Genomic DNA, 56,790 nt, shown 5'->3' with positions numbered 1-56,790 from the left:
CCAATGCCGGCAAAGACATGACCTTCGACTTCGGCCAGCTGGTGGCGCATGCTGCCAAGACCAGGCCTCTGGTTGCGGGAACCATCATCGGTTCGGGCACCGTGTCAAACAAGCTCGACAGTGGACCGGGCAAGCCTGTCGCCGAAGGCGGCGCGGGTTATTCCTGCATCGCCGAGATCCGCACCATCGAAACCATCGACACGGGGGCGGCGAAGACGCCGTTCCTCAGGTTCGGCGACCAGGTCCGCATCGAGATGCACGACAAGACAGGTCACTCGATCTTTGGTGCCATCGAGCAGACCGTGACGAAATACGAAAAGGCCTGAGGTTGATGAGCGAGACAGTCCTGTTCGACTACTGGCGTTCGTCGGCGAGTTACCGGGTACGCATCGCACTCAACATACTGGGTCAGGCGTATCGGCCAGTATCTGTCGACCTGCTGGCCAAGGCGCAGAAGTCGCCCGAGCATCTGGCACGCAATCCGCAGGGGCTGGTGCCGGTGCTCGACATCGATGGCCACGCCTTCACCCAGTCGCTGGCGATCATCGAATATCTCGATGAGACCCGCCATGCCGGTTTCCTGCCCTCCGATCCGCTCGGCCGCCAGCGCGTGCGCCAGCTGTCCTTTGCCATCGCCATGGAAATCCACGCTGTCTGCAACACCGGTGTGATCGCCGAGCTGATGCGGTTGGTCCCGAATGGCGAGGCGGCGCGCGACGCCTGGATGCGGAAGTTCATCGGCGATGGTATGGCAGCCTTCGAAAAGCTACTCGACCACCCGGCTACTGGCGCCTTCTGCCATGGCGATAATCCAACCATGGCTGACATCTGCTTGGTGCCGCAGGTCTACAATGCCCGGCGCTGGAACGTCGACATTTCGGGCCTGAAGCGGCTGCTGGGGATTTCCGCCCGCTGCGAAGGCCTCGAGGCCTTCGCCAAAGCCCATCCGGATCGCGCCAAAGGCTGAGGCTCAGCGCATCCGCCACGCCTGCGTCCGCTTGATCAGAACCCGCGACAGGAACAGGTGGATCAGGCGTGCGGCGGCATTGGTGTAGAAGATCATCATCGCCATTGCGGCCGCCGGTGCCACATCGCCGGCGTCGTCCATGTTGAGCACCGCCACCGAAGCCAGCGTCGTGTCCTTGGAATAGAGGAACACCACCGCCGACACGGTCGTCATGGCGTTGACGAATATGTAGATCGAGATGTCGAGGATGGCCGGCAGGCAGACAGGCACGGTGACGCGCGCAAACAGCTTGTAGAAGGGCTGCTTGAGCGAAGCCGCCACCGGCTCGAACTCCTGGTCGATCTGCTTGAGCGCGGTCAGCGCGGTAAGGTGTCCCACCGTGTAGAAGTGGGTGATTGTACAGACCACCAGAATGGTCATGGTGCCGTAGATGGCATGCAGCGGGTTGGCCGGATCGTTGAAGAAGAAGATGTAGGCGAGGCCGAGCACCATGCCCGGCACTGCCATCGGCAGCATGGCGAGGAACTGGAACGCCGTGCGGCCGGCGCGGAAGCCGTCGGTCTTCTCGACCATATAGGCGCCGACGAAGATGATGACCGTTCCGATGACCGCCGTCAGCGCCGCCAGCCGGATCGAGTTGTAGTACGAACCCCAGCCGCCGCCATCCATGCGGTCGAAGGCGAAATGCTTGAGACCGAGGCTGAGGTCGTAGGGCCAGAGCTTGACCAGTGCCGCGAACTGGCTGGTCGCCATGATGCCGAGGATGAAGACGGCGATCAGCGAACACCAGGCGAGGCAAAGCGTGTCGAATCCGCGGTTCGGCTTGGGCTGGTAGGGCACCGAGCGCGCTGACAGCAGCGCCACCTGCTTCTTGGTCACCATGCGGTCGACGATAAAGGCGGCGATGGCAGGGACGAGCAGGATGACCGAGACGACCGCGCCCATCTCGAAGTTTTGCTGGCCGATGACCTGCTTGTAGATGTCGACGGCAAGCACATTGTACTGACCGCCAATGACCTTGGGCAGGCCGAAATCGGTGATGACAAGGGTGAAGACGACGAAGGCTGCCGAGATCAGGCCGTAGCGGGCGCCGGGAATGGTCACCGTCCAGAAGGTGCGCCAACGACTGGCGCGCAGCGAGGCGGCCGCTTCGTAGTGGCGCTGGTCGGAGATCGCCAGCGCCGTCGAGATGATGATCATCGCATGCGGGAAGGCGAAGAAGATCGAGCCGACGACGATGCCGAGCGGGCCGTAGATCGAGGCCCCCATCAGCAGATCCTTGAGCATGCCCTGGTTGCCGAACAGGTAGATCAGGGCAATGCCGGGAAGCAGCGACGGCACCAGGATCGGCACCATGGCAACAAGCTTGAAAACACCCTTGAAGCGCATGCAGCTGCGGTTCAGCGCATAAGCGAAACCGAAGGCTAGCCCGACGGTGATGATGGTGCTGACGAGTGCGATGAACACCGAGTTCTCGATCGAGCGGAACAGCGTCGGCGTCGAGAAGTAGGCGGCGTAGTTCTCAAGTCCGAGCGCCCGTGACGGCCTGAGCATCACGCGGCGGAAGTCGTTGGAGGTGAGTTCCTGCCATTCCGTTCCGGTCTGCGGCTTGAGGCCGACGAGATAGGTTGCGTCAGAAGTCGTGCCACGAATCTTGTACTTCACCGGGCTGCGGAAGCTGAAGTCGGGGAAGAAGCTCGTCGCCTGCAGCCGCCCGTCGGAGTTGGTGGCGAGCTTGGCCGGCGGTACCGCATCGAGTTTCTCGTTCAGCGCTGCCGCGGTGACAGGTTGGCCCCAGTTGCCGTCCTTGTCGCTGACCTGGAACTCGAAATTGGCGAGGTTGAAGCTGTAGGTCGAGAACGATTTGGACAGCATGATCGCCAGGGGGGCTGCCAGCCCCACCACCAGATAAAGCGCGATCACGACCATCAGGCCGCGCTTGATCAACTCGTCGCGGTCGAGCCTGAGGCGGAGGCTGCGGCCGACGGGAAGGGCAGAGTCGAGAGCCATCGCCATGTCAGGCACCCCTAGGGTAGATCAGCAGCCGTTCGGCCGGCAGTTCGACCGTCAGCGCCACGCCTTGCACCAGCGACAGGCGGCGCGCGGCATTGATCGAGAAATCTGCAATCAACGTTTCATTGCCGAGCGCGTGGCCGTGCAGCCGGGTGCGCCAGAACGACCCCAGGAATTCCATCTCGCTGATGGCGACGTCGATGGCGTTGGCGGTCGCACCGTTGGCGAGAGAGCCGCTGGCGTGGGGGATGACGTCTTCCGGCCGGATCGCGGCGATGACCGGCGTACCGTCGTCGAAATCATGGGCAGCGCAGCTGAAGCTCGCCGCGCCGATGCCGACGGCGTTGTTCGACGCCCTGGCCTCGAACTTGTTGGCCTCGCCGATGAAGTCGGCGACGAAGAGAGTCGCCGGGTGGCGGTAAATCTCGGTCGGCGTGCCGATCTGTTCGATGACGCCGTGGTTCATCACCACGATGCGGTCGGCCATCGACAGCGCCTCCTCCTGGTCATGGGTGACCATGATGGTGGTGACGCCGAGCTTGCGCTGCAATTCCTTGATCTCATGGCGCAGATGGGTGCGCACCTTGGCGTCGAGTGCCGACAGCGGTTCGTCGAGCAGCAGCAGGCCGGGCGAAATGGCAATGGCGCGGGCAAGAGCAATGCGTTGCTGCTGGCCGCCGGAAAGCTGGGCCGGGTACTTGTTGCCCTGGTCGGGCAGGCCGACAAGCTTGAGCAACTCGGTGACGCGAGCCTCGATCTCGGCACGCGGGCGCTTGGTGTTTTCGAGGCCGAAGGCGATATTCCTGGCGATCGTCAGGTTGGGGAACAGCGCGTAGGACTGGAAGACGATGCCGTAATCGCGCTGCGACGGCGGCAGGGTCGAGATGTCGCGCCCGCCCTGTTGGATCGAGCCGCGGGTCTGCAGGTCGAGGCCGGCGATGGCACGCAAAAGCGTGGTCTTGCCGCAACCCGACGGGCCGAGGAAGCAGACGAACTCTCCCTCGCTGATGTCGAGCGATATGTCCTTCAGCGCATGGAATTCGCCGAAGGCTTTCCAGACGTTTGCGATTCTGAGATAGGCAGGCTTCACGTTCGGGCTGGCGGCGGTCATGGCGCTCACTTCAGTCGGAATTCGCGGCTGCCCGGCGAGGGTTTCGTGTCTCATCGTAACCATCCGGCTTGGGGGCAAGGGGCGGGCGCAGCCCGAGGCGACGCCCGCTTGTCGAGGGTGGCTGATGGAGGTCAGCTCTTCGGCTCGGACTTCGAGTCGTAGCGCTTGGTCCATTCCTCGAGGATGGCGTTGCGGTTGTTGGCCGCCCACTCGAAGTCGTTCTTGATCATCCTGGCCTCGATGTCGGCCGGCAGGTGCTCAACCGGCTTGGCGACGCCGGGCATGGCGACGACCGCATAGCCGACATTGTACATCTCGTTTGCCTTCTTCGAGACCGACCAGTCGAGCAAGGTCTTGGCAGCCTCTTCCTTGGACGTGCCGGCCACGATTGCCGACGCTTCCATGTCCCAGCCGATGCCTTCTTCGGGGATGATGATGTCGATGGGCGCACCCTCTGCCTTCGACTTGGCGGCGCGGAACTCGAAGGAAATGCCGATTACCGTCTCGCCTGCGGCTGCCATCTTGCACGGCTTGGAGCCCGAATGCGTGTAGGCGGCAACGTTCTGGTGCAGGCCGTCCATATAGGTCCAGCCGTCCTTGTCGCCGAACAGCTGCAGCCAGCTCGATACGTCGAGGTAGCCGGAGCCTGATGACGCCGGGTTTGGCATCACCACATGGCCTTTGTATTCAGGCTTGGTGAGGTCCTTCCAGCTCTTCGGCGCGGTCAGGCCAAGCTTCTGGCCTTCGATGGTGTTGAAGCAGATCGAGGCTGCCCAGGCGTCCATGCCGACCCAGCTCGGCGGATTGTCGCTGTCGACGAAATTGGGCTTCAGCTGGTCGGCTCCCTTGGGCGCGTAGGCTTCCAGCATGCCCTCGGACTTGAGAACCAGAAGCGAGGTGGCGGCGAGGCCCCAGACCACGTCGGCCTGCGGATTGTCCTTCTCGGCGAGCAGCTTGGCGGTGATGACGCCGGTGGAGTCGCGGATGAAGTTCAGCTTGATGTCGGGATGGTCCTGGTTGAACGTCTCGGCATAACGCTTGAGGTCTTCGGCCTCGATGGCCGTGTAGACTGTGAGCTCCGTCTCCGCCCAGGCCGCCGATGACATCAGCATCGTCGCAAAGGCGGCAAGCGCGAAGGTTTTCTTCTGGTTCATTGAAGTGGCTCCCATTTGAATCGCTTAGGCACGTTCTGATTGGGAGAGGTTTGTCGGGCCGCGTTTTGGCTGTGCCCGTTTGCGCCTCGTCCATGGTCGATAGTGGGAACGGGCGGTCAATAAGTAAAATCTATTCTTTTTATGATCTGGTAGGCTGAGCTTATGTGATGCACAGGGTTGCGACAGGCATGTGACAAGGCTGCCGCATGCTTGTGCACGGGCGTTGGTTTTTGCACCGAAACGCAAAAGCTTGCCGGCCTGTCAGCCTGAGAAGGCGAGTGCGATCACCCCGCCGGCAACGATGACGGCTGAAAAGATGCGGGCCTGCCACGGTTGCTCGCCGAATATGAACAGGCCGATGAGGGCTGCGATGATGACGCTCGATTCACGCACGGCCGAAACAGCCCCCAAGGGCGCGATCGTCTTGGCGTAGATGACGAGGCCGTAGGCGGAGACGGCGCCCAGGCCGCCGACGAGGCCGAGCGTGACCGTCTTGCGATCGATCTTGTGGGTTGCGCCGCGGCGTCGGAACAGCACGAACAGCGTGACGGGAAATTCGAGCAGGAACAGCCAGCCCATATAGCCGAACGGGCTGTCGGACAGGCGCACGCCGATGCCGTCGATGACCGAATAGGAGGCGATCAGCACGCCGTTGATGGCGGCAGCGCCGACGGCGCGCGGATCGGCATGGGCTGCGCCGCGCTGGAAGGCGAGGAAGGCAATGCCGAAGGTAATCGCGCCAAGCCCGACCCAGCCTAAGGGCGGCAGAGTCTCGCCGATCATCACATAGGCACCGAAAGCGACAAGCGCCGGGGCCAGTCCGCGGGCGATGGGATAGACCTGGCTGAGATCACCCAGCCGGTACGACTGGAACAGGAAGACGTAGTAGCCGTAGTGGATGACCGTCGACAGGAAGATGTAGATCCAGCTCGCTTGCGACGGTGGCGTGGCGAAGAACACCAACACGAGCCCGAGCGTGGCATGGGTGGCGGACACTGCTGCCAGGACGACGGCACGGTCGGTTGCGGCCTTGACGACGGCGTTCCAGCTCGCATGCAGCAAGGCTGCCACCAGCACGATGGTAAGGGCAAAGCCGGACATGCGTTCAGGCTTTCAGGAAGGTCGCAGGCAAGGGTAGTGTCCCGGTCGAGTACGAGCCGGCGTTAGGCAACAGCATTTCCCCTCCAAGCACATGAGGGAGCACCAGGCTCCCTCATCGACACTCATCTGATTTGCCGGCTCAAGACAAGGCTCAGACCCAGGGCAAAGAGAAGGTCTTGACGTTGGTGAAGCTTTTCATCGCTTCGATGACGCCTTCCTTGTAGCCGTTGCCCGAGTCCTTAATCCCGCCAAATGGCGACATCTCGATGCGATATCCCGAGACTTCCCAGATATTCACCGTGCCAACCTGCAGGCCGGCGATGTATTTCTGCATGCGGCGGAAATCGTTGGTGCAGACGCCTGAGCAGAGGCCGAAGGTGGTGCAGCGATCGGCTCGTCGCCCGAGTTCTTGGTCGCGCCGGCGACAGCCGAATCGGCCGCCTTGGCGACATAGTTATCGGACAGTTCGTTGAGGCTGATCGGTGGTAGTTACCGCCGAGTTCCTGCACCTTGCACCTGTAGCCGGCAGTGCGGGTCGGCTGGCGGCATCGATCGGTTCATCAACACAGCCAGTCTCCGCAAAGCGGCGAGCCGACCGTGCTCTACCGCAGTTTGCGATCCTTGGCTTGCGCTGCCAGCAGCACGAACGACACCGCCAATATCGAAGCCAGGAAGATCGAGCCCGACAGGGCATAGATCGTCGGCGAGGCGCCTGAGTTCATCTTGCCGAACATCGCCAATGGCAGCGTGTTCTGCCGTCCGACCAGATAGAAGGCCCGGCCGAATTCGTTCAGCGACAGCAGGAACGAGAAGATGAAGGCAGCCACCAGGCCTGGCTTGATCAGTGGCAATGTCACGTCGACCAACTGCCGCCACCAGGAAGCGCCGAGATCGGACGCGGCAAGCAGGTAAGAACGCCTGACGGCTGCCATGCTGGTGAGGATGACGGTGAAGGCGAATGGCAGCGCCCATAACAGATGGCTCGCAGCCACCGTGCCCCAGAACGGCTTCAGTCCGATGCGCCCGAAGATCACCGAAAGCGACAGGCCCTGGATGATCCCTGGAACGAACATCGGCAACAGCACGAACATGAACCAGCGCGAGCGCCATTTGCCGAGATCCATATAGGCCAGAGCCGACAACAGCGCGAGACCGGTTGCCACCAGCGCGGTGATGGTCGCGACCAGAAGGGATTCCTGCAATGCGCTGATCAGGGTGCGTTCCTTGGCGAGCGCGAAATACCAGGTCAGGCTGATGTCGGACAGCGGCGGCAGAGCGGGCTGCAGCGCCGGATTGAACGACACCGCCACCAGGTAGAGCGGCGGCAGATAGATGATCGCCAGCCCTATGGCAGTCATCAGCCAGATGGCGGCCTTAAGCGGGCGGCTTTCGAAACCGGCTACCATGTGAATCCCTCGAACAGGCTGGTCAGCTTGAACAGTCGGTTGCCGATGAAAATCAGTCCGAACAGGATGATCAGCACCAGGGTCGAGATTGCGAAGGCCAGCGGGAAGTTCACAACCCGCATGACGTCGTTGATCATCACCGAGATCATCGATGCGGCCGCACCGCCGAGCATCTGCACTTCTGTGGCCGAGCCCGCCGCCATGACGAAGACGAAGAGGAACCCGGCAAATATGCCGGCTTGGGTCAGTGGCAGCAGGACGGAGCGGAAGGTCCGCCAGAAGCCGGCGCCGAGATCCTGGCTGGCGGCGAGCAGCGATGGCTCGACGCGTTGCATCGACAGGATCAGCGGAAAGATGACGAAGGGCAGATATGAGGCGACGAGGCCGACATTGACGGCAAAATTGGAGAACAGCAGCCAGTCCAGCGGCTGGTCGACGATCCCGAGATCCATCAGCCAGCCATTGATAAGGCCGTTGCGGCCGAGCACCAGCCGCCAGGAAAAGGCGCGGATCATGTATGAGGTGAAGAACGGAATGGTGAACAGCGCCATCAGCAGCAGTGCAGTCCGCCTGCTTGCCAGAAAATGCACTGCCATCGCGGCGGGATAGCCTATGACGACACATATCGCGGCGGTCAGAAACGCCTTGCCCAGCGATCCGACGATGACGCTCCAGCGCCCGGCCTCGAGGATCGCTGCATAGCCGGCCAGGCTGAACTCCGGCCTGATCCAGTAGGTCGCGGGATCCCAGGTCCAGAAACTCCAGACGAGGATGACGATCAGAGGCACGAAGCCCAGCAGCAGCACGATGAGTGCGGTGGGGAGTGCGAGTAGAAGGCCGGGCGATTTCATCTGGTTTCCAGAAAAAGGCGGGGGAGCGCGAACCGCTCCCGCCGCTGTTGGTCGCAATCAGGCGTTACGCAGCTTCTGCCACCATTCTTCGTAGAGCTGGAAATTGTCCGGGCGCGTGTTCTGCCAGGCTACCTTGCCGCTAAACTTGGCTTTGACGTGCTCGGCCAGTGCCTTGACCTTTGACGGGTCGAACTGGCTCGCATTTGCCTCGGCGTAGGCAACATTGCGATCGCTCGGCACGACGTAGCCGCGCTGTTCGCCAAGCGTGCAGCCATAGAAGCCGTCGAGCAGCCAATTGGCGAGCTTGTGGGCGTCGTCGCCAAGGCCGCGGTCGACCGCGCCTTTCAGCAGAACGAGGTTGTTGCCCCAGCCTTCGTAGCCTTCGACGGGTGCGGCGTACTCGACCTGCAGACCGCGCTTGCGACCTTCGTAGACGATGGGCTCCCACCCGGTCATGGCCAGCACCTCGCCATCGCCGACAAGCTGCACGCCTTGCTCCCAGCCGCTCCAGAAGGTGCGGAACTGGCCATCCTTCTTGTGCTTGATGAGGAACTCCATCACCAGGCCAAGCTCGTCCGCGGTCAGGTTGCCCGGATTGCCGATCTTCTGGTTTTCCGTCTCTTTCAGGTACATGGCTGCAAAGACGGCGCTGTTGATCCAGGCGTCTTCCATTGCCACTTGGCCCTTCAGCTTCGGATCGAAGATGACGCCGTAGCTGTCGACCTTACCCAGCTTGTCGGGGCGATAGATGATCGAGTCGGCGTTGATGACGGCAGGCAGGCCGTACTGCTTTCCGTCATGGTGCAGGTAGGGGATGTCTTTTGCCCACTGCCAGACGCTTTCGTAGTTGGGGATCTTCGACAGGTCCCAGGGAACGATTGCGCCCTGGACAGCGAGTTCCTTCTCGGCGCCGCCCTGCAGGCCACCCATATCGAAGAGGTCGTTTGCGTTGCCGGCGACAAGCCGCGCGACGGCAGGGCCGGGGTCGTTGCCATTGTCTGTGAAGGCAACGTTCAGGCCCGCATCGTCAGCTGCCCGCGACCAAGCGTCGCCGACATCAAGCGTGCCGGTCGCCCAGAATGCCAGATCGCCCGCGGCCAGTGCCGACATCGGCTGAAACATGGATCCGGCCGCCAATGCCGCACCTCCCGCCCCGAGCGTCTTGAGCAATTGACGTCGGCTGATGTTGCTCGCCATCGCGGCGTTCAAGGAATTCATGCTGTTTGTCATCGCGTTACCCCTTCTTTTTATGAAAATCTTCTCAGGATGATCAGGTGTCACGGTTCGCCGCAGTTCAGGATGCGGGCACGGGCACCAAGGCACCTCCGGCGAATTCGAGCCGCACCGGATTGCCCGGTTCGGGCCAGGCGTCGGCGAACTCGACCGGGATTTCGGCGTCGAGCTTCTGGCCATCGCCGAGCTCAAGATAGAAGTCGAAGAACCGGCCGCGGAACTGGCGTCCGGCCACGGTCGCTGCAAGTGAGCTTCCGGGCGCTGCATGCACGTTCGCGAGCGAAATGCGGTCGGGACGAACCGCCAGGAGTCCCATTTCCCCGACGTCGCGAGCGCCTGGCAGAACCAGTCGCTCACCGGCTATGACAGCGACTGTGTCGCCGCCGCTGCGTTCGAGCCTTTCAGGCTTGAGGACGCGTTCCATGCCGACGAAGCGTGCGACGAAATCATTAGCGGGAGCGGCAAAGAAGTCGGCCGGCCGTCCGACCTGCTCGAGCCTGCCCTTATGCATGATGGCCATACGGTCGCTGAGGCTCAGCGCTTCGTCCTGATTGTGGGTGACCAGCACGAAGGTCGAACCGGTCCGCTTGTGCAGCCTGCCGAATTCGTCGCGCATCTGCTGGCGCAGTCTTTCGTCGAGTCCGGTCAAGGGCTCGTCGAGAAGCAGGATGCCCGGCTCCATGACGAGCGCGCGTGCCAGAGCGACCCGCTGCCGTTGCCCGCCAGAGAGCAGGTTGACGTTGCGTTCGGCAAATCCTGCCAGATCGACCAGGGCAAGCGTGCCGTCCACGCGTTTCTTGCGTTCAGCGGCAGCCACACCCTTCACCTTCAGCCCGTAGGCGACGTTGTCGCCCACGGTCATGTGGGGAAACAAAGCGAGGTCTTGGAAGACGGTATTTGACGGGCGGCGGTTGGCCGGCAGGTCGGTAACGTCCTGCCCATCAAACAGGACACGGCCGGTGGTGGGGCGATCAAACCCCCCGATCAGTTTAAGCAGCGTGCTTTTTCCCGAACCCGACGAGCCGAGCAATGTGAAGAATTCGCCGGCCTCGATCTTGAGACCCACGCGCTCCAGGGCTTTGACCGTGCCAAAGGTCCTGGTTACGTCGTCAATTCCAATCGAGATGGCCATGGACTAGCGGACCTCTTCGGTGATTACCATGATGCCCCGGTCGGTGACCTCCAGGACTTGCCCTGCATGCACGAGCGTTGTCGTGGTGGGCTCCTCGACAAGCAGCGGGCCACTCAGACGCTCACCGCAGGGCAGGCCGTTACGATCATAGACAGCGCATGATTTCCAGCCGCCATCGTTGCCGAAATAGACTTTGCGTTCGCCCTTTCGTGCCTTGGCGACAGTGCGGCCGTCATTGTCGATCGGCGGGCAGTCGATGACGTTACCGGCGATCTCGGCCTGAAGATGCAGGTTCGTCACCTCGATGCGTGCATCGGGCAGGCGGAACGAATAGGCGGTCTCGTGAGCACTGTGGAAAGCCTCGGCGAAATCGACGAGTTGCATCGACGGTGTGAACCGGGTCGATACGCTGTGCTCCTGTCCGTGATAGCGCATTTCGACCGTGTAGCTGAAGGTGACGCCGTCCGTGTTGTCGCGGTCGAAATAGGAAAGCGCCTCGCCTTCCATGTCGGTGAAGAGCTTGGCCAGTTCGCCGAGCGACGAGGCGACGAGCGGCGAAAACCACGTCTTGCGAATGTCGGCGCGTGGATGCGCGGCCAGCATGCCCCAGGCCGAGAAGATGCCCGAATGCGGTGGGATGATGATCGACTTGGCGTTGAGTTCGCGACCAAGGCGAGCGCCCAACATCGGCCCGGCGCCGCCGCTGACGACCAGAGCAAGATCGCGTGGGTCGTGACCGCGCTGGACGGTAACCAGCTTCAGCGCATTGATCATGTTGGACTCGGCAACGTCGATGATGGCCTGGGCGACGTCGTCCACCGACAGGCCGAGCGGTCCGGCCAGCCCGGCGATTGCCTGCTGTGCGAGTTCGACGTCGAGGGTCATGGCGCCTTCGGCGAATGCGGCAGGGTCGAGCAGCCCGATGGCCACCTTGGCATCAGTGACAGTCGGCTCGGTTCCGCCTAGTCCGTAGCAGGCAGGTCCGGGCGCGGAGCCGGCACTTTTCGGGCCAACCCGCAGGCCGCCGGCAGCGTCGATCCAGGCGATCGAGCCTCCGCCCGAGCCTATCTCGACGATGTCGACCACCGGCACCTGGACCGGGTAGCCGGGGAAGGTACGGGCCCATTCGAGCTTGTATTCAGCATCGAGATTGGGCTTGCCGTCACGGATGAGCGTGCATTTTGCCGTGGTGCCGCCAACGTCGAGATAAAGCACATCCCTTTCGCCGAGGATCGCACCAATCCTTGCTGCGCCGGCCGCGCCGCCCGAAGGACCTGATTCGACGAGGGTCAGCGGACTGGCGACGGCTTGCGAGAACGTTGCGACCCCGCCATTCGACAGCATGGCATAATAGGCCGAATACACGCCCTTGGCGGCAAGCGCCTTTTCGAGGTTGGCGAAGTAGCGCTGGATGATCGGCTGCACATAAGCGTTGAGGGCAACCGTGTTGGTGCGCTCATACTCGCGCCATTGCCGCGAGATCTCGTAGCTGGCGCAGACGGTGACATCAGGCAGCAGGTCGCGCAACAGCTCGGCGCAGCGCTTCTCATGATCCGGATGGGCGTAGCTGTGCAGGAAGATGACCGCTACGGCCTCAACTCCCTCGTCAAGGAACAGGCGCGCAGCCTCGCGCACGTCGTCTTCATTGAGCGGTTCGATGACCCGTCCGTCCGCGCCAACCCGTTCGCGGACCTCGGTCCGCAGCTTCCTGGGGATGAACGGTTCGGGGCTGTGGAACTGCAGATTGTAGAGGTCCGGGCGGTTGCCTCGGCCGATCTCGAGCACGTCGCGGAACCCGGCTGTGGTGACGAGGGCGGTCCTGACGCCCTTGCGTTCGGTGATCGCGTTGATCACCGTCGTTCCGCCATGGGCGAAGAACCGGACCTTGTCTGTGTCCAGGCCGCTGGCACTCTCTGCGCGGTCGATCACGTCGAGCACGCCGATCGACTGGTCCTGCGGAGTGGTCAGGCTCTTTGAGGTGAAGACCTTGCCCGTCTTCTCGTCATATCCGACGAGATCGGTGAAGGTGCCGCCGACATCGGTTGCAAGTCTGATCATTTCGTCGCCGTGCCCCGGTGATTGTATTCCGATGCCGCTCGCTCTGCGCTGATGTAGCCCGAGCGGATGTCCTCGGCGATCGCGTCCCTGCTTCTCTTGGCTGGATCGCCCCAGCCGCCGCCACCGCCGGTAGCGATGCGCAACAGGTCGCCCTTGACGACGCGGCGGTGGGACAGGCGGCCATAGGTGACGGTGTTCGCTGTCTCCTGGTCGACAACATCGAGCCGGTTGAGACTGCCGGAACCGCCGCCGTCCATGCCCCAGGGCGGCGTCCGCGAGCGGCCGAAGCCGCTGTGGATATCGGCCTCTCCGGACAGAATCTCGTATTCACGCACGACCCCGAAGCCACCGCGCCACTGGCCTGCGCCGGCCCCGCCTTCGACATTGAGCGCGTAGCGGCGGACGTGGAGCGGAAACTTGGCTTCGATCAACTCCACCGAGTAGTTGTAGGTATCGCCGTCGGTCAGGGCGATGACCGCGCTGGCGCCGTCGCGACCGGGCGCGCCGCCCCAACCGCCATGCTGTGGCTCGATGTGGATGAATTCTTCGCCGTCGGCGGTCCGGCCATTGATGTAGGTGACGCAGAGGCTGGAGTAAGAGCCGGCCGAGAAACGTTCAGGCATCAGCGGTGCGAGCGCCTTCCACACGAGTTCGGAGGCATGGACCGAGCCTTCGTAGTACCAACCTGTCGGCGAGGGCTTCTGCGCCGTGAACACCGTTCCGTCGGGAGCGATCACCGAGAGTGGCCGGAACCATCCTTCGTTGGACGGCTCCTGCGGTGCCACCAGCGCCTTGAAGATGGTCTTCACGGCCGAACTGAGCGCTCCACGCGCGCAGTTGATCGGCCCTGCCGCGGCAGGCGGGCAGCCGGTGAAATCCACTTCCATGCGGCCACCCGCGATCCGGATGGCGACCTTCACCTCGATGGGATCGGTGGAAATACCATCGCCGTCGATGATGTCGGTCGCCTCGTAGGTGCCATCCGGCAGTGCCGCAATGACGTCTTGGCTGCGCCGCTCGCTGACGTCGAGGAGGTGATCAAATGCGTCCTGAACGGTAGCCGCACCGTATTTCTCGACCATCTCCAGGATGCGGCGCTCGGCGATGCGCACCGTGGCAAGCTGCGCATTGAGGTCCCCCAGCGCGACTTCCGGCAGACGGACATTCTCGCTGATGATGCGGACCATGTCGGGCAACAGCTTGTCGTCGCGCGCAATACGCACGCAAGGCAAGCGAAGGCCTTCCTGGAACACCGAACTGGCGTCCGGAGGCAGGCTGCCGGGCACCGCGCCGCCGACGTCCAGCCAGTGAGCGACATTGATGGCAAATGCGATGATGCGGCCTTCGGCAAAGATCGGGCGCATGATGGCCAGATCGCAGGAATGTGTGCCTCCGGCATAGGGATCGTTTGTGACCAGGACGTCGCCCGGCGCCATGTCGTCGGCGAACCTCTCGACCAGGCTGCGGACTTGGGTGGCGAATGTGCCCGTGAACAGTGTGATGCCGTTGGTCTGGGCAATCAGGTCGCAGTCGCGGGTGCAGATGCCGCAGGCGAAGTCCAGAACCTCATAGATGACGGGACTCATGCTGGTCCGCGCCATCACGATACCCATCTCGTCGACCATCGACAGTAGCTTGCCCTGGATGATCTCCTGGGTCACGGGATCGACGGCTCGCACTTGCTGCTCCATTCCGCACCTTTATGACTGCAGCGCCTATCTGCTGCCCATGCGGAAAGGTTGCATCGTGGAAGAAGCTTGCCTACCCGACCAATCGGGTGGGCTGCCTGGTAAAGGCCCCACCCAAAATGACGGTTAGGCTAATAGTCCTAGCTCGCGCGCGACAGAAATGGCTGAGGTGCGCGAATGGACATTGAGCTTGGAGAAGACATTTCGGACGTGAAACTTCACCGTGTTTTCGCTGACGTCCATGTGCCGGGCTATCTCCTTGTTGGAGAAGCCGCCGCATATCAATGACACGACCTTCAGTTCTTGCTGGGTCAGCGTATGCGGTGCGCTTGCGGAATCGGGCGCCGTTTCGGATGTGCCTTGTCCGGGAGCGGACGCATCTGCCGGTGCAAATATCTGGCCGACGCGCCGGGCGATCAGGCTGTCAGGGCCGGCCTCCTGCGCGCGGCGCCGCAGCAAGGCGAGCATTTCGGGACCCTCTTCGAAGAAGGCCGCGCGGTAGGTTGCGCTGGGCAGCGTCAGCAGGATTTCGTCAAGCACCGAAGCTGCTCGCTCTGCCTTGCCGGCCTTCATGCCGGCCAGCACCGCCAGCAGGCGCATCCGGAGCATTCGAGGCACGCTGAAGGGACGCTCCTGCGCCACCTCCAGGCGTTGCAGCATGTCGAGCGCGCGTTCTGTCTGTCCTTCCTGTATCCAGACGCGAACCCACAGCGTTGCCGGCACTTCGCCGCGCAGCCGGAATGAAAGCCGGTTGCGCTCGACGTCGAACGCCGATTCCGGGCCGAGATCGAAACGGTCGGCAAAACGCTTGGCGCCCTGAATGTCGCCGAAATGGATGATCGCACGCATTTGCTCGCGTGCGACCAGCCTTTGCAGGCGAGGAAAACCACGGCGCTGTGCGGTGCGCCTTGCCTGTTCCAGCACGGCGTCGACGCCGTCGAAATCGTTGCGGACCGTCCGTGCGCGAATGCGGGACAGATAGGCTGCTGCCAGGAGGTCGAACCAGCAGTCGTTCTTTTCCAGATGTGGCAACGACCATTCCAGGATGCGCTCGGCGCCATCATGCAGGCCACGCTCCGACAGGGTCTCGGCCAGCAGGACCTGGGCGATCGCGTCGAGGTCGCAACCCTTGCCGATGGCGTTTTGCGCGTCGCTGGCCAGGCGCTCGTAGGCCGCGCTCGCGCCTTCCATGTCGCCGCGAAAGAACTGTGCCTGCCCCACATGGGCGTAGAGGTGCATCGCTCCAAAATGCGCTCCCGCCTGGGTAAAGTACTGGATCGCCAGGTTGCCGTGGCGCTCGGCACGCTCGAATTCGCTGCGTTCCAGGTATTGGAAGCACAGCAGGTTATAGGTCAGCGCACGCTGTACCGGTTCCGTCAGCTCGAGCAGCGTCAGGTCGCGCTCGAGTAGTGACAGGTCGAGGGCTTCGATGCGGTCGTCCCGGTACAGCGCCATGAGTGCGCCGATCAGGCGAATTTCGTTGACAAGGACATTGTCGGTGCGGTCGATTTTCCGACTGACAAGCTCAAAATAATGAGTTGCCAGCGTCAGGTTGCCGCCTTTGGCGGCCGCGACGGCCAGCCCGAGAAAGCTGCGTGGGAACTTGGCGGCTTCCGGCTCCGGCAACACCGCTGCCAGTGCGTGAAACTGCTGCAGCAATCCGCGAGCACCGGCATAGACCTGCCGCCACCCCCCGGCATTTTCGGAAAGTTCCCCGGCAAGGCCGAAGTCTTCGGCATGCAAGGCGTGGCGAATGGCATTGGCCCAGTCACGGCGAGCCGCATACCAGTGTGCGGCAGTGCGCCTGATCTGGTTGATATCGAGCCCGCGCAAGAGGGCTTCATGCATCAGGTATTCCTGGAATACCTGATGCAGCTTGAACTGCTTGTGTCCATCGTCCAACGCCTCGATCGGCAGGCCGCCGACGGCGATGTCGGAGGTCAGTTCGGCGGCGGCCGATGGACTGACAACTGCGCTCGCCAACTCGGCACTGAAATAGGGCAGGGCAGCGACGCGGACTAGCGCCGATTGCATGGCGACCGAAAGCGAAGAAAAAACCTGTTCGGACAGATAGCGCGCCATGTCGAGCTGAGTGCCGCTGAATTCCAGCAGGTCGCTATCGGTCACGGCTCCGTCGCGCAAAAGCACGCGAGCCAGCTGCAGTGCCACGGCCCAGCCCTCTGTCTTGTGGACCAGTGCCTCGACCTGCGCTTTGTCGAGCTTGACCCCGGCCATGGCCAGCAGGTTTTGGGCCTCTCCGGCCGAGAAACGCAGGTCGGCTGCCTTCAGATAGGTGAGTTGACCATTCAGCTGCATGGCCGAAATCGCCAGTCTCGGCTCCGATCTCGAGATGATCAGCAGTCTGAGGTTTCGCGCCTGTGGCGAAAACAGCAGCCGCGCCAGCGTCGCATCGTTTTCCTCGCTCTGGGCGAAATGATAGTCGTCGAGGAACAGGTAGAGCGGACGGCGCAGTCGTTGCAGCTGGGTCAGGATGACCCCCAGAACATGCTGCTGCGACAGGCTGGAATAATCCTGAGCAGCCGCTGGGAAAATGTGGGCCGAAGTGAGAACTCCGAGCAGTCCGAGCAGGAAATGGGTGCCGTCGCGATCGTCGCCATCGAGCGCTGCCCAGGCCGCCTGATGGCCTCGTTTGCGTAGATCCTTGTAGCGCTGGTTCATCAGGGAGGACTTGCCGAAACCGGCCGGCGCAACGACCAGTGTAAGGCGCCGGTCACCGGCATCGTCTAGCAGCCGCAGCGCGCGAACGCGCCTGACCTGCGCCATGCGCGCATCGGCGCCGCCTTCAGAGAAGTGTTCGGGCGACAACGCCACCATTCCTGCCAGCATCCAGCATCAACCAACGTTGCCGTTATGATGCGTAGCGGCAAGAATGTACACCTTATGGCGTCAAAGCCGTGAGGTGCTGATTGGCGATGGCGGCGTTGACAAAGCCTCTAGGAGGGCAAAGCTCGTTGCGGCGCTGACAAGTCCGCAAGAAAGCTGCGTCAGCGCCAGTGTTCGCGACAGATGTCGGCGGCGGGGGCTGGCAATCAGTCCGGGCACCTGATCGGGCCTTCGTAGACCGGCAAAACGGCGAACACCCATCCTTGCATGCGGCCGCCGGTGGCTGCACCGGCGGCCGCATTTCAGGCTACCACGGCAAAGAGAAGGTCTTGACGTTGGTGAAGCTCTTCATCGCTTCGATGACGCCTTCCTTGTAGCCATTGCCCGAGTCCTTGATCCCGCCAAAGGGCGACATCTCGATGCGATATCCCGGGACCTCCCAGATATTCACCGTGCCGACCTGCAGGCCGGCGATGTATTTCTGCATGCGGCGGAAATCGTTGGTGCAGACGCCTGACGAAAGGCCAAAGGCGGTGGAGTTGGACAGTGCGATCAGCTCGTCGTCATTGTCAGGCGCGCGCACGATCGGGATGATCGGCCCGAAGGTCTCTTCCATGACCAGTTCCGACCTGTGCGGCACGCGGTCGACGACGATCGGCGGCAACAGCGCGCCCTTGCGGCCGGGGTCGTAGAGCACTTCAGCGCCCTGTTCGGCGGCCATGTAGACCCGGCTTTCGAAGAGTGCGGCGGCCTTCTCGTGCACAACTGTGCCGAGATCGGTCGAGCGGTCCATCGGATCGCCGAACCTGATCTTCTTCGCCCGCTCGAGCACCATCGGCACGAAGCGGTCGGCGACGCTTTCCTGGCACAGGATGCGCTTCACCGCCGTGCAGCGCTGGCCCGAGTTCTTGGTGGCACCTGCCACGGCGAGATCGGCTGCCTTGGCGAGATCGTCGTCCGACAGGTCGTTGAGGATGATCAGCGGGTCGTTGCCGCCGAGTTCCAGCACCTGGCGCTTGTAGCCGGCGGTGCGGGAGATCAGCTTGCCGACGGGCACGCCGCCGGTGAAGGTGATCAGCTCGATGTTGTCATTGGTGATCATCTCGGCGCCGATGTCGGCGGGCATGCCGGTCACGACAGACAGCATCTCAGGCGGCAGGCCGGCCTCGTAGAGGATGTCGGCGAGGATCAGCGCCGTCATCGGCGTGAGTTCCGTCGGCTTGACGACGACGCAGTTGTTGGTGGCAATAGCCGGTGCCACCTTGTGTGCCACCATGTTGAGCGGGTGGTTGAAGGGGGTGATCGCCGAGATCGCCCGCAGCGGCTCGCGGGTGGTGAAGATTTTCCGCGCTTTTCCATGGGGGGTGAGATCGCAGGAAAAGATCTGGCCGTCATCCTGGATGCACATCTGCGCCGACAGCGTGAACACGTCATAGGCGCGGCCGACCTCATAGAGGGAGTCGGCCTTGGAGATGCCGAGCTCCAGCGTGATGATGTCGGAGATCTCTTCCTTGCGTGTGGCAAGCGCTTCGGCCGTGCGGAACAGGATCTGCTGACGCTCGTAGCGCGTCAGCTTCGACTTGTAGTTGGCCGCGATTTCAAAGGCCTGGCGGGCGTGCTCGGCGCGGCCCGCGGGTACCGTGCCGATGACGGCATCGGTGTAGGGATAGTGGACGTTGACGACGCCGTCGGCATCGACCTTGCGTCCGGCGATGCGCATCGGCTCGTGGCGCACCTTGAACGTCGTTTCAGCCTTGACCATGGTTGGTCCTCCCTCAGGCCTGTGCTGCGGCAAGCGCGGCATAATAGAACGCATCGAAGTTGCGCAGAACCGGCTCGTTGGGCAGCGTCTCAAGCTTGCGGTTGACGATGAACGGCACTGCCTGCTCGGTCAGGCCGCCATGCGATCGCAGCGGCTCGTTGAGGGCTGCGAGGTCGTGGCGGTGTTCGCTGGTGCCGATGGTCTTGTTTTCGGTGGACACCAGAACGATGTCGCCGATGCGGTCGGATGGCAGTTCGAAGCGTTCGCAGGCGGCGGCGTTGTCGATGACCACGTCGATGCCTTCGATGGCGGCGAGGCGCTTCATGATGCCGGCCTGGTCAGCACCCTCGGGCAGGTAGGCGGTGGCAAACGAGCCGAGCGCGCCGTGATGGACGACATAAGGATCGGTGATCGGCAGGATGACGCGCGCTGCGTCCTTGCCGAGCCACTCGTCGAGCAGGTCCTGGACATAGACCACGTCAGGGGTGCCGTCGGTCTTGTGCTTGGGCTTCATGCCATGGTCGGCGGTGATGACGATGGCAGCACCAAGGGCGTCGAGTTCGCCGAGATACTTGTCGAACATCTCGTAGAAGGCGTTGGCCTGTGGCACGCCGGGTGCATATTTGTGCTGCACATAGTCGGTCGTTGTCAGGTACATCACGTCAGGCTTGAATTCCTTCAGCAGCTTGACGCCGGCGGCAAAGACGAACTCCGACAGTTCCGCCGAATAGACCTCAGGCACCGGCTTGCCGAGCCAGGCCGACGCATTGTCGATGCCGTGTTCGGCCTTTGTCGAGACATCGGACTTCTCAGACGAGAAGCAGATGGCGCGGCCGTCGTCGAACTTCAGGCCGCTGCCGAGAAGCGCCCGCAGCTTGTCCTTGGCGGTGACCACGGCGACGCGGGCGCCGGCATCGTAGAAGGCCTGGAAGACGGTCGGCGCGCGCAGGAAGCGCGGGTCGTTCATCATCACTTCCTTGCCGGTCTCGCGCTCGTAGAGGTAGTTGCCGCAGATGCCGTGGACTGCCGGCGGACGGCCGGTGGCGATCGACAGGTTGTTGGGGTTGGTAAAGCTCGGAATGACGCTGTGGGCGGTACGCTCGGTGCCGTTGGCGCGGATCTTCACCAGGTTCGGCATCAGGCCCGCCTTGATCGCTTCGTCGAGATAGGCCGGCTCGCAGCCGTCGAGGCAGATGGCAATCGCCGGCACGCGCGGCCACTCATAGGTGCGGCCGTTGGCGCTGACGTTGATCGTGGTCATCTTGTTCATAGGGAGGGGTCCTTTGTGATCTTCTTGTTATCAGGCGGCGAGCTTGGCGCGCTCGGCGATGGCGGCTGCGGGGGGAGCAGCGGTGTCGACGCCCATCTGACGCAGGGACTGGCCGGCGGCCTCGACGACCTTGCGCATGACATGCTCGTCCATCCGCCCGATGCAGCCGACGCGGAAGCTGTCCACCACGGTCAGCTTGCCCGGATAGATGATGAAGCCCTTTTCCTTCATCAGCTCGTAGAAGCGGTCGAAGGCAAAGTCCGGATGGGCGGGGCAGAAGAAGGTGACGATGATCGGCGAGAGCCAGCGGTCCTTGAGCAGCGTCTCGAAGCCGAGCTCGCGCATGCCAGCCACCATGACGTCGCGATTCCTGGTGTAGCGGGCGCCGCGGCCGGCGACACCGCCTTCGGCCTCGTGTTGGCGCAGCGCCTCGAGGAAGGCAGCAACCACATGCGTCGGCGGAGTGTAGCGCCACTGGCCGGTCTTGTTCATGTGCGCCCACTGGGCATGCACGTCGAGGCTGAGCGAGTGGCTGCGGCCCTTTGCGGCTTCGAGCTCACTCTTGCGTGCGATGATGAAGCCGAAGCCGGGTACGCCCTCGATGCATTTGTTGGCGGAAGACACCATGGCCTCGTAGCGCACGTCGCCGACTTCGAGCGGGATGGCACCAAAGGCGCTCATCGAGTCGACCAGGAACTTGCGGCCCTTGGCGTAGACGGTTTCGGAGATCTCGGCGACCGGGTTGAGGATGCCGGAGCTGGTCTCGCAGTGGACCAGGATGACGTGGGTGATGGCAGGGTCGGCGTCGAGGGCTGCAGCCACCTCATCACCGCGCGGCGGCATGTAGTCGCCCTTGTCGATGGCGACGTGGTCGCGGCCGAGATAGCCGAGGGTCTGGACGATGCGCTGGCCGTAGGCGCCATTGACCAGCACCAGCGCCTTGCCGTCACGCGGCACGAACGAGCCGAGCATCGCCTCGACGGCGAAGCTGCCCGAGCCTTGCATCGGTACGCAGTCGAATTCGTTGTTGGTATCGCCGAGCATGGCGAGCAGCCGCTGACGCATCTCTGATGTCATCGCCCGGAAGTCGCCGTCCCATGAACCCCAGTCGCGCAGCATCGCTTGCTTGACGGCATAGGAGGTGGTCAACGGCCCGGGGGTGAGCAAATAGGGCTCACCCAATGCCGGAGCAGGGAGGGGGGCCGGAGCAGGGAAGGGGGCCTGAGCCGCAAGCTTATGTTCGGACAGCATTTTCGTCTCCTCGCCGTCATCCTGAGATTGCCTATGGCTCACCTTGGAATCCCCTGATCCATATGTACAATCGCTATTTCGTATCCAATGATAAGTCTGGGTGATGATGTTTGGATGACACGGGCAAATTCGCTCAGGCCGTCTTGGCCAGCCGGCTTTCCAAGAGGTCGCCGCTCTGGGTCAGGATCGGGTAGGCGACGGATACCAGCAGCGAGTTGAATTCCTTCAGCGCCCGCACCGCTTCGAGATGGATGTCGCTGGTCTCGATGCTCTGCACCGTACCCGATTGCAGGCGCTTCAGGTGGCGTTCATGGCTGTCGCGCTCCAGCTTGCGCATGCGTTCCTTCTCGACCACCAGCTGGCGCGCAGCTTCGAGGTCGCCCGAGACAAGCACGTTCATGGCGATCTGCATGTTGGCGAGCACCCGGTCATGCAGGGCCGTCAGCTCCGACCAGCCCTCCCTGGAGAAGCTCAGCCTCTTGTCGCTCTTCTCCTCGGCCAGCACCAGAAGGTTCTTGGCGATGATGTCGCCGGCATGTTCGAGGTTGATGGCGAGGTCCGTCAGTTCGATGCCGCGCCGCGCCTCGTCCTGGCTCATCGTGCCGCGATTGACCTCGGCGATATAGAGCTTGATGTCGGTGTGGGCGCGGTTGACCTCCTCGTCGAGCCGGCGCAACTGCGCCACGCGTGCCTTGTCGCCGCTTTCGAACAGCTCCATGACAGGCCGCAGCATGATCTCCACCGTTTCGGCCATGCGCAGCACCTCGCGGGTGGCGCTCGCCAGCGCTACGCCAGGCATCTTGATGACGGTGCGGTCGAGCGCGCTCTTGCGCCGCGACATCAGGTCGAATGTTTCTTCGCCTGCCGGCGCGTCAGGCAGGATCAACTGCGCGAGTCGTTCCATTGTCGCGGTGAAGGGCAGGCAGACGACCAGCAAAGCAAGGTTGAAAGCGAGATGCAAATTGACCACCTGCCGGGCGGCCGACTCGCCGAACCAGGATATCGGCAGGGTAGCCGCCTGCAAGCCAACCAGAATTGCGACCGCTGCCGTTGCTCGGAAGATCAGGTTGCCCAGCGGGATGCGTCTGGAATCGATTGCCTGGCCACGGGTCAAGCCGACGGCGACGAGCCCGGCGCCGAGATTGACGCCGAGGATCATCGGCAGCGCCACCTCTGCCGGCAGCACGCCTTGGGCTGCCATCGACATGAACAAGAGCACCGAGGCGACACTGGAGTGGATCAGCCAGGTGAACAGGGCAGCTGCGCCGAAGGCCGTCACCGGATCGCCGCGCAGATAGTCGATCGCCATCGGCAGCAAGGCGCTGTGACGCATCGGTGCGGTCGCTTCGCCGACCATACGCAGCGAGATCAGGATGAAGGCGATGCCGAGTAGCGTGCGCCCGGTCTGCTTGACGATCCGGGCCTCGACCTTGAGGAACATTGTGGCGCCGGCGAACAGCAGCAACGGCACCAGCCAGCTGAGGTCGAAAGACAGCGCCTGCACCACCAGCGCAGAGCCGACATCGGCGCCCAGCATGACGGCAAGCCCGCCGGAGACGGTCATCACGCCGGTTGCAGCGAAACCCGCGGCGAGCACTGCAACGGCCGTCGCACTCTGCAACATGACGGCAAGCACGGTGCCGGCAGCTGCCGCACGCACCCGGCCTTTGGTGGCGCCACGCAGCGCCTCGCGCAACAATACGCCATGGGCGCGCTCGACGCCGGTGCGCACCATGCGCACGGCCCACAGCAGAAGCATGATGGCGCCTGCCAGCTGCAGCAGGATATACAGAAGATGCATGGTGCCGTGCCTCCCAACGCGCGGCGCGCAAGGGTGGCGCCTGCCCTATCCTCGGCATGTCAGGCCATAAATCAAATCGTTAGTTTCGATGTTTCTATCGCTCCAGTTTATTGCTAGTCTGCTCTGATATCAGGGATCAGACATGCGCTACGTGCAGCTCAGGGCTTTCCACTATGTCGCGGTGTGCGGCGGTTTTTCGCGCGCCGCCGAGATGCTGTTTCTCACCCAGCCGGCCATCTCCGACCAGGTGCGCAAGCTGGAGGAAGAGTATGACGTGCTCCTGTTCAACCGTCACAAGAAGCAGGTGACGCCGACGGCGTCGGGCCTGCAACTGCTCGAAATCACGCGGCGCATGTTCGACACGGAACAGCAGGCACTCGAGCTCTTGTCGGAATCCCGCGCGCTGCGCTCAGGCACGCTGCGCATCGTCGCGGACGCCGCCCACCATCTGCTGCACATTCTCGGCCAATTCCGCCAGAAGTATCCCGGTATCCAGGTCTCGGTCCGCGCTGGCAATACCGAAACGGTCATTTCCAGCCTCTACAGCTACGAAGCCGATATCGGCGTGCTCGGCGAAATTCCGACCGGCCGCGATTTCGAGATCGTCAAGCTCAATTCGACGCCGATCATAGCATTCGTCTCGACCGATCATCCGCTGGCGACAGCCAAGTCGCTGTCGCTGCACGAACTGTCCTTGCTGCCGCTGGTGATGCGCGAACGCGGCTCGAAAACCCGCGCCAAGCTGGAGGACCTCGCTTCGAAGGAGGGTTACGAATTCAAGCCGGCGATCGAGGCGGAAGGCCGCGAGGCGGTGCGCGAGATCGTCGCCTCGGGCGCCGGTGTCGGCTTCGTATCGGCGGCAGAGTTCGGACAGGACGTCCGACTGGTCCAGATCTCGATCGCTGCGCCCGAAATGCTGATGGACGAAGCACTAATCTGCCTCAAGGAGCGTAGCGGCGGCAAGCTGGTGCGGGTCTTCCTCGATATCGCTAGGTCGATGGCTGCGGGATGAGCATCGCTAGCGACCTGTGCTAGGCTGTCTTGCCCACCAGCCTGGGAGGCCTGCCCGTCTTGGAGATCATCGTCCTCTCGCTCCTGCTGCTCTCGCTGGCCTTTTCGCTCGGCTTTGTCCTCAACAGAAGCTCGACCTGCGCAGTGATCGCGATGACTGAGCTCCTGCAGGAGCGCAAGCCGGCGCGCTTCGTGGCATTCTTCGAGTGCACGCTCTGGGGCGCGCTCATCTACGCGGCCTGGCAAATGACGTCCGGACCGCAGGCGCATTGGTCGGCGTTGGCCTACACCGCAACCGGCGGCGTGATCTTCGGCGTCGGGGCTTTCGTGAACGGCGCCTGCGCTTTCGGCAGCGTCGGCCATCTTGGCAATGGCGATACCCAGTTCGGCTTCACATTCCTTGGCATGTATGCGGTCTCGACTGTAGCAAGCCTTGCAAATCTGTTGCCCGCAGTGATGACGTCGTCAATGTCTCTTCAGGTTGCCGCGCCAGTCACCCTGTCGATGCTGGTCGGTTTTGCCCTCCTCCGTTTTGTGATCCAGCGAAACAACGTCACGGCATATCTCAAGATGACATGCGCCATGCTGACCATTGGCGTGGCCTACGCCACGATCGTCTTGCTCAAACCTGGCTGGTCCATCGCGCTGTCGCATGCTCAATCGCTTCCATTGGCATCCATAGCCATTACCGTGGCAATGTTTGCCGGCAGCGTTGGCAGTCGCTGGTTGGAGAGAGGCCGCACCAGGATCAAATGGCCAAGCCTCCGCGGCGCGCTTCGCCGCCTCGTCGGAGGGACGCTGATGGGAAGCGGGGCAGTGCTTATCCCTGGTGGCAACGACACGCTGCTGTTGGTGGGGCTACCCATAGGCGCCCAGGAGGCGGCGCTTGCCTATCTGCTGTTTGCCATATCGGTTGCAGTTCTTGTTCGGACGATTGGCTCACCGGCCCGGGCATGGTCTTAGCGATCTGGCGGTTCCCGGGTTCAACACTTTGTAAAAATTTTCTCTGGTGTGAAACAAGATTTCATGTTAGGAATTATCTGACTTCGGATCAGATCGGCAATCGGCCGCCATCCGAACATTCGCAGACCCAAGCAACCCAACCATGTGCCGAAGCCTCCGGGCTTCGGGCAGGTCGCTATTGACTGGCGATGGCTATGAAAACGGCATCAACCTTCGTCCAGCTTTTGGCCCTGAGCGCATGCCTCGTTGCCCGGGTCCTTGGCGCGGGAGACATGCAGACGCCGGGTGTGCGCCGTGCCCTGCAGACCATGGCTGGAGCCGGACGTCAGACGATCACCGAATGCCTGACAGCGCAGGCCTGAGGCGGAACCGGAGGAGAATGCCTGCTAGCCGTCGACGGCGATCGCAGCGCCGGGAACATAGAGCAAGATCGGCCGTATTTCGTAAACCGCGGTCGGGTTGGCGGAACGCAGCTCGCGTGCCGCGGCCACCGCGCCGTCCATGCTGGGATAGTCCACCACGTAGAAACCGAGGAGCTGCTCCTTCGTCTCGGCGAACGGACCGTCGGTGACCAGTCCCAGTCCCTTTCCCCGAAGCGTGACCGCGCTTTCGGTCGGCCCGAGGCGCGCTGCCGGTCCCAGATGCTTTTCGCCGACGAGACGATCATTGACCTCAAGCAGTTCCTCCATAAGTGCGGCGTCTTCTTCCTCGGTCCAGGATTCGACAACGCCCTCGGCGTGATAGGCCAGGATGGCATACAGCATGGTTGTTCCTCTCTTCTTCCGCACCTTCCGATTGCGGACAAGCGAGCCATTGTTTGGCGCTGACTGCAAGTGTCAAAAGCTGCCCGGTCGCCGTCTTGGCAGGACGGCAGCCGATCACATGCGTATGCCTTCGAAAAGCTCGCGCTCGCGAGCCAATCCCTCGCCGACGACGTCGAAGAAGGCACGGACACGCGCCGTGCCCTTGAGGTCCTGATGGGTGACGATCCAGAGTTCGCCGGCGAGTTCTTCGATCGGCCGGGCCAGCGCGCGCACCAACCCCGGCTCGCCGTCGCCGAGATAACAAGGCAGGAGTGCCAGGCCGATGCCGGCCCGGGCCGCCACCGACTGGTTGACCAGGCTGTTGGTGCGGTAGACGAAACGTTCGGCCGGAACGTTGCGGTCCAGCCAGTCTGCGGCCGTGATGCCACCCGCCGTCTCCTCCCAGCCGACAAGGGCATGCGGTCCGAGCGCTGCTGTGTCGCGGATCGCGCCATCATGGGCGTCGAGATAAGCCGGCGAGGCAAAGAAGGTCCAGGCGACGCCGGCAAGCTTGCGGCCCCAGAGGTCGCCTTCCCTGGGCCGGATCGGCCTGAGCGCCACGTCGGCCTCGCGACGCGACAGGCTGAGAACACGGTTCTCGATGGCCAGTTCGACAACGATGCCGGGATGCACGGCGCGGAACCCGGCCAGATGCTTGGTCAGCCTGGAGTAGGCGAGCGTTTCCGACGAGGTGACGCGCAGCCGCCCGGACAGGCGGCCATCGGCGCCAGCGATGTCGCGTGCCAGCGCCAGCGCCTCGTCCTCCATGCGCTCGGCAGCCGCCGCCATGCGCTCGCCTGCCGGTGTCAGTTGGTAGATGCCGCCGGGCAGGCGCTCGAACACCCGCACCGCCAGCTTCTGTTCGAGCCCGTTGAGCCTGCGAAACACCGTCGAGTGGTCGATGCCGAGCAATGCTGCGGCTGAGGTGAGGCTGCCAGCACGGGCCACGGCGAGCACCAGCCTGAGTTCATTCCAGTCTTCCATGCAGATGTTCTAGCACTTCGTATCTTTGCAGTCATGCAAGCGTGGTTGGCAAAATGCCAATGAGCGTTGCCAGATCGCAAGCTCTAGATTGTCCCCTGAAGCAACGACCGTCAGGTCAGAACCCAAGAGGACAGACCATGAAACTCTACTATGCCACCGGGACCTGCTCGCTCTCGCCACACATCGTGGCGCTGGAGGCCGGCATTCCACTCGACATCGAGCGCGTCGACATCTTCAGGAAGCCGCATGTCACCGGCGCCGGAAATGACTTCACCACGGTGAACCCGAACGCCTATGTGCCGGTGCTCGAACTCGACGACGGCTCGCTCCTCACCGAGGGGGCAGCGATCGTGCAGTATCTTGCCGATCTTAAGCCGGAAATCGGGCTGGCACCGGCGGCCGGCACGCGCGAGCGTTACCAGTTGCAGTCTTGGCTCAACTTCGTAGCCACCGAACTGCACAAGATGTACAGCCCGTGGCTGTTCCACCCCGAATATGGCGTTCAGGCGCAGGAGGTGGCGCGCGGCAAGATCACCGAACGTCTGGCTTATGTCGAACGCCATCTGGAGCGCAGCGGCCTCTATCTGATGGGCGAGACCTTCACCGCCGCTGACGCCTATCTCTTCACCATTGTCGGCTGGTCCGCCTATGCCAAGGTCGACCTCTCCGCGTTCCCGCAACTGCGCGCCTACATGGATCGTGTCGGCGCGCGGCCCAAGGTGCGCGACGCGATGCGGGCCGAAGGCATGAAGCTCGCGGCCTGACCATGGGCCAGGGACTTGCCTGGGCGCTTCTGGTGGTGGCGGGCGTGCTCGACGTTGCCTGGGCGGTGTCGATGAAACATGCCGAAGGCTACACTCGGCCCGGTTGGACGGTGGTCTCGGTGCTTCTGCTGGCAGCCTTCGTCTATCTGCTTGGCAAGGTAATTCAGGTCCTGCCCGTCGGCACCGCCTATGCGGTGTGGACCGGTCTTGGCGCAGCCGGCACGGTCATTATGGGCGTCGTGTTGTTCGGCGAGACGCTTGGGCCGTTGAAGCTGGGTGGCGTCATTGTCGTGCTTGCCGGCATCGCCATGCTGAAGCTGGCGGAAGCCTGACGCAAAAGAAAAGCCCCTCCCGCGGCGGGAGGGGCAGTCGGGGGAGGGGTCTGGGAATGATCAGGCAGCTTCGTGCAGTTCCGTGCTGTCGGCCTTCACGCGCTCGGATTTGGGATCGTAGGGCGCCTTGAGATGAGCCGTTGCCGTGTAGCGTTCACCGGCAAGGTCGATCTCGAAGCGGCCGCTTTCGATGAAGTCCTTGTCGATGCCGGCCTCGTTGTGCAACAGGCCGAGCGCCACCGAGCGGCCGAGCGTGTGGCCGTAAGCAGCCGAGCGCACTTCGCCGACTGGTTTGCCGTCGCGCAGGATCAGTTCACCGCCCCAGAGCATGGGTGCCGCATCGTCCACCGTGAATTGTACGATGCGGCGGGTGAGCTTGCCCTTGGCCTTGGCGGCGACCAGCGCCTCCTTGCCGATGAAGCCGTCAGGCTTGTCCATCGACACGGCGAAGGCGAGGCCGGCCTCGTACGGGGTGATATCGGGCGTCAGCTCGCGGCTCCAGGCGCGGAAGCCCTTCTCGATACGCAGCGCTTCCAGCGCATAGTAGCCGCAGTCGGCAAGGCCATGCACGCGGCCCGCTTCGTGCAGCGCCTCATAGACGCCGATGGCGAATTCGGTCGGCACGATCAGCTCCCAGCCAAGCTCGCCGACATAGGTCATGCGGTTGGCGTAGGCGGTGGCATAGCCGATGTCGATCTCGCGGATGGTGGCAAAGGGGAAGCCGGTATTGGAAAGATCGGCCGAAGTCAGCTTGGTCAGGATGTCGCGCGAGCGTGGTCCCATCAGCGCCAGCACGGCATAAGACGAGGTGACGTCGGTCAGCGTTACATGCGCGTCCTCGGGGACGTTCTTTGAAATCCAGTCGGCATCGTGCACCGCCTGGGCCGAGCCGGTGACGAGCAAGAACTTGTCGCGGCCGAGACGCATCACGGTAAGATCGCTCTCATAGCCGCCGCGCTCGTTGAGCAGGCCGGTATAGATCGAGCGACCGATCTCGACGTCGATATCGGCTGCGCAGATGCGGTTGAGCACTCGCGCTGCGTCGCGGCCCTGCAGCAAAATCTTGGCAAACGAGGTCTGGTCGAAAATGCCTGATGCCTCGCGGGTGGCCTTCATCTCGCGCTTCACCGCCTCATGCCAGTTCTGCTTGCCGAAGGCGTATTGCGTCTCGGGCTTCTCACCTTGGTCGGCGAACCAGTTGGCGCGCTCCCAGCCCATCTTGGAGCCGAAGCAGGCGCCCTTCGCGGCGAGTCGGTCGTACAGCGCGGAGCGGCGGAAGGGACGGGCGGTGTCGAGCTCTCGGTTCGGCCAGGGCATGGCGTAGTGCAGGCCGAGCGTTTCCTTGACGCGGTCGTGCAGCCAGCGCGGATTGTTGTTGAAGCCGGCAAAGCGCCTGATATCGACCGGCCAAAGGTCCATGGTCGCTGCACCATTGACGATCCACTCGGCCAGCGCCCGGCCGGCGCCGCCGGCACTGGCGATGCCCATCGAATTGAAACCGGCGCCAACGTAGAAATTCTTCAGTTCCGGTGCCTCGCCGAGGATGAAGTTGTTGTCGGCGGTGAAGCTTTCGGGCCCGTTGTAGAATTTCTTGACCTCTGAGGTTTCCAGCTGCGGCACGCGGACAAGCGCGTTCTGCATCAGGATCTCGAACTGGTCCCAGTCGTCGGGCAGAAGCGCGAACTCGAAATCGTCGGGGATGCCCTTCATGCCCCACGGCTTGGCCTCGGGTTCGAAGCCGCCCATGACCAGGCCGCCGACCTCTTCCTTGAAATAGATGTAGCCGTCGGGGTCACGCAGCACCGGCAGGTCTGGATGCACACCCTCGATCTTGCCAGTGACGATGTACATGTGCTCTGCCGAATGCAGCGGTACGGTCACGCCGCACATCGCGCCAACCTTGCGCGCCCACTGTCCGGCGCAGTTGACCACGATTTCGGCTGCGATGTCTCCCTTGTCGGTGGAAACACCTGTCGCCCGGCCGTCTTTGGTCTGGATGCCGGTGACGCGGACACGCTCGATGACCCGCGCGCCGCGGTTGCGCGCGCCCTTGGCCAGCGACTGGGTCAGGTCGGTCGGGTTGGCCTTGCCGTCGCCCGGCAGCCAGACCGCGCCGACCAGATCGTCGATGGCCATCACCGGCCATTTCTCTTGCGCTTCCCTGGCCGAAATCACCTCGATGTCAACGCCCTGCGCGCGGGCCGAGGCGGCGGTGCGCTTCAGCACGGTCATGCGGTCGGCGCTGCGTGCCACCGACAGCGAACCGCAGTTTTTCCAGCCCGTCGCAAGCCCGGTCTCGGCCTCGAGTTCGCTGTAGAGCTGGGTCGAGTATTTGATCAGGCTGGTCATGTTGGCGTGGCTGCGCAGTTGCCCGACGAGGCCGGCGGCGTGCCAGGTGGTACCGCCACTCAGCTGGCCCTGCTCGAGCAGCACGACATCGGTCCAGCCGAGTTTTGTCAGGTGATAGGCGACCGAGCAGCCGATGATGCCACCGCCGATGATGACGACGCGTGCCTGCGTCGGGAATTGCTGCGCCATGATGGAAGAACCTCCCAAAGGTGATGCTTGTCACCATATCTTGATCGCAACAAAATGCAACACAAAATGCAACAAATAGCCACATTGGATCACGCGCCTGATGGCGACCTTGCGGCTGCGTGGCGCGGCTGGCAGAAATTTTCGCGGCGCTGTCGGAACGCGCCGCCGCCGAACGTCTTGAAGACGTAAAGCCGGCAGGGGCGATGAAGGAGAATGACATGAGAAAGATCGTGGTGGGTGCATTCATGAGCCTCGACGGCATCATGCAGGCGCCGGGGGGACCGGACGAGGATCCGATCGGCGGCTTCACATTTGGCGGCTGGGCCGCGCCCTATTTCGACGAGACCATGACCGAGGCGGTGGGTGGGATGTTCGCCAGGCCCTTCGACCTTCTGCTCGGGCGCAAGACCTGGGACATCTTCGCCGCGCACTGGCCTTATGTCGACGCCGACGACCCGATCGGCCCGCTGTTCGACCGCATCAACAAATATGTGGCGACACGCAACCCCGAGCTGAAGCTCGGCTGGCAGAACAGTCATTCGCTCGGCCCGGATGCGGTAGCTGCCGTGCGCAAGCTGAAGGCCGAAGACGGGCCCGACCTCCTCACCCAGGGTTCGACTGATTTCCTCAAGACCCTGCTCGCCAGCGACCTCGTCGACGAGCTCAACGTCTCGATCTTTCCGCTGGTGCTCGGCAAGGGCAAGCGCCTGTTCGGCGACGCGGCGCTGCCGTCGAAGCTGAAACTGGTGTCGTCCAAGGTTTCCGGCACCGGCGTGACCGTCAACAAATATGTCCGCGACGGCGACATCGTCACCGGTTCGTTCGAGTTCGAGACGCCGACCGAGGCGGAACTGGAGCGGCGGCGGAAGCTGACTTGACGTTCACGCAAAAGGCGGAGCGACGTGGCGCCGCGCTTCGCCATCTATTCCCCGACGATCACCTTCGGCCCCTTGCGCTCCAGCGCCTCGATCATCGCTGCGGGCGGAGGAGCGTCGACGATGACGCCGGCGGCGAGTTCGAAGCGCTGGATGCGCAGCGGCGTCAGCCGGCCAAACTTGGAGCTGTCGAGCACGAAATAGGCGCGGGCCGCGGTGGCTGCCATGCGCGAGCGCTGTTCGGCGCCGTTGCGGGTGAAGTCGGTGATCTCGCCGTCGGGCGACAACGCGCCCCCACCGAGAAAGGCGACGTCGATGCGGAAGCGGCCGATGGCTTCGAGCGCGTCGACGCCGACGGCAGCCTCCTCCGACGGGTCGATCTCGCCGCCCAGCATGTGCACGCGCACATGCGGCTGGCGGCACATGTGCAAAGCGATCGTCAGGCTGGTGGTGCAGATGGTCAGGTTCTGTTTGCCTGTCAGCGCATGGGCCACGGCGAGCGTGGTCGTGCCGGAATCGAGGAACACCACCATGCCGTCCTCGACCAGCGCTGCGGCAGCCCTGCCGATTGCCGCCTTGCCGCCGGCATTCTCCTGACTGCGCAGGGTCAGGGCCGGCTCGGTCGCCTCGAACAGGGTTGCGCCGCCATGGACGAGGTCGAGCTGGCCGCGCTCGGCCAGGAACTTCATGTCGCGCCTGATGGTCTCGCGCGACACGTCGAAGAAGGCGGCGAGCTCGGTGATGCCGACCGATCCGTCGGTGGCCAGCCGCCTCAGGATCTCATCGTGGCGGCGCGGCGCGAGCGCCCTGTGGTTCTGCGAGTCGGACATGCACTCTATGTGGCGGCATTGCTCCTGTTATGGCAAGCAGATGTTGCAATGTGTGGCATGTGGAGTGTGGCGCCACATCAGAACGCCGCATATGTCTCTTCGGACGCGCGGCGCTCTGGCTAGTCGTGGGCGCAGCGCTCGACGACCGTCGCCCGGCTGCGGCGGCCGAAGGCCTTGACCTCGATTTCCTTGAGGTCCACCTCCTCACCCTTGAGAATCCACTGGTTCCTTGCCACGCCGCAGAAAGCCAGGTCACCGAAGGTGACGGCTTTCCGTGACTGGCTGTTGAGCGTGACTGCGCCCGTGGCAGCTGTCGGGCAGTGAACCAGGACTGCCTGGAGTGACGCTGCCAAGAATCGCAATGTTGCATTTTGTGCTATTTTGCGCCAATTTGTGCATCGACGGTTTTGGTCTGGGAAAAGTCGAACTCCTGCCTTGCCGCATGCGCCGGGAGGGCCACATGAACGCGCCAAGCAAGCACACGGACTTCGATGTGGCAGCCCGCTGGCCGGGCGTGGGTTTCCAGCGTCCGGTGCCGCGATCCCAGGTGGCGCAGGCATCTTCCGCGTTCTCCATCCTGCTCTTGCAGGGCTTTTCCCAGCTCTGCCTGTCGTCACTGGTCGAACCGTTGCGGCTCGCGAATTCCCTCGCCGGTGCCGAGCTGTTCCGCTGGAAGCTCGTCAGCCTCGACGGCCGCTCGGTGGCGAGCGCCAGCGGCATTTCGGTTGAGGTTTCCGGCAGCTTCGCCGAGGCGGCCAGGGCGCTGCCGTTCGAGCCGCAGGCGGCATTGGCGATCTGCGCCGGGGAAGGTGTGGAACGGCGCGGCTCGCAGGAACTGCGCGCCTGCCTGCGCCGTGTCGGCCGCGCCCAAATCCCGATCTATGCCTTGGGCACCGCAACCTGGCTGCTGGCCGATGCCGGACTGCTGGGCGACATCAGATGCACCATCCACTGGGGCAAGATGGCGGCGCTGTCCGAGACCTTTTACGACCTCGCCATCGACGATGCGCTGTTCGTGCGTGATGGCCAGATCATCACCTGCGCCGGTGAGTTGGCGGCCTTCGACCTCGCCATCGACATCGTGCAGGAGCGCTGCGGCACCGAGCTGGCGCGCAGCATCTGCCAACACGTCACAGCCGACCGCTGGCGTGATGGCGCGGCCTGCCAGTCGGTGCCACCCGGCCTGCGCTACGGCAACACCGGCAAGAAGCTGTTGCGCATCATCCAGCTTATGGAAAAGTACATCGAAGAGCCGCTGTCGCTCGAGGAGATCTCGGAGCGGGTTTCGCTGTCGCGCCGCCAGATCGAACGGCTGTTCGAACGCCATCTCGCGACAACGCCGTGGCAGCATTATCTCGGCCTGCGGCTTGCCAAGGCGCGCCAGCTGATCGAGCTGACGGCGATGCCGATCATGGACGTCGCGGTTGCCTGCGGCTTCGTTTCGTCATCGCATTTCTCGAAAAGTTTTCGCGATCACTTCAAGGTCCTGCCGAGCAAACTGCGGGCGGCGGCAGCCTAGCCGTCCCGATCCAAGCCTCGACCGATCTTCTGGTCCGCGACAATCAGATTAATCAGGGTTCCTGATAAATAATCCAGAAATTGCTATTTGTCGATCAATCCCCAGCATTGCTAAGACTCTTTCACTGCATGAGGGGCGTGCGGTTGGCGGCAAGACAACCTGTGGGTAGCGCATGTTTCCCACGACCAGTTTTCATCACCTGAAAATTCTCAATCTCGCTGACGCGAGCGCTGCCAGCATGCCTCTGACGTGTTCGAAACAAGCGACCGGCGCTGGAAAGTTGGCGGACCATGAGCGAACCATCTGTCGAACTGCTCGAAGGGCGGAGCTTCGATGTCCTCATCGTCGGTGCCGGTGCCAATGGTTCGGCAACGGCGGAAGCGTTGGCGAGGGCCGGCTATCTGGTCTTGCTCGTTGACAAGTCGGATTTTGGCAGCGGCACCACCAGTCGCTCTAGCCGCATGCTGCACTGTGGCTTCCGATCGCTCGAAGGCGCTGCTGGCAAGTCCTTGTGGCAGCATCTGACCCAGTTGCCGGACCGGCTGAAGCTGTTGAAGAGTGCCCGCGAACAGCTTGCCGCACGTGCCGATTTCGCTTCGGTGATGCCTGCGCGGGTACGGCCGGTGACTATCGCCATGCCACTCTTTCGCGGCAGCGTCGGCGGGTGGCAGATAGACATGGCGGCGGTGCTGCTGTCACTGCTCGGAACGGGTGGCTTCCCGCTCGATTACAGGCGGCTGAAGGCCCATGAACTCGCGGACCTGCCGTTTGCCGATTGGCTGCGCCAGCGCCAAGACTTCACCGGTGCCGTGACCTTTTGTGATTATGTTTTCGACTGGCCGGAACGCATCTGCGTCGACCAGGCGATGGCGGCGGAACAACTGGGCGCCTGCGTTCGCAACTACACCGCCGTCGAAACCATGTTCCAGTCTTCAGACGGTGGCTGGACAGTGGCCCTGCGCGACGAGATTGACGGCACCAAGGCAACTGTTGCAGTCCGGTTCGTTCTCAATCTTGCCGGACCCTGGATCGACAAAGTCACGCAAACGGCATCTTCGACCGCCCCCCAGCGTATCGCGGCGAGCAAGGGTGTGCAGATCGCCGTTGCGCTGCCCGAACGCTTCCAGGACCACGGTTTGGTGGCGGCGACAGACAAGGGGGCATTTGTCTGCATCCCTAGCCAGGGGCTGCACCTGATCGGTGCAACCAACAGCAAATTCACCGGCGATCCCTCGGATGCCGTAGCGACTGAAGACGAAATTGAGAATCTGCTCGCGCGTACGAATGCGCTGTTGCCCGGCGCGGGCCTGGGCAGGGCCGATGTGCGCTATGCCATTGCGGGTGTCCGGCCGGGCAGCAGGGGTTCGCCCGGGCGAGTCATTCATGACCACGCGGCCGACGGCCTGCCCGGGCTTGTTTCGGTGACAGGCGGAACAGTCGCGACCTCGCGTCAGACCGCCCAATCCTTACGGAGGCTGGTTGCCAGGCGCTTCAAGGCATCTCGCCCGGCTAAAGGTGAGCGCCTCGACCTGCTTGATCCGAAACGTGGCGCTGCCGACGCCCCAAGATTTGCCGTGGAACATGCCAGAACCATCGCTGACGTGGTTTTCCGTCGTGGTGGGGAAGCGTGGACAACCCATTTCGACGCGCAAATGCTTCAGGCCACTGCCGATGCGCTCGGCCGCAGCAATGGCTGGGATCCGGCACGCACAGACCAGGCCATAGCCGCATTTCGTGCCGAACTGGACGAATACTACCGACGCGACCTCGGGTCGGCCCCCTCCGAACCATCTGAAATCAGCAGGAGTACAGCATGCCCTTCGTAAGAATAGAACTCTTTCCCGGCCGCACGCGTGATCAGAAGGCTGCCGCCGCCAAGGCGGTGACCGAGGCCTTGGTTAACACGCTCGGAACGGGGCCCCAGTCCGTCTATATCACCTTCTGGGAGATGCAGCGCGAGGACTGCGCGGTGGGCGGGTTTCTGAAGGACGAGCCTGCCGCGGCGTCGAAGGGGCCATAATCGGAAGAACAGAAAGCGCCGGCAGTGGCCGGCGTTTTTCTTGAGGGGGAAAGAATGACCGAAGAGATGCGTGGTTGGGGGTTCAGGGTGCTGCAGCGCCGGCACAAGGTGGATGACGCAACGGTTGCGTTGTTCCGGAAGCTTCCGGTGGCAATCGTCAGCGATTGCATGTCGCGCATGGCAGCCGGCGGCAGCGGCATCAGGCCCATGCATGCCGGCGGCGGCTTCGCCGGTCCGGCGCTGACCGTGAAGACGCGACCGGGCGACAACCTCATGGTGCACAAGGCCATCGATCTTGCCGAGCCGGGTGACGTGCTGGTCGTCGACGCCGGCGGCGACCTGACCAACGCCATCATCGGCGAGATGATGGCAGCTCATGCAGCAAACCGGGGTGTCACCGGCATCATCATCAATGGCGCCATCCGCGACAGCAAGGCGATTGGCGAGGCCAGCTTTCCCATCCATGCGGCAGGCGTGACACACCGCGGGCCCTATCGCAACGGCCCGGGCGAGATCAACGTCGAGGTTTCCATCGACGGCATGGTCGTTTGTCCGGGCGATCTCGTCATCGGCGACGATGACGGCATCCTCGCAGTACCGCATCGTGACGCCATCGCCATCCATGCCTTGGCAGCGGCAAAGAAGGCCGATGAGGATGCGGTCATGGCGAAAATATTGGCGGGAACGAACGATCGTTCCTGGGTCGACGCGGAACTGGCATGCACGGCTTGCCGCTTCGAATAGACAAGGCACTCACGTCCGAGGCTTGACGGCGTTAAGCCGTGCCCTCATTTGCCGGTTCGATGATATGGTCCTTTGCGGCTGCGCGTAGCGCTGTCTTGATCATTCGGATGATCTCGATTGACGCCGGCGGCAAGATTCTGCCGCGGCGCTTGATGATGCTGACGTCGCGCCAGACCGTTGGCTCGACAAGCTGGCAGAAGCGCAGGGGGCTGTCGGCTTTCGGGGCGGACAGGGCAGGAGTTGTCGTAATGCCTAATCCCGTTTCGATCATCGCCCACAACGTTGAATTGTTGGAAACCTCGTAGCGCGGCAGCCGGATCGTCTCGGGCAGCTCGGGTATCTGTTCGAGCAGCGGCGCGGTTGCCGTATCGATGGTCAAGCCGATGAAATCCCATCCAGCGAGGTCTGCCCATCGCACCGGGGCCCCTGTTTGCGCCAGGGGATGGTCGTAACGTGCCAGAAGCCCGAGCTGGTCGCGAAACAGCGGTGTGAATTCGAGCTCCGCGTCCTCGCGTTCCTTGCTGCCGACACCGAAGTCGACCTCATTCTGGCGCACCCTGCGGCGGACATCAGACGAGTTGCCGTCACGCACACGCACATGAATGTCTGGATTGCGGTCGGCCATATCCTTGACAATGTCCGGCAGCACTTTGGTGGCGATGGAGTAGACCGAGGCGATGGCAACACGCTGGCGGCGCTGGTGCGCCGTCGCCCGGATATCCTGGATGGCTATGTCGAAGTCGCCGACGATCTTCTCGGCGATGGGCAGGAAATCGCTCGCCTCTGGAGTCAGCGTCACATTGCGGGTCGTCCGGTCGAACAGGCTCGCGCCGACCATGTCTTCGAGCTGTCGTATCGCCATGGTCAGAGCCGGTTGCGAGACATGCAGGTCGACTGCGGCGCGAGTGAAGCTCTTGTACCTGCAGACGCTCAAGAAAGAGCGGATGTGCCGAATGCTGACTGTGTAGATGGGGGAATTTCGAGGCGGGCTGGCCATGCTGATTCGTCCATCCTGATAAATAAGTATTGCTAATCAATAGACGAGTTTTTCAGATTTGAATATCCAATCGCCCTGTTTGATAGTGGCCTTGGACTTGCAGGCAAAGACGCTTGGATCGGTCGGAAGGAGGCCGCGCCTGCGCTAACAACGACAAGAACAATCGAGCTGGTGAGACCGAGATGGAATTGGGGAGGAACAACATGTTTCGTTTGAAGAACAAGGCGCATGCGGCAGGCATTGCGCTGATCGCGCTGGGTGCAGCGATGGTGTCGGCCCAGGCGCCGGCCTTTGCAGCAACGGTTACCGTCGGATCGGAGGCTGCGCTGCCGCCGCTAGACCCGCAGCGCACCACCGGCAGTGTCGGGCTTCGGATTGCGGGCGCGATTTTTGATACGCTGATCCGGGAAGACCTGTCCAAGGGCGGCGCCGGCGTGCCTGATATCGCGTCCGGCTTGGCCGAGTCCTGGAGCGTTTCCGAAGATGGCCTGACCTATACCCTCAAGCTGCGCAAGGGCGTGACGTTCCACGATGGCACGCCGTTCGACGCGCAGGCCGTGCAGGCCAATTTTGACAGGCTTCTGAACAAGGAATCGCCTGTTTTCGACGAGCGCGCTTCCAGCACCATGGCGTTCCTGACGCGCTGGATCGCCAGCACCAAGGTGGTCGACGGCGAGACTTTCGCCCTGGTTCTGAAAGAGCCGTTTTCCGGGCTGCCGCGCCTGCTCAGCGATCGCAGCATGTCGATCATCTCGCCTGCCGCGATGGCAAAATACAAGGGTGACGAGCTCGGCTTCAATCCGGTCGGCACCGGCCCGTTCAAGTTGGGTACGCTGGACCAGGGCCAGGTCCTGACACTGGACAGGAATGATGCCTATTGGCGAGGTGTACCGAAGGTCGACAAGCTCGTCTTCAAGGCGGTGACCGATCCGACGGCACTCGCCATCGCCATGCAGACCGGTGTCGTCGACGTCATCCCGAGCGCCAGCGCCGAGCAGGTGACGCAGCTTTCGGCCGAGGCCGATCTCAAGGTGCAGTATACCGACGCAGCGAACTTCTATTTCATCCGTCTGAACATGAACGCCGAGCACACCAAGGACGTGCGCTTTCGCCAGGCCTTGAACTACGCCGTCAATCGCGACTTCATCGCCGCGTTGTTCGGTGGTCAGGCTGTGCCGCGTGGCGGGCCGGTGCCGACCGGCAACGAGATAACCGCGTTGGCGGCAGGCACCGTCAAGGAATACAATTACGACCCGGAAAAGGCGAAGGCACTGCTGGCCGAGATTGGCGTCAAGCAGCCCGTCACGCTCAAGGTGCTGGCCCCAAACAACGGACCGGGCTTCGGGCTGTCGCCGCAATTGATGGCGCTCGTCCAGCAGGATCTGGCCGCCGTCGGCGTCGACCTCCAGCCGCAGCTGCTCGAATTTACGACAATGATCTCGACCGAGCGGCCGGGTTACGCCAACGACGTGCACGGTTCCTACAATGGCTGGGTCACCGGTGCGGGTAGCGCCTATGTCTTCGAGCGCTTGTTTGCCAGTTCGCAGCAGCCGCCCAAGGGCGTCAATCGTGGCTGGTACAAGAACGACGACGTCGACGCCAAGCTGGCTGCCGCCCGCAGCGAGCGCGACGAGACCAAGCGTGCCGGCCTCTACGTCGATGCCGCCGCAAAGGTAGCGGAGGATGCCCCTTACGTGTTCCTCTACCAGGATCGTTTGCCGCGGGTCATCCGCAGCAACATCAAGGGTATCGAGCCTGCATCGTCGGTCTACATCGACTTCTCGCAGGTCTCGGTCGACTGAGCCCATCTCTGCCCCGACCACCAAGGGCGGGGCTCGAACCCATCTGTCGGGGCGCGACCCGGACATCATCACGAACCCGTTCCAGGGTCGCGCTTCGATTTCGGCACATTGAATTACCAAAGGGAGAGTTTTCACATGATGTTAGGTTGGCGAGCCAGGATTGGCCAGATGCGTCCCGCGACGTCCATTGAAGGGGCCGAAGAGTGGCGCTCGGTTGCACCTGTCGGTGTCGCCTTCGCCGATGCCCGCACCATCGTCCCACGCGTCGATGACGCCGGGTTGCGGGTGATGATGAGCCAGGTTCTGGAGGCATCGCGCCAGCTTGCGACCGCAAAGGTCGACCTGATCGTGCAGTGCGGCGCACCCGGCACCTTCTTGCGTGGCCCCGGTCATGACGAACAGGTCGTCGCAGAGATCGAGAAGGAAACTGGTATTCCGGCAATCACCATGATGGCATCGATGATGGACGCCCTCAAGGCGGTCAATGCCCGCAAGGTCGCCGTTGGAACCATCTATTCCGACGAGGTCAACGCGGCGATGACGAGCTATATGGAAGCACAGGGCTTTCAGGTCCGTGCCATGGGCGGTCTCCAGATCACCGATCCGTTCGAGGCTAGCCTCCACGATTCCGACAGCGCCTACCGCCTCGGCCGGCAAGTGTTCAAGGAAGCCGGCGACGCCGACGCGATCCTGATTTCCTGCGGTACCTACCGTACCTTCGAGATGATCCACTATCTTGAGATGGACACCGGCGTGCCGGTGATCTCCAGCAACCAGGCGACGCTGTGGCGTGCGCTGCGTTATCTCGGCCTTCGCGACCAGATTCCCAATCTCGGGAAGCTCTGGTCCGTCGCCTAGACAGCGCTTGGGGAGGATAGCGATGTCAGAGGCAGCAGCAACTGCAGGCGAGGACACCACGCGCTCGGCAGGCTTCGGCCGGCTGTTCCGGAACGGGACGCTGGTGACAGGCCTGGCCATACTGGGTGTCATGGTGTTCGTGGCCGTGTTCGCCGACCTCATTGCGCCGCATGACGCGTTCCGCGCCAATCCGATTGCGCGCTATCTTCCCCCGCTCTCGCCAGGATACCTCCTTGGCACCGACGAGCTCGGCCGCGACATATTGAGCCGGCTGATCTACGGCGCGAGGCTGGCATTGCTGGTCGCTGTCGTCCCCACAGTCATTGCGTTGGTCATCGGTGGTGCGGTCGGGCTGTTCGCCGGTTATGCCGGCGGTGTCTGGGACAGCATCGTCATGCGCATCTTCGACGTGATGTTCGCCTTCCCAGGCATTTTGCTGGCGCTGGGCATCAGTGCCGCGCTCGGGCCTGGCCTGTCCTCGATGATCATCGCGATGATCGTCGTCACCATCCCGGCCTTCGGCAGGATCGTTCGCGGCGTCGTCCTTGGCGTCAAGGAAGAGCTCTATGTCGAGGCGGCGACAGCGCTTGGCTATGGCCATCTCCGGATTGCCCTGCGCCACGTACTGCCAAACGTACTCGCTCCGGTGCTGATCTATGGCACGCTACAGACCGGGCGAAACGTCATTCTGGCAGCAAGCCTGAGCTTCCTTGGCCTCGGCCCTCAGCCGCCGACGCCCGACTGGGGACAGATGCTTGGCGGCGGCCGCATGGCGCTCGCCACTGCCGCCCACGTCGCCACAATCCCGGGCATTGCCATCGCCTTGCTTGCCATCGGCTTCAACCTTCTGGGCGACGCCGCAAGAGACCTGCTCGATCCGCGCATGAAGCGCGACCGCGACTGAGCTTAGGAAACCGAGATGCTGTCCTTTATCGCACGTCGCGCCTTGCAGACGATCCCCGTGATATTCGGTGTCACGTTGGCAACGTTCCTGCTGTCGCAGATCATTCCCGGTGACCCGACTGACATTTTGCTTGGGCCGGGTGCATCGGAGGAGGCGAGGGCGCAATTGCGCCAGGCGCTGGGTCTCGATCGCTCTGCGGTCGGCCAATACCTGCTCTACTTGCAGAACCTGGTGCAGGGTGATTTCGGCCAGTCGTTGACCTTCTCCAAGCCGGTTTCCGAGGTGCTTGCCTCGCGCATGATGAATACGGCATTGCTTGCCTTTGCGGCAATCGTGCTTGCCTCGGTGCTCGGCGTTGCCGCAGGCACGTTCGCGGCCCTCAAGCCCGGATCGCTGCGCGATCGCGCGCTGACTGTCGTCGTGCTGTTTCTCAACAGCATGCCGTCCTTCTGGCTTGGCCTGCTGCTGATCCTGGCCTTCGGTCTCCAGCTTCGGTTGCTGCCCGTCAGCGGCATGACCTCCGGTGACGGCGGTCTAGTCAATCTGCTTGCGCATATGCTGCTGCCGACGCTGACGCTTGCGGCCTGGTCTCTCGCCGCCATTGCCCGCATGACGAGGTCGTCACTGCTCGACGTCATTGGCAGCGACTATGTCCGCACTGCCCGCAGCCGTGGCATCGGCGAATGGCGCATCGTCTTCTTCCACGCCCTGCCCAACGCCATGCCGGCCGTCATCACGGTCATCGGAATGCAGATGGGCTTCCTGCTCAGCGGGGCGGTCATGACTGAGACCGTGTTCTCGTGGCCGGGAATCGGACTTGCCATGTACCAGGCGATCTCGACGCGGGACATCCCGCTGATCCAGGGCGGCATTCTCCTGCTCGCCGTCGCCTTCGTGCTGATCAATTTCACGATCGACATCCTGTACGCCTACTTCAACCCCAAGATCAAACTGGCTTGATCCGATGAACGCCATTTCAACGCCCATGGATGCACTACGCCCGGCGCCGGTGCTGGAGGTCAGCGACCTGCGCGTCAGCTACGGCAGCGCATCCCGCCCGATCCATGTCGTCAACGACGTCTCCTTTGCCGTCGGCCGCGGCGAAGCGCTCGGCATCGTCGGCGAATCCGGTTGCGGCAAGAGCCAGACTATGCTGGCGGTGCTTGGCCTGTTGCCGTCGAGCGGCCGCATCAGCGCCGGCAAGGTGACATTCGAGGGCCAGGACTTGGCCAGGCTGTCGGCACGCCAACTCCGCGGCCTACGCGGCAAGGGCATGGCGCTGATTTCCCAGGATGCGCTGTCGGCACTCAATCCGTCGATGACAATCGGCACCCAGATGGCCGAGCCGATGATCCATTATGACGGTATGAGCCGGGCGGCCGCGCGCGAGCGCTGCATCGAGCTGCTCGACCTCGTCGGCATTCCGGGTGCGGCAGCGCGGCTCGGCGCCTATCCGCACGAACTGTCGGGTGGCATGCGCCAGCGCGTGCTGATCGCAACGGCGATCAGCGGCAACCCGAAGGTGCTGATTGCCGACGAGCCGACCACAGCACTCGATGTCACCATCCAAGCCCAGATCCTGCGCCTGATCGACCGGCTGCGTCGCGACCTTGGCATGGCACTTGTCATCATCACCCATGATCTCGGCGTCGTTGCCGGCGTCGCCGACCAGGTGGCGGTGATGTATGCGGGGCGTGTCGTGGAGGCCGGGTCGACGGACGCGATCTTCAGCGAACCGCGCCATCCCTACACGCGTGCGTTGCTCGAGGCGATTCCCAAGCTCGACGAGCCGGCCGACAAGCGTCTGACACCGATTGCCGGGTTGCCGCCGGATCCTCGTCGCGCGCCGGCGGGCTGCGCTTTCCATCCGCGTTGCCGCCTTGTGCAGCCGCTTTGCCGCGAGCAACTGCCTGCACTCGAGGCCAAGGACGCGGGTGCTGGACATCTCATCCGCTGCTCTGTCGATCCATGGGCCAGGACCGCAACGCCTGAAGCACGCGGCGTCTCGGCATCGGGGGCGCTTTCATGAAAAGTCTCGTCACCAAGCCGGCCATCAGGGTCGAAGACCTCCGCGTCCAATTTCCGATCCGTGGCGGCTTCCTGCGACGGCCGACGGGCGCGATCCGCGCCGTCGATGGCGTGTCGTTCGAAATCCCTGCCGGCTCGACGGTTGGCCTTGTCGGTGAAAGCGGCAGCGGCAAGTCCACAACCGGGCGGGCGCTGCTCGGACTGGCACCGGCAACCAGCGGCTCGGTAAGCATCTTTGGCCGCGACCTGGCGGCGCTCAAGGCGGAACGAGGCGCATTGCCACGCGTCGGGCAACTGGTGTTCCAGGATCCCTACGCCAGCCTCAACCCGCGCATGACAATCGGCGCGACCTTGCGGGAGGCTCTTGTCTACCATCGCATCGCGTCCAAGGCGGACTGCGGCACGGTCGTCCGCGAGTTGCTCGACAGCGTTGGCCTGAGGCCGGAACTCGCCGCGCGCTATCCGCTCGAACTGTCGGGCGGGCAGCGGCAACGCGTGGCGATTGCCCGTGCGCTGGCCGTGCAGCCGGAGTTCATCGTGCTCGATGAGGTGGTGTCGGCGCTCGATGTCAGCATCCAGGGGCAGATCCTGAACCTGCTGATGGACTTGCAGAAGAAGCGCAACCTGACCTACCTGTTCATCACCCACGATCTCAGCGTCGTCCGCCACGTGTCGAACCAGGTCGTCGTCCTCTATGGCGGCAAGGTCATGGAAGTGGCGGGACGAGATCGCCTGTTTGCGGCGCCGCATCATCCCTACACCCATGCGCTGCTGTCGGCGGTGCCGGTTCCCAACCCGCGTGTCGAGCGCAACCGGGCGCGTGTCGAAATCCGCGCCGAACCGCCAAACCCGATCGCGCCGCCGAGTGGCTGCCGCTTCCACAAGTCGTGCCAGTTCGCGACCGAAGAGTGCCGCAGAACCGAACCACTGCTGCGTGAAGTGGAACACGGGCATCTCGCTGCCTGCCATCACATGCAGAGCATGACAGTCCGCCGCGCGCTTGGCGCCGGCATCGCAGGAGTGACCGCGTGATGGACACCAGGACAACAACTCATACCGAACAGGCAGCTTCGGCCATGCCGGTCTTTTACGCCTCCTTCGTCGATGGCAATTCGTTGTCGGCGGCCGCTACTTCACTGCCACTCGTCGATCCGGCCACAGGCCGGATTTGGGCTCACGCGCAGCTCGATCCAGCCGCTGCCGATGCTGCCATGGCGAGTGCAGTCGTGGCACGGGATTCGGGCCGCTGGGCGGACCTCACCGGTGCTGAACGGGCCGTGATGCTGCGCCGGCTGGGTGACCTCGTCGCCGCCCATGCCGAAGAGCTCGGCAGCCTTGAAAGCCTGGCCAATGGCAAGCCGCACCGGGCGACCTTTGGCGAGATGCGCGCGACGTCGCGCTGGTATCATTATTACGCCAGCCTCGCGGAGACGCATGACGGGCTGGTTCGGGAGATCGGCCGCAGCGTCGAGGCTCGCATCGAACGCGAGCCGCTGGGAATAGTCGTCGCGATCACGCCGTTCAACGGGGCGCTATCGCTGGGTTCGTGGAAGCTGGCGCCGGCACTTGCGGCAGGCAATGTCGTTGTTCTCAAGCCACCGGCAGAAGCGCCGGCATCAAGCATACGTCTCGCCGCGCTGGCCATCGAGGCGGGCTTTCCAAAGGGCGTCGTCAACGTCGTGATCGGCGATGCCGCGATCGGCGAAGCGCTGGCCCTGCATCATGAGACGGCAATGGTCACCTTCACCGGCAGTACGGCAGCCGCGCGGCAGTTGGGTGGCAAGGTTGTCGGCGCGATGAAACAGTTCGTCTGCGAAGCTGGCGGCAAGTCGGCCCATATCGTGTTCGAGGACGCCGACATAGGTTCGGCCGTCGTTGCCGCAACCCAAGGCGCTTTCTCGGCAACAGGGCAGACCTGCGTCGCCGGCTCCCGTCTGCTGCTACACGCCTCGATCGCCGACGAGTTCCTCGAGCGCTACAAGGCCTCGATCGGGCGCCTGCGCATCGGCGATCCCAAGGTGGCGGACACACATGTGGGGCCTGTTGCCTCGGCACGGCATCTCGCTCGGATCGCAGGGTTTGTCAGCGGTGCTGTGGCCGAAGGCGGACGCGTGCTTGTCGGTGGCAAGTCGCCCGAGATGCCGGGCGACTTGGCGAACGGCTGCTGGTATGCGCCGACTGTCATCGTTGACGTGACACCAGACATGCGGGTCGTGCGCGAGGAGGTGTTCGGCCCCGTGGTCACCGTCCAGACCTTCAAGACGGAAGAGGAAGCGGTGGCACTCGCCAATAGCAGCGAGTTTGGTCTCGCAGCAGGCTTCTGGACCACCGACATGCGCCGCGCCAGACGGGTCAGCCGCAAGCTCAAGGCTGGGACGGTTTGGGTCAACACCTACCGTGCCATCGACGTCAAGATCCCGTTCGGCGGCTACAAGCAGTCAGGGCTTGGCCGGGAGAACGGGCCCGAAGCCCTTGATGAATTCACGCAGATCAAATCGGTCGTCACCGACTACGCAGCCGCGCTCGACCCCTTCGCCTACTAGAACAACGTCACTGAAAGGACAGCAAAATGGACCATCAGAGCGCGCGGCTTCGAGCCCCTATCATCGTCGACGCCTTGCAATTCAACAAGCCGGAGCGCGCACGCTTTCTGGAGTGGCAAAAGGGCCGCGTCGGCTGCGTGCATGTGACGCTGGCGATCTGGGAATCTGCGCGCGAGACACTTTCGGCCATCGGCGAGTGGAACCGACTGCTCGAAAACAACGCCGACCTGATCGCCCTCGCGACGACCGCTGACGAAATCGAGGCCATTGCCGCATCGGGTCGCACGGCCATCGTCTACGGCTTCCAGGACACCTCGCCCTTCGAAGACGACATCGAGTTGATCGAGATTTTCCACAAGCTCGGTGTGCGCATCGCCCAGCTGACCTACAACGTGCAGAACCGTATCGCCTCGGGTTGCTGGGAGCCGGACGAAAACGGCGTCTCGCAGTTCTTCGGCCGAAACGTCATTGCCGAGATGAATCGCCTCGGCATGCTGATCGACGTGTCGCACTGCACCGAACGTTCGTCGCGCGATGCGATCGAATACTCCTCGCGCCCGATCGCCATTACCCATGCCAATCCCTCGGCCTTCGTCGGCACTGACATCGAGCTCAACCGTCGCAACAAGTCGACCGAGCTGATCAAGCGTCTTGCCGAGCGTAACGGCGTGCTCGGCCTGTCGATGTATCCGAAGATCATGCGTGACGGCTCGAACTGCACGCTCGAAACCTTCACCGAGATGGTCGCCTGGACTGTCGAAACCATCGGCGTCGACGCCGTCGGCATCGGTACCGATTTCTATGACGGCTGGCCGGTCAGCGAGATCAAGTGGTGGCGCGCCGGCCGCTGGGCCCGTGAAAGTGCTGTTCCGATCAAGGGGTTCTCGAGCTGGCCGGACTGGTTCAAGTCGCCGGTCGATTTCCCGGCCTTGATTGAGGCGCTGGAGAAGCGCGGCTTTTCGTCAGAGGAGGTCGCGAAGATCGCTGGAGGCAACTGGGTACGCCTCTTCCGCGAGAGCTTCTCGCCGCTGCAGTGAGGACATGATGGTTTCGAAGGATTCGGGCGCCGGTCTGGACGTCATCGTTGTTGGTGGAGGCCACAATGGCCTCGTCGCTGCCGGCTATCTGGCGAAGGCCGGCCTGAAGGTCGCGGTGCTTGAGGCAAGGCACATTCTTGGCGGTCCATGTGGCGCCATCGAGTTCCTGCCCGGCTATCGCAGCGCGATCACCAATTCGCCCGGATCCTTCGAGCCACGCATTCTCCGTGATCTCGACCTGGAAGGCCACGGACTGCGCTTTCATCGCACCGACCCGAATGTCGTCCATGTGTTTCCGGAAGGTTGCTTCATCGGCTGGCGCGACCGCGAGGCGGTCGCCACCCAGCTCGACGCTTTTGCTCCGGGCGAGGCTGCTCGCTACAACAGCCTGCTGTCACGCCTCGAAGAGCTCGGGCGCCATCTCGGGGTTTCGGTGTTCGAGCCGTCGCGCAGCCTGGCAGAGGTGGCGCGTCATGTCCCGAAAGCACACGAGCGTCTGTTCGAGCAGGTGTTCCTCGGCAGCCTGCTTGAACTGCTTGATGAAAATCTCCGTTCCGAGCAGGCCAAAGCGCTGCTCGGCATGGTAGCGCTCAACGCCACATTGACGCCGCCATCTGCGCCGGGCACTGCGATCGGGCTGATGATGCGGCCGATCTCGCTTGCCTCTTCACCGGTGCTAGAGGCCAACGATCCGAGGCGGACCGCGTTGCGCGGGTCTACCGGCCTGCCGATCGGCGGCATGGGCGCTATCATAGACGCTCTCCAAAGCGTGCTGCTTGCGCATGGGGGCGAGGTTCACACCAACATGCGGGTCGCCTCCGTGCTGCACGAGCATGGTCGTGCGGTCGGCGTCGTGACAAGTTCGGGGCGGGAGTTCCGCGCGCGACGGATCATCTCGGCAATCAATCCGCGGACGCTGTTTGCCGACATGCTGGATGACGATGCCGTCGGTGCCGAGATGCGGCGCGAGGTTGCGGCGGTGCCAATGCGCGGCTCCGCCTTCAAGATGTTCCTCGCGCTGGACGGTTTACCTCGCTATCGCGGCCTGCCGGATGGGATGAACTCGGCGCAGGTTGCCGGCACGCAGTTCCGCATCGCCTCGTCGCTTGCCCATATCGAGGACGCGGTACTCGACGGGCTGCGCGGCGTGCCGTCCGACGAGCCGATCATGTGGGGGCTGATGCCGACAGTTTCGTCGCCGGGCCTCGCACCGGCCGGAAAACACATCATGAGCGTAAATGTATGGCATGCGCCGCATGATCTGCGACAGGGCAGTTGGGACACCGAAAAGGAAGTCTTCGGCCGCCGCTGCATCGACGTGCTGGGCAGGCTGATGCCAGATATTCAGGATCGGATCATCGGCCATCATTTCCTGAGCCCGGTCGATCTTGAGCACGAACTGGGTCTCGTCGGCGCCAACATCACACACGGCGACATGCTGCCCAACAACCTGTTCGGCGCCCGCCCTCATGTCGCGGCCAATGATTACCGAACGCCGCTGGAAGGCCTCTATCTCAGTGCCTCGGGCACCTGGCCCGGCGGCTACGTAACCGGCATTCCCGGCCACAATACGGCCGCGGCCGTGCTTGCCGACATCGCCAACGCCACCCACAGACACGTCAGGGACGCTACATGGAATTCCTAGTCAATATCACGCTCAAATGGTCCGAGAACATGGAGCCCGAGCTCAGGGACCGGATTATCGTCGATGAACGGGCGCACGCCGCCGAGCTGATCAAGCAAGGCCACCTCGTGCGGATGTGGCGCGTGCCGGCGCGGTTCGAGAACTGGGGCTTGTGGCGGGCCAAGGATGCCACCGAGCTGCACGACATCATCTCCGGACTGCCGGCATTCCCCTGGATGATCCAGGTGAACGTGCATCCGCTGGCCCGCCACGCCGTGGATCCAGCACCCTACATCGCCGCCTAAGCTGCCGCGTCGCCCTTGAGTAGGCGGGTTCGCCCCCAGGCATTTGACTCTCGTCCAAGGCTCACTTCGTGCTCAACGCCTCCCGATTGAAAGGCATCCTGCCAGCCATTCCGACGCCGGTACGAGCGGACGGGAGCGTGGACGAACAGGCCGCTGCAAAGCTTGTCGGCCATCTGCTGGCCGGAGGCGTCGACGGCCTGTTGCCCCTCGGCGGAACCGGGGAGTACGGGGCCTTGTCGCGCGCGGCGCGCATTCGCATTGCATCGGCCTGCGCCGAGTGCGTTGCGGGCAGGGTGCCTGTCATCGCCGGAGTGCTCGACCCCGGCTATCACGATGCTCTTGCGGCAGCGTACGACTTTGCCTCCGCCGGCGTCGATGCGCTTCTGGTTGTGACGCCTTATTACACCAATCCGACTCAGGCAGGCCTATGCGACTACTTCCTGCGTTTCGCGGATGAATCCCCGCTGCCGATCCTGCTATATGAGATTCCCTACCGCACCCGCATCGCGCTGGACCCCGAGGTGACGCATCTGCTGTCGCGGCATGAGCGCATCATCGGCATGAAGGTGTGCAACACCGACATGTATCATTTCTTGCGCGTGGTCGCCGGTGTCGACAAAGAGTTCGCCGTTCTCAGTGGCGAGGACAGCCTGTTTCCCTTGCATGTCGCGGCCGGGGCGAATGGCGGTATCGTCGTGACCGCAAGCCTTCTGCCGCGAACCTGGCGGCGGATGTTCGATCTCGTGTCCCAAGGCCGGACCCAAGAGGCACTACTGCTGCACCGGAAGCTCATTCCCCTGATCAACCTGGCTTTCGCCGAAACCAACCCCGGGCCACTGAAGTCGGTGCTCGATCTGGTCGGCGTCGATGCCCCCGAGGTGCTCGCTCCATTGGTCCAGCCCGCATTTGAATTGCAAGCCCGGCTACGATCGGAAGTGGAACATTTGCTCGGTGCCTACGAGAATGCATAACCCGATACGACTGAGCGCTGTCGCACATATCAGTTCAAATGCTCGGCGATCTGGCTGACGGCGGCGACGATAAGCTCGGCATGCGCGGTGCGGGCTTCGGCGGTGGCGCGGGCAGCCGGCGTTGAGATGCTGATCGCAGCAATAGGTCGCCGGTCCGGCCCGCTGATGGCGGCGCCCGTTGCAAACACGCCGTCGCGCCACGACGCGGTGGTGGCGTAGCCGCGCGAGGCGATGCCGCGCAGTTCGACGAGCAGCTCGCCAAGCGGCAACGCGGCTGACACGGCACTTGCCTGGCTGTCTGCCTTGACCGCTTCGCTATAGATCCGTTCGATGTCCGCTTCCGGCATCTGCGCCAGCATGGCCTTGCCGGTTGCGGTGACCAGCACCGGAGCGCGACCGCCGAGCGGTTCGACATGGCGCACCGCATGCGGGCTTTCCAGACGCTCGATCAGCACGATTTCGGATTCGTCCAGAACCGCGAGATGGATGGTTTCGCCGGTTTCGCGCCGAAGCTGTTCCATCACCGGCAAGGCCGCTTCGCGCAGGCCGAAATGGTTGCCCGCCTTGCGGGCGAGGCGGCTGGCCCGGAACGTCAGTTCCCATCGTGTGCGCTCTCCACTGGCCGGCCGGATCCAAGCCGCCTCGTGCAGCGTTTCAAGCGCGCGCTGAACCGATGATTTCGGCTGCTTGAGGTGGACGGCGAGTTCGCTGACCCCGACCGGCTGCAGGTCGGCAACGGTTTCCAGCACCACAAGAGCCTTTCTCACGCTGTTCATGCCTTGACATCCTCCCAAGCCTGAAATAGCAATCATGCCGTAATTTGGAACATCGTACCGAAATACGGCACAGAAAGCAAACTCTAAATTCGCCGGAACAAGACGAATGCATCGTTGCCCGGCATGCTGACAGGGGAGGAAACATGAGGATGAAGATCGTATCAGCCGGCAGGTGGATGCTGGGTGCCGCTGCCGTGGCGCTCTGCCTGGCCGGCCAGGCCGTGGCCGCGGAGCCCAAGTCGGGCGGCACATTCAAGCTCGTTGGATCGGGTGACGTCGCCGGCTTCGATCCGGTATCCGCGCGCACGGCCGCCGTATTCCTGCACCGCGCCCTGACACGTACCCTCGTGGCGTTCCCGACCGATGCCGACCCGAAGGTTGCCGCGCAGCCGGTCGCCGATCTGGCCGAAGCCGTGCCGGTGGCCGAGGAGGGGGGGCTCGTCTATCGACTGACCATCCGCGAAGGTGCGACCTGGAACACCGAGACGCCGCGCCAGATCACTGCAGCCGATGCAATCCGCGGCTTCAAGCGCCTGTGCAACCCGGTCCAGCCGACCGGCACGCCGACCTATTACATCGGCGTCATCAAGGGGTTCGCCGATTATTGCGCCGGCTTCGCCAAGGTGCCTGCCGATGTCGCGGCCATTCGCGACTATGTCGAGGGCACCAATGTCGAAGGGTTGACGGCCGAAGACGAACGCACGCTCAAGATCACGCTCGAACGGCCGACCGCCGACTTTGCCTCGATCCTGGCACTCGTCTCTTCTGCGCCGGTGGCTCTGGAGATGCTTGACCACCTGCCCAATTCGCCTGAGCTGCGCCGCAACTATGTCAGCTCCGGTCCCTATGTGATCGAAGACTACATCCTGAACGAGAGCATCTCGCTTGTACGCAGCGAGAGCTGGAACGCGGCTGCCGATCCGATCCACAAGGCCTATGTCGACCGCATCGAAGTTGCTTTCGGGACACCCGATGCCGGCAAGACCCAGCGTATGATCGAAGCCGGCGATATCGATGGCTATTTCGACCTGTCTATCGCCACCGCCGACCTGACCCGCATCATGGCCGATCCAGGCGATACGCAGCTGCTGCAGTTCGCCGACGGCGCGATCAATCCGGTCCTTGTCATCAACCTGGCATCGCCGAACAACAACAAGGCGCTGGCCGACATACGCGTTCGTCAAGCGCTGAATTACGCGGTCAACAAGTCGGCGATCGTCCAGGTCGGCGGCGGCCCAGCCGTCAAGCAGCCGATCGGCCAGCTTCTGACGGCGAACGTCATCGGTCACAAGCCGTATGACCCCTACCCGACGCCGGAAAGCAAGGGCGATCCCGAAAAGGCGAAGCAGCTGCTTGCCGAAGCGGGCTTCCCCAATGGCATCGAGCTCAAATACAGCTATGCCGCCGGCGGCCGTTACGATCTCTACTCCGCCGCACTTCAAGCTGACCTCGCCAAGGCCGGCATCAAGCTGATCATGCAGCCGGGGCCGTCGCGCACGGTGATGTCGCAGATGTACCAGAACCGCCAGGCAACCAATGCCGGCGCCTGGGACCTTGGCATGACCTCGCTGCGCGCCGACTGGGTAGGCGATTCCGCCCGCACCATGATCGTGCCGATGTTCCATGGCGAGGCCTGCGAGAAGAGCACCAGCAACTGGACCTGCTACAACAATCCGGCGGTCAATGCGCTGATCGACAAGGCGCTGACGGCGACCGACGAAGCGGTCGCTGCCGAGTCTTGGGCAGAGGCCGACCGCGCGATCATGGCGGATGCGCCCGTCGTGCCGCTGATCACCGGCAAGATCTCGCTCTACGCTTCCGAGCGCATGCGCGGCACCACCGTTAACCTGCTGTTCAACAACGTCGACCCGACCTTGGTCTGGATCGACGAATAAGCAAGCCTGCGCGGGCGGCGCCAACCGCCGCCCCGTCCCCCTCTCATCCAAATGCCCGGAGCCTGAAGTGCAGTATCGTCAGATCGGAACATCGGACCTCAAGACCTCGGTCTTGTCGCTAGGGTCCTACCAAACCTATTCGCGGATGGGGTATCGCGACGTCGTCAATCTCGTGCGGCGTGCTGCGGAGCTCGGCATCAATCTCTTCGACGTTGCACACTATCGCACGGCCCCGCACACCGAAGTGGTGCTCGCGCGCGCCCTGCGCGATGCCGGCCTGAAACGCGACCAGATCATGATCATGGACAAGGTCTGGTGGTACGACAATGACGAGCCGACGCTGGAGCACCAACTCGACGAGCTGCTGTTCCGCCTCGACACCGACTATCTCGACGTCATCATGTGCTACGGCATGCGTCCGGGCCGAGACGATCCGGCGGCAACCGCGCGTCTGAATGCCGGCTTCGTCACCTCGGGCAAAGCGCGCGCCTGGGGTGGCCTGAACTGGTCGGCCAAGGATCTGCGCATCGCGCACGAAACCTGCGTCGCCGAAGGCCTGCCGACACCACAAATCGTCCAGCTGAAATACAACATCGCCCGCCGCCACATCGTCGAGTCCGAGGAGTACACCCAGCTGCGTGCCGAGACTGGCATTTCGATCCACGCTTCCGACAGCCTCGAAGGCGGCATCCTGGCCGGCAGCTTGGTCCGCGAGCGCGTGCTCGGGCGCGACCCAGGCAATGTCCGCGAAGAGATCATCGGGCTTGTGCCGAAGCTACGCGAGGTTGCGGAGGGCTTCGGTTGCTCCATGGCACAGCTGGCGATCGCCTTCTGCATCGCCAACCCGCAGACGGCGTCGCTGCTGTTCGGTGCCAGCCGCATCGGCCAGCTCGAGGACAATGTCGGCGCTGTGGCGCTGGTCGAAAAGCATGGCGAGGCCATCGTCGCGGCGCTCGCCGGTTTTGGCGTCGCCGGCCATGAGTTCGATCTGCCGCCGAACCACGCCACGCCCCTGACCAGGGACTGAACCGCCAAGGACTGACCCGTCTCGTTGGAAATGCCCATGTCCGATACCACAGCCACATCGCGGCCGCCGGCCGCGCCAGTGCTCAGCACACGGCAGCGCGTCATGCGACAGTTGCTGCGCGACAAGGCTGCGATGGCGGCAAGTGCCGTTATCCTGCTGCTTGTGCTGATGGCCGTTTTCGCGCCACTGATCGTGGCCCTGGTCGGACATGGGCCCAACGAACAGTTCCGCGACACGGGCCTGACCGCCGGCGGGGTGCCTCTGCCGCCGGGGTCGCTCTTCCTGCTCGGCACCGACGTAGTCGGCCGGGACCTGTTCGTTCGGCTGGTGGTCGGCACCCAGGTGACCGTCTTCGTCGCCATCGCCTGCGCGTTGACAGCCATCGTCATCGGCGTGGTCATCGGCATGCTGGCGGGTTATCGCGGGGGCCTCATCGACACACTCTTGTCCGGCTTCGTCGACGTGGTCCTCGGCCTGCCGTTGCTCATCACCGCGGTGGCGCTTGTCTCCGTCTATGGCGCGAGCTTCGGCATCATGATGGGCACCATCGTCTTCTTCACCTGGGGGCCAGTGGCGCGCGTCGTGCGCAACCTCGTGGTGGCGACCAAGAGCGGCGAATTTGTCGACGCGGCACGCATGCTCGGCGCCTCCGACACCCACATCATGGTGCGCGAGATCCTGCCCAACATCGCAGGCCAGGTCATCGTCTATGGCAGCCTGCTGATCCCGCAGGTCATCGTGCTCGAGGCGTCCCTGAGTTTCCTCGGCCTCGGCGTGCCGCCGCCGACGGCCACCTGGGGCGGCATCATTGCCGAAAACCAGACCAACTATGCTGTTGCCTGGTGGTCGATCCTGTTTCCGAGCCTGTTCCTGCTCGCCGCGACGCTGGCTTTCAACGTCCTGGGCGACGGCCTGCGCGACGCGCTCGACCCGACGGCCCAGCGCAGCAGATAGGATTTGTCATGTTGAGGTTCTTGCTGCGCCGGCTCCTGTTCGGATTGCTTACGCTCTGGCTGATCACGCTCGCCGTCTTCATCCTGTTTTTCCTGGCCACGCCGGGCGACCCCGCGCTCAACTTCGCCGGCGAGTTCGCCACAGCCGACCAGGTTGCCATGGTCCGTGCCCGGCTCGGGCTCGATCAGCCGGTCTACGTGCAATATCTGCGCTACATGTGGGCGCTGCTCCACTTCGATCTCGGCATGTCCTTCGTCAATCAGGAGGAGGTGTTGGCAACCATCGTACGGCGCATGCCTGCCACCATCTCGCTTGCGCTGGGCTCGGTTGCCATCTGGCTTGTGATCGCCATTCCGGCCGGCATCTTCTCGGCTCGGCGTTCCGGCCAGGCCGCCGACCGCCTGATCACCATGGCGGCACTTGCCGGCATGTCGTTTCCGACCTTCGTGGTCGGCACGCTGTTGTTCTATGTCCTGTTCTTCCAGCTCACCAATGCAGGATTTCCGCTCTTTCCCTCGGGTGGGTTCGTTCCGATCACCCGCGATCCGCTGGAATGGCTGCGCCACATGATCCTGCCATGGGCAACCCTGGCGGTCGTCGGCACCGGTACCTACACCCGAATTGCCCGCGGCTCGATGCTTGAGACGCTCAATCAGGACTATGTCCGCACGGCGCGGGCCAAGGGCCTCGGCGAACAGCGCGTCATGTACAAGCACGCTTTGCCGCCGGCGATGACACCCGTGATGACGCTTGTCGGTCTCGATCTCGGCGGCCTGCTCGGCGGCACGATCATCACCGAGCGCATCTGGGGTCTCAACGGCGTCGGCTCGCTTGCCGTGCAGGCGGTCGAGAGCGGCGACCTTCCAGTCATCATGGGCACCGTGCTGATCGCCGCGTTCTTCGTCGTCGTTGCCAATCTGTGCGTCGACATCCTTCAGGCCGTGCGCGACCCCCGCGTCCGCCTCGGCTGACATCATCCAGTGGAGTTGTTCATGTTTCTGGTATTGCGCGACATTCGCGGTCTCTCGGGGCGGTCATGCTGAACCGCCCGCAACTCGGCCTGATCGTCCCGCCGGCGTCCGGTGCCGTGCCGCCCGATGCGGCCACGATCTACCCACAATACAGTTTCCTGGCCGAAGGGCTTGGCCTCACCGAACTGTCCAGCAACGGCTACGACTCGGTCATCGAGACGGTCGGCGCTGCTGCCGTGCGCCTTGCGGCCCGTGGCGCAAGTGTGGTCTCGCTGATGGGCACCTCGCTCAGCTTTTATCGCGGCCCCGATTTCAACGCGGTGCTGGAAAACGAGATCGCGGTGCGCGCCGGCGTTCCTGCGCTGACCATGAGCACCGCAATTCTGGAAGCGGCGACGGCCCTTGGCGTACGTCGGCTCGCGGTCGCCACTGCATATCGCGATGACGTCAATGCTTCACTGCAGCGCTTCCTGGAAGCGGCGGGAATTGAAGTGTTGTCGCTGGAGCACCTTGGCATCGCGTCGGTCGATGCGGTTCACCAGGTGCCGGAGGACGACGTCACGGATCTCGGACGCCGCGCCTTTGCATCCGCGCCCGACGCCGAGGCAGTGTTGATTTCGTGTGGCGGGCTCGCGACCCGTGCTGCGGTACGCACAATCGAGGCTGAAGCTGGCATTCCCGTCATCACCTCGCCGCTGGCCGGCTTGTGGGCGACTGTCAGTCGCGCCGGGGTTGATCCCCGTGCCGAAGGCGCAGGGCGCTTGTTCCAAACCACACTGGAGCAATAGAGGACGACATGTTCGTTTCTGTTCGCGATTTGAAGGTGCATTTCCCGGCGGAGGAGGGCTTGGTCCGCGCCGTCGATGGACTGTCCTTCTCGATCGAGCGCGGCAAGACGCTTGCCATCGTTGGCGAGTCCGGATCGGGCAAGACGGCGGCAAGCCTTGCCATGCTTGGCCTGCACGGCAAGGCAGCGCGCATCAGCGGCGAGATCGCCATTGGCGATGCCCAGGTGGTGGGCGCTTCGGAATCGACGCTGCGACGGCTGCGCGGCAACCGTATGGCGATGATCT

At 63.3% G+C, this 56,790-nt stretch carries 51 protein-coding genes and 1 pseudogene (2 of these 52 cut by a window edge); 29 read left to right on the top strand and 23 right to left on the bottom strand.

Features of this window, described 5'->3' with window-relative positions:
- Positions 1–326, top strand: the end of a protein-coding gene (locus H5P29_RS30230; protein WP_154384351.1) for a fumarylacetoacetate hydrolase family protein. It extends 691 nt beyond the left edge of the window; only the last 326 of its 1,017 coding nucleotides appear in the window; the start codon falls outside the window, past its left edge; it ends in the stop codon at positions 324–326.
- Positions 327–331: 5 nt separating this feature from the next.
- Positions 332–967: a maleylacetoacetate isomerase gene (gene maiA / locus H5P29_RS30225; RefSeq protein WP_067967988.1), complete on the top strand. Its 636-nt coding sequence runs from the start codon at positions 332–334 to the stop codon at positions 965–967.
- A 3-nt stretch (positions 968–970) separates the two neighbouring features.
- Here the strand turns inward: maiA and H5P29_RS30220 are convergent, their stop codons facing one another.
- From H5P29_RS30220 to H5P29_RS30145, 16 genes and pseudogenes are all read right to left on the bottom strand, one after another.
- Positions 971–2,983, bottom strand: a complete 2,013-nt coding sequence (locus H5P29_RS30220) for a putative 2-aminoethylphosphonate ABC transporter permease subunit (RefSeq protein ID WP_067967991.1) — start codon at positions 2,981–2,983, stop codon at positions 971–973.
- Position 2,984: 1 nt separating this feature from the next.
- Complete coding sequence (locus H5P29_RS30215) at positions 2,985–4,145, bottom strand: putative 2-aminoethylphosphonate ABC transporter ATP-binding protein (protein ID WP_067967993.1); 1,161 nt, start codon at positions 4,143–4,145, stop codon at positions 2,985–2,987.
- A 77-nt stretch (positions 4,146–4,222) separates the two neighbouring features.
- On the bottom strand, positions 4,223–5,245 hold the full coding sequence (locus H5P29_RS30210) for a putative 2-aminoethylphosphonate ABC transporter substrate-binding protein (RefSeq protein ID WP_154384352.1): 1,023 nt from the start codon (positions 5,243–5,245) through the stop codon (positions 4,223–4,225).
- 261 nt (positions 5,246–5,506) lie between these two features.
- Positions 5,507–6,346: a DMT family transporter gene (locus tag H5P29_RS30205; protein ID WP_067967998.1), complete on the bottom strand. Its 840-nt coding sequence runs from the start codon at positions 6,344–6,346 to the stop codon at positions 5,507–5,509.
- Positions 6,347–6,497: 151 nt separating this feature from the next.
- Positions 6,498–6,728: pseudogene (locus H5P29_RS30200) on the bottom strand (aldehyde dehydrogenase family protein); the annotation flags it as partial.
- A 220-nt stretch (positions 6,729–6,948) separates the two neighbouring features.
- Positions 6,949–7,752 (bottom strand): ABC transporter permease, encoded by an 804-nt coding sequence (locus H5P29_RS30195; RefSeq protein ID WP_067968004.1) that lies wholly within the window; start codon positions 7,750–7,752, stop codon positions 6,949–6,951.
- Positions 7,746–8,603: an ABC transporter permease gene (locus tag H5P29_RS30190; protein ID WP_067968007.1), complete on the bottom strand. Its 858-nt coding sequence runs from the start codon at positions 8,601–8,603 to the stop codon at positions 7,746–7,748. Before H5P29_RS30190 ends, H5P29_RS30195 begins: the two co-directional genes overlap by 7 nt.
- Positions 8,604–8,660: 57 nt before the next feature.
- Entirely contained in the window at positions 8,661–9,821 is a 1,161-nt protein-coding gene (locus H5P29_RS30185) for a PotD/PotF family extracellular solute-binding protein (RefSeq protein ID WP_371818661.1), read from the bottom strand.
- 76 nt (positions 9,822–9,897) lie between these two features.
- On the bottom strand, positions 9,898–10,968 hold the full coding sequence (locus tag H5P29_RS30180) for an ABC transporter ATP-binding protein (protein WP_067968013.1): 1,071 nt from the start codon (positions 10,966–10,968) through the stop codon (positions 9,898–9,900).
- Between the two features lie 3 nt (positions 10,969–10,971).
- A complete protein-coding gene (locus H5P29_RS30175; protein WP_067968016.1) occupies positions 10,972–13,026 on the bottom strand; it encodes a hydantoinase/oxoprolinase family protein in 2,055 nt (684 codons plus the stop codon).
- Positions 13,023–14,717 carry a hydantoinase B/oxoprolinase family protein gene (locus tag H5P29_RS30170; protein ID WP_067968019.1) on the bottom strand — a complete coding sequence of 565 codons (1,695 nt, stop codon included), beginning with the start codon at positions 14,715–14,717 and terminating at the stop codon, positions 13,023–13,025. Before H5P29_RS30170 ends, H5P29_RS30175 begins: the two co-directional genes overlap by 4 nt.
- A 123-nt stretch (positions 14,718–14,840) precedes the next feature.
- Complete coding sequence (locus H5P29_RS30165; RefSeq protein ID WP_185910434.1) at positions 14,841–17,540, bottom strand: LuxR C-terminal-related transcriptional regulator; 2,700 nt, start codon at positions 17,538–17,540, stop codon at positions 14,841–14,843.
- 325 nt (positions 17,541–17,865) lie between these two features.
- On the bottom strand, positions 17,866–19,320 hold the full coding sequence (phnY, locus tag H5P29_RS30160) for a phosphonoacetaldehyde dehydrogenase (protein ID WP_067968025.1): 1,455 nt from the start codon (positions 19,318–19,320) through the stop codon (positions 17,866–17,868).
- 13 nt (positions 19,321–19,333) lie between these two features.
- Positions 19,334–20,590, bottom strand: coding sequence for a phosphonoacetate hydrolase (gene phnA / locus H5P29_RS30155; protein ID WP_067968028.1), 1,257 nt, complete (start codon positions 20,588–20,590; stop codon positions 19,334–19,336).
- A 30-nt stretch (positions 20,591–20,620) separates the two neighbouring features.
- A complete protein-coding gene (locus H5P29_RS30150) occupies positions 20,621–21,841 on the bottom strand; it encodes a 2-aminoethylphosphonate--pyruvate transaminase (RefSeq protein WP_067968033.1) in 1,221 nt (406 codons plus the stop codon).
- A gap of 133 nt (positions 21,842–21,974) precedes the next feature.
- Positions 21,975–23,642: a Na/Pi cotransporter family protein gene (locus H5P29_RS30145; protein WP_067968036.1), complete on the bottom strand. Its 1,668-nt coding sequence runs from the start codon at positions 23,640–23,642 to the stop codon at positions 21,975–21,977.
- Between the two features lie 142 nt (positions 23,643–23,784).
- On the opposite strand from H5P29_RS30145, the gene H5P29_RS30140 reads away from it, so the two are divergent.
- The 3 genes from H5P29_RS30140 (at position 23,785) to H5P29_RS30130 (ending at position 25,978) form a co-directional block, all read left to right on the top strand.
- Positions 23,785–24,654 (top strand): LysR substrate-binding domain-containing protein, encoded by an 870-nt coding sequence (locus H5P29_RS30140; protein WP_154384354.1) that lies wholly within the window; start codon positions 23,785–23,787, stop codon positions 24,652–24,654.
- A gap of 59 nt (positions 24,655–24,713) precedes the next feature.
- On the top strand, positions 24,714–25,616 hold the full coding sequence (locus tag H5P29_RS30135; RefSeq protein WP_154384355.1) for a YeeE/YedE thiosulfate transporter family protein: 903 nt from the start codon (positions 24,714–24,716) through the stop codon (positions 25,614–25,616).
- A 194-nt stretch (positions 25,617–25,810) separates the two neighbouring features.
- Positions 25,811–25,978: a hypothetical protein gene (locus tag H5P29_RS30130; RefSeq protein WP_185910433.1), complete on the top strand. Its 168-nt coding sequence runs from the start codon at positions 25,811–25,813 to the stop codon at positions 25,976–25,978.
- 24 nt (positions 25,979–26,002) lie between these two features.
- Here the strand turns inward: H5P29_RS30130 and H5P29_RS30125 are convergent, their stop codons facing one another.
- Together H5P29_RS30125 and H5P29_RS30120 are read right to left on the bottom strand one after the other, a co-directional pair.
- Complete coding sequence (locus H5P29_RS30125; RefSeq protein ID WP_154384356.1) at positions 26,003–26,380, bottom strand: YciI family protein; 378 nt, start codon at positions 26,378–26,380, stop codon at positions 26,003–26,005.
- A 114-nt stretch (positions 26,381–26,494) separates the two neighbouring features.
- The gene (locus H5P29_RS30120; RefSeq protein ID WP_067968047.1) at positions 26,495–27,403 is read right to left on the bottom strand and encodes a LysR family transcriptional regulator; all 909 of its coding nucleotides are present in this window, start codon (positions 27,401–27,403) and stop codon (positions 26,495–26,497) included.
- Between the two features lie 137 nt (positions 27,404–27,540).
- On the opposite strand from H5P29_RS30120, the gene gstA reads away from it, so the two are divergent.
- Positions 27,541–28,167, top strand: coding sequence for a glutathione transferase GstA (gene gstA, locus H5P29_RS30115; RefSeq protein ID WP_154384357.1), 627 nt, complete (start codon positions 27,541–27,543; stop codon positions 28,165–28,167).
- A 2-nt stretch (positions 28,168–28,169) separates the two neighbouring features.
- The gene (locus H5P29_RS30110; RefSeq protein ID WP_067968053.1) at positions 28,170–28,499 is read left to right on the top strand and encodes a multidrug efflux SMR transporter; all 330 of its coding nucleotides are present in this window, start codon (positions 28,170–28,172) and stop codon (positions 28,497–28,499) included.
- A 60-nt stretch (positions 28,500–28,559) separates the two neighbouring features.
- Here the strand turns inward: H5P29_RS30110 and H5P29_RS30105 are convergent, their stop codons facing one another.
- Positions 28,560–31,037 (bottom strand): FAD-dependent oxidoreductase, encoded by a 2,478-nt coding sequence (locus tag H5P29_RS30105; RefSeq protein ID WP_154384358.1) that lies wholly within the window; start codon positions 31,035–31,037, stop codon positions 28,560–28,562.
- Between the two features lie 218 nt (positions 31,038–31,255).
- On the opposite strand from H5P29_RS30105, the gene H5P29_RS30100 reads away from it, so the two are divergent.
- Positions 31,256–31,915 carry a dihydrofolate reductase family protein gene (locus H5P29_RS30100; protein ID WP_067968508.1) on the top strand — a complete coding sequence of 220 codons (660 nt, stop codon included), beginning with the start codon at positions 31,256–31,258 and terminating at the stop codon, positions 31,913–31,915.
- 44 nt (positions 31,916–31,959) lie between these two features.
- Here the strand turns inward: H5P29_RS30100 and H5P29_RS30095 are convergent, their stop codons facing one another.
- Positions 31,960–32,742 carry a DeoR/GlpR family DNA-binding transcription regulator gene (locus tag H5P29_RS30095; RefSeq protein WP_067968058.1) on the bottom strand — a complete coding sequence of 261 codons (783 nt, stop codon included), beginning with the start codon at positions 32,740–32,742 and terminating at the stop codon, positions 31,960–31,962.
- Positions 32,743–32,861: 119 nt separating this feature from the next.
- Entirely contained in the window at positions 32,862–33,095 is a 234-nt protein-coding gene (locus H5P29_RS30090) for a hypothetical protein (protein WP_067968060.1), read from the bottom strand.
- A gap of 107 nt (positions 33,096–33,202) precedes the next feature.
- On the opposite strand from H5P29_RS30090, the gene H5P29_RS30085 reads away from it, so the two are divergent.
- The 4 genes from H5P29_RS30085 (at position 33,203) to H5P29_RS30070 (ending at position 37,025) form a co-directional block, all read left to right on the top strand.
- A complete protein-coding gene (locus tag H5P29_RS30085; protein ID WP_185910432.1) occupies positions 33,203–34,261 on the top strand; it encodes a GlxA family transcriptional regulator in 1,059 nt (352 codons plus the stop codon).
- 290 nt (positions 34,262–34,551) lie between these two features.
- Positions 34,552–36,087 carry an FAD-dependent oxidoreductase gene (locus H5P29_RS30080; RefSeq protein WP_154384360.1) on the top strand — a complete coding sequence of 512 codons (1,536 nt, stop codon included), beginning with the start codon at positions 34,552–34,554 and terminating at the stop codon, positions 36,085–36,087.
- Entirely contained in the window at positions 36,075–36,281 is a 207-nt protein-coding gene (locus tag H5P29_RS30075) for a tautomerase family protein (RefSeq protein WP_067968066.1), read from the top strand. Before H5P29_RS30080 ends, H5P29_RS30075 begins: the two co-directional genes overlap by 13 nt.
- A gap of 54 nt (positions 36,282–36,335) precedes the next feature.
- Positions 36,336–37,025: an RraA family protein gene (locus H5P29_RS30070; RefSeq protein ID WP_246340892.1), complete on the top strand. Its 690-nt coding sequence runs from the start codon at positions 36,336–36,338 to the stop codon at positions 37,023–37,025.
- A 31-nt stretch (positions 37,026–37,056) separates the two neighbouring features.
- Here the strand turns inward: H5P29_RS30070 and H5P29_RS30065 are convergent, their stop codons facing one another.
- Entirely contained in the window at positions 37,057–38,022 is a 966-nt protein-coding gene (locus H5P29_RS30065; RefSeq protein WP_083948838.1) for a LysR family transcriptional regulator, read from the bottom strand.
- A gap of 203 nt (positions 38,023–38,225) precedes the next feature.
- Here H5P29_RS30065 and H5P29_RS30060 point away from each other — a divergent pair, with 203 nt between their 5' ends.
- The 11 genes from H5P29_RS30060 to dapA all read left to right on the top strand — a co-directional run bounded on the left by H5P29_RS30060 (position 38,226) and on the right by dapA (position 50,094).
- Positions 38,226–39,824: an ABC transporter substrate-binding protein gene (locus tag H5P29_RS30060; RefSeq protein ID WP_154384361.1), complete on the top strand. Its 1,599-nt coding sequence runs from the start codon at positions 38,226–38,228 to the stop codon at positions 39,822–39,824.
- Positions 39,825–39,959: 135 nt separating this feature from the next.
- Positions 39,960–40,682 carry an aspartate/glutamate racemase family protein gene (locus tag H5P29_RS30055; RefSeq protein WP_067968075.1) on the top strand — a complete coding sequence of 241 codons (723 nt, stop codon included), beginning with the start codon at positions 39,960–39,962 and terminating at the stop codon, positions 40,680–40,682.
- 22 nt (positions 40,683–40,704) lie between these two features.
- A complete protein-coding gene (locus H5P29_RS30050; protein ID WP_154384362.1) occupies positions 40,705–41,586 on the top strand; it encodes an ABC transporter permease in 882 nt (293 codons plus the stop codon).
- 15 nt (positions 41,587–41,601) lie between these two features.
- The gene (locus H5P29_RS30045; RefSeq protein WP_154384363.1) at positions 41,602–42,546 is read left to right on the top strand and encodes an ABC transporter permease; all 945 of its coding nucleotides are present in this window, start codon (positions 41,602–41,604) and stop codon (positions 42,544–42,546) included.
- Positions 42,547–42,550: 4 nt separating this feature from the next.
- Complete coding sequence (locus H5P29_RS30040; RefSeq protein WP_067968081.1) at positions 42,551–43,615, top strand: ABC transporter ATP-binding protein; 1,065 nt, start codon at positions 42,551–42,553, stop codon at positions 43,613–43,615.
- Complete coding sequence (locus H5P29_RS30035; protein ID WP_154384364.1) at positions 43,612–44,646, top strand: ABC transporter ATP-binding protein; 1,035 nt, start codon at positions 43,612–43,614, stop codon at positions 44,644–44,646. The genes H5P29_RS30040 and H5P29_RS30035 overlap by 4 nt, the downstream gene beginning before the upstream one ends.
- A complete protein-coding gene (locus H5P29_RS30030; protein ID WP_154384365.1) occupies positions 44,646–46,157 on the top strand; it encodes an aldehyde dehydrogenase family protein in 1,512 nt (503 codons plus the stop codon). Before H5P29_RS30035 ends, H5P29_RS30030 begins: the two co-directional genes overlap by 1 nt.
- Positions 46,158–46,183: 26 nt before the next feature.
- Entirely contained in the window at positions 46,184–47,194 is a 1,011-nt protein-coding gene (locus H5P29_RS30025) for a membrane dipeptidase (RefSeq protein ID WP_083948840.1), read from the top strand.
- A gap of 4 nt (positions 47,195–47,198) precedes the next feature.
- Positions 47,199–48,839 (top strand): NAD(P)/FAD-dependent oxidoreductase, encoded by a 1,641-nt coding sequence (locus tag H5P29_RS30020; RefSeq protein ID WP_281406721.1) that lies wholly within the window; start codon positions 47,199–47,201, stop codon positions 48,837–48,839.
- Positions 48,827–49,123, top strand: coding sequence for a muconolactone Delta-isomerase (locus H5P29_RS30015; RefSeq protein WP_067968089.1), 297 nt, complete (start codon positions 48,827–48,829; stop codon positions 49,121–49,123). The genes H5P29_RS30020 and H5P29_RS30015 overlap by 13 nt, the downstream gene beginning before the upstream one ends.
- Positions 49,124–49,191: 68 nt before the next feature.
- Positions 49,192–50,094, top strand: a complete 903-nt coding sequence (gene dapA, locus H5P29_RS30010) for a 4-hydroxy-tetrahydrodipicolinate synthase (RefSeq protein ID WP_067968092.1) — start codon at positions 49,192–49,194, stop codon at positions 50,092–50,094.
- A 29-nt stretch (positions 50,095–50,123) separates the two neighbouring features.
- Here the strand turns inward: dapA and H5P29_RS30005 are convergent, their stop codons facing one another.
- Entirely contained in the window at positions 50,124–50,870 is a 747-nt protein-coding gene (locus H5P29_RS30005; RefSeq protein WP_067968094.1) for an IclR family transcriptional regulator, read from the bottom strand.
- A 149-nt stretch (positions 50,871–51,019) separates the two neighbouring features.
- On the opposite strand from H5P29_RS30005, the gene H5P29_RS30000 reads away from it, so the two are divergent.
- From H5P29_RS30000 to H5P29_RS29975, 6 genes are all read left to right on the top strand, one after another.
- Complete coding sequence (locus tag H5P29_RS30000) at positions 51,020–52,765, top strand: ABC transporter substrate-binding protein (RefSeq protein WP_067968099.1); 1,746 nt, start codon at positions 51,020–51,022, stop codon at positions 52,763–52,765.
- 67 nt (positions 52,766–52,832) lie between these two features.
- Entirely contained in the window at positions 52,833–53,792 is a 960-nt protein-coding gene (locus tag H5P29_RS29995) for an aldo/keto reductase (protein WP_154384367.1), read from the top strand.
- Between the two features lie 36 nt (positions 53,793–53,828).
- On the top strand, positions 53,829–54,746 hold the full coding sequence (locus tag H5P29_RS29990) for an ABC transporter permease (protein WP_154384368.1): 918 nt from the start codon (positions 53,829–53,831) through the stop codon (positions 54,744–54,746).
- 8 nt (positions 54,747–54,754) lie between these two features.
- On the top strand, positions 54,755–55,717 hold the full coding sequence (locus tag H5P29_RS29985) for an ABC transporter permease (RefSeq protein ID WP_067968107.1): 963 nt from the start codon (positions 54,755–54,757) through the stop codon (positions 55,715–55,717).
- Positions 55,718–55,782: 65 nt separating this feature from the next.
- Positions 55,783–56,505: an aspartate/glutamate racemase family protein gene (locus tag H5P29_RS29980; RefSeq protein ID WP_210252503.1), complete on the top strand. Its 723-nt coding sequence runs from the start codon at positions 55,783–55,785 to the stop codon at positions 56,503–56,505.
- An 8-nt stretch (positions 56,506–56,513) separates the two neighbouring features.
- Positions 56,514–56,790 carry the beginning of an ABC transporter ATP-binding protein gene (locus H5P29_RS29975; RefSeq protein ID WP_154384369.1) on the top strand. 749 nt of this gene lie beyond the right edge of the window, so the window shows 277 of its 1,026 coding nt (coding positions 1–277); its start codon is at positions 56,514–56,516; the stop codon falls past the right edge of the window.

The organism is Aminobacter sp. MDW-2, from assembly GCF_014250155.1.
Classification (GTDB): domain Bacteria; phylum Pseudomonadota; class Alphaproteobacteria; order Rhizobiales; family Rhizobiaceae; genus Aminobacter; species Aminobacter ciceronei.
This window is presented reverse-complemented; position numbering and strand designations above follow the sequence as displayed.

Coding starts and splice junctions, on each gene's coding strand:
- H5P29_RS30180 (WP_067968013.1), bottom strand. CDS start 10,968: ATGGCCATCTCGATTGGAATTGACGACGTAACCAGGACCTTTGGCACG.
- H5P29_RS30040 (WP_067968081.1), top strand. CDS start 42,551: ATGAACGCCATTTCAACGCCCATGGATGCACTACGCCCGGCGCCGGTG.
- maiA (WP_067967988.1), top strand. CDS start 332: ATGAGCGAGACAGTCCTGTTCGACTACTGGCGTTCGTCGGCGAGTTAC.
- H5P29_RS30195 (WP_067968004.1), bottom strand. CDS start 7,752: ATGGTAGCCGGTTTCGAAAGCCGCCCGCTTAAGGCCGCCATCTGGCTG.
- H5P29_RS30145 (WP_067968036.1), bottom strand. CDS start 23,642: ATGCATCTTCTGTATATCCTGCTGCAGCTGGCAGGCGCCATCATGCTT.
- H5P29_RS29985 (WP_067968107.1), top strand. CDS start 54,755: ATGTTGAGGTTCTTGCTGCGCCGGCTCCTGTTCGGATTGCTTACGCTC.
- H5P29_RS30020 (WP_281406721.1), top strand. CDS start 47,199: ATGATGGTTTCGAAGGATTCGGGCGCCGGTCTGGACGTCATCGTTGTT.
- H5P29_RS30140 (WP_154384354.1), top strand. CDS start 23,785: ATGCGCTACGTGCAGCTCAGGGCTTTCCACTATGTCGCGGTGTGCGGC.
- H5P29_RS30000 (WP_067968099.1), top strand. CDS start 51,020: ATGAAGATCGTATCAGCCGGCAGGTGGATGCTGGGTGCCGCTGCCGTG.
- H5P29_RS30125 (WP_154384356.1), bottom strand. CDS start 26,380: ATGCTGTATGCCATCCTGGCCTATCACGCCGAGGGCGTTGTCGAATCC.
- H5P29_RS30015 (WP_067968089.1), top strand. CDS start 48,827: ATGGAATTCCTAGTCAATATCACGCTCAAATGGTCCGAGAACATGGAG.
- H5P29_RS30220 (WP_067967991.1), bottom strand. CDS start 2,983: ATGGCGATGGCTCTCGACTCTGCCCTTCCCGTCGGCCGCAGCCTCCGC.
- H5P29_RS30025 (WP_083948840.1), top strand. CDS start 46,184: ATGGACCATCAGAGCGCGCGGCTTCGAGCCCCTATCATCGTCGACGCC.
- H5P29_RS30210 (WP_154384352.1), bottom strand. CDS start 5,245: ATGAACCAGAAGAAAACCTTCGCGCTTGCCGCCTTTGCGACGATGCTG.
- H5P29_RS30100 (WP_067968508.1), top strand. CDS start 31,256: ATGAGAAAGATCGTGGTGGGTGCATTCATGAGCCTCGACGGCATCATG.
- H5P29_RS30065 (WP_083948838.1), bottom strand. CDS start 38,022: ATGGCCAGCCCGCCTCGAAATTCCCCCATCTACACAGTCAGCATTCGG.
- H5P29_RS30055 (WP_067968075.1), top strand. CDS start 39,960: ATGATGTTAGGTTGGCGAGCCAGGATTGGCCAGATGCGTCCCGCGACG.
- H5P29_RS30110 (WP_067968053.1), top strand. CDS start 28,170: ATGGGCCAGGGACTTGCCTGGGCGCTTCTGGTGGTGGCGGGCGTGCTC.
- H5P29_RS30120 (WP_067968047.1), bottom strand. CDS start 27,403: ATGGAAGACTGGAATGAACTCAGGCTGGTGCTCGCCGTGGCCCGTGCT.
- H5P29_RS30050 (WP_154384362.1), top strand. CDS start 40,705: ATGTCAGAGGCAGCAGCAACTGCAGGCGAGGACACCACGCGCTCGGCA.
- phnA (WP_067968028.1), bottom strand. CDS start 20,590: ATGAACAAGATGACCACGATCAACGTCAGCGCCAACGGCCGCACCTAT.
- H5P29_RS29980 (WP_210252503.1), top strand. CDS start 55,783: ATGCTGAACCGCCCGCAACTCGGCCTGATCGTCCCGCCGGCGTCCGGT.
- H5P29_RS30030 (WP_154384365.1), top strand. CDS start 44,646: ATGGACACCAGGACAACAACTCATACCGAACAGGCAGCTTCGGCCATG.
- H5P29_RS30105 (WP_154384358.1), bottom strand. CDS start 31,037: ATGGCGCAGCAATTCCCGACGCAGGCACGCGTCGTCATCATCGGCGGT.
- H5P29_RS30035 (WP_154384364.1), top strand. CDS start 43,612: ATGAAAAGTCTCGTCACCAAGCCGGCCATCAGGGTCGAAGACCTCCGC.
- H5P29_RS30060 (WP_154384361.1), top strand. CDS start 38,226: ATGTTTCGTTTGAAGAACAAGGCGCATGCGGCAGGCATTGCGCTGATC.
- H5P29_RS30205 (WP_067967998.1), bottom strand. CDS start 6,346: ATGTCCGGCTTTGCCCTTACCATCGTGCTGGTGGCAGCCTTGCTGCAT.
- H5P29_RS30070 (WP_246340892.1), top strand. CDS start 36,336: ATGACCGAAGAGATGCGTGGTTGGGGGTTCAGGGTGCTGCAGCGCCGG.
- H5P29_RS29990 (WP_154384368.1), top strand. CDS start 53,829: ATGTCCGATACCACAGCCACATCGCGGCCGCCGGCCGCGCCAGTGCTC.
- H5P29_RS30045 (WP_154384363.1), top strand. CDS start 41,602: ATGCTGTCCTTTATCGCACGTCGCGCCTTGCAGACGATCCCCGTGATA.
- H5P29_RS30190 (WP_067968007.1), bottom strand. CDS start 8,603: ATGAAATCGCCCGGCCTTCTACTCGCACTCCCCACCGCACTCATCGTG.
- H5P29_RS30080 (WP_154384360.1), top strand. CDS start 34,552: ATGAGCGAACCATCTGTCGAACTGCTCGAAGGGCGGAGCTTCGATGTC.
- gstA (WP_154384357.1), top strand. CDS start 27,541: ATGAAACTCTACTATGCCACCGGGACCTGCTCGCTCTCGCCACACATC.
- H5P29_RS30185 (WP_371818661.1), bottom strand. CDS start 9,821: ATGAATTCCTTGAACGCCGCGATGGCGAGCAACATCAGCCGACGTCAA.
- H5P29_RS30075 (WP_067968066.1), top strand. CDS start 36,075: ATGCCCTTCGTAAGAATAGAACTCTTTCCCGGCCGCACGCGTGATCAG.
- H5P29_RS30215 (WP_067967993.1), bottom strand. CDS start 4,145: ATGAGACACGAAACCCTCGCCGGGCAGCCGCGAATTCCGACTGAAGTG.
- H5P29_RS30085 (WP_185910432.1), top strand. CDS start 33,203: ATGAACGCGCCAAGCAAGCACACGGACTTCGATGTGGCAGCCCGCTGG.
- H5P29_RS30170 (WP_067968019.1), bottom strand. CDS start 14,717: ATGGAGCAGCAAGTGCGAGCCGTCGATCCCGTGACCCAGGAGATCATC.
- H5P29_RS30175 (WP_067968016.1), bottom strand. CDS start 13,026: ATGATCAGACTTGCAACCGATGTCGGCGGCACCTTCACCGATCTCGTC.
- H5P29_RS30130 (WP_185910433.1), top strand. CDS start 25,811: ATGAAAACGGCATCAACCTTCGTCCAGCTTTTGGCCCTGAGCGCATGC.
- H5P29_RS30005 (WP_067968094.1), bottom strand. CDS start 50,870: ATGAACAGCGTGAGAAAGGCTCTTGTGGTGCTGGAAACCGTTGCCGAC.
- H5P29_RS30095 (WP_067968058.1), bottom strand. CDS start 32,742: ATGTCCGACTCGCAGAACCACAGGGCGCTCGCGCCGCGCCGCCACGAT.
- H5P29_RS30150 (WP_067968033.1), bottom strand. CDS start 21,841: ATGCTGTCCGAACATAAGCTTGCGGCTCAGGCCCCCTTCCCTGCTCCG.
- phnY (WP_067968025.1), bottom strand. CDS start 19,320: ATGGTCAAGGCTGAAACGACGTTCAAGGTGCGCCACGAGCCGATGCGC.